58 protein-coding genes, 1 tRNA gene and 1 pseudogene (2 of these 60 running past the window's edge) are annotated in these 55,543 nt (G+C 56.8%); 26 read left to right on the top strand and 34 right to left on the bottom strand.

The genetic code is table 11. The annotated features are described in order from the left end of the window. Both DARO_RS22880 and DARO_RS12970 read right to left on the bottom strand, forming a co-directional pair. Positions 1-176, bottom strand: the 5' portion of a protein-coding gene (locus DARO_RS22880) for a hypothetical protein (RefSeq protein WP_157037211.1). The gene continues 88 nt to the left of window position 1, outside the view; 176 of the gene's 264 nt are visible here — the first part of the coding sequence; the start codon lies at positions 174-176; its stop codon lies off the left edge, out of view. A gap of 48 nt (positions 177-224) precedes the next feature. Next, complete coding sequence (locus DARO_RS12970) at positions 225-1,670, bottom strand: site-specific integrase (RefSeq protein WP_011288258.1); 1,446 nt, start codon at positions 1,668-1,670, stop codon at positions 225-227. Positions 1,671-2,006: 336 nt separating this feature from the next. On the opposite strand from DARO_RS12970, the gene DARO_RS12965 reads away from it, so the two are divergent. From DARO_RS12965 to rpoS, 5 genes are read left to right on the top strand one after another with little or no spacing between them, the layout of a single operon-like run. Beyond that, positions 2,007-2,324, top strand: a complete 318-nt coding sequence (locus DARO_RS12965; protein WP_011288257.1) for an H-NS histone family protein — start codon at positions 2,007-2,009, stop codon at positions 2,322-2,324. Positions 2,325-2,327: 3 nt separating this feature from the next. Further along, positions 2,328-3,068: a 5'/3'-nucleotidase SurE gene (gene surE, locus DARO_RS12960; protein ID WP_011288256.1), complete on the top strand. Its 741-nt coding sequence runs from the start codon at positions 2,328-2,330 to the stop codon at positions 3,066-3,068. 26 nt (positions 3,069-3,094) lie between these two features. After that, complete coding sequence (locus DARO_RS12955; RefSeq protein ID WP_041224389.1) at positions 3,095-3,727, top strand: protein-L-isoaspartate(D-aspartate) O-methyltransferase; 633 nt, start codon at positions 3,095-3,097, stop codon at positions 3,725-3,727. A gap of 47 nt (positions 3,728-3,774) precedes the next feature. After that, positions 3,775-4,638 (top strand): peptidoglycan DD-metalloendopeptidase family protein, encoded by an 864-nt coding sequence (locus tag DARO_RS12950; protein WP_497462973.1) that lies wholly within the window; start codon positions 3,775-3,777, stop codon positions 4,636-4,638. Further along, positions 4,635-5,564 carry an RNA polymerase sigma factor RpoS gene (gene rpoS / locus DARO_RS12945; protein WP_011288253.1) on the top strand — a complete coding sequence of 310 codons (930 nt, stop codon included), beginning with the start codon at positions 4,635-4,637 and terminating at the stop codon, positions 5,562-5,564. The genes DARO_RS12950 and rpoS overlap by 4 nt, the downstream gene beginning before the upstream one ends. Here the strand turns inward: rpoS and mltB are convergent. The 4 genes from mltB to DARO_RS12925 are packed head-to-tail and all read right to left on the bottom strand — an operon-like array spanning position 5,527 to position 10,404. Further along, positions 5,527-6,567: a lytic murein transglycosylase B gene (gene mltB / locus DARO_RS12940; RefSeq protein WP_157037314.1), complete on the bottom strand. Its 1,041-nt coding sequence runs from the start codon at positions 6,565-6,567 to the stop codon at positions 5,527-5,529. The two genes, rpoS and mltB, sit on opposite strands and share 38 nt — an antisense overlap. Further along, positions 6,567-8,504: a transglutaminase TgpA family protein gene (locus DARO_RS12935; RefSeq protein WP_011288251.1), complete on the bottom strand. Its 1,938-nt coding sequence runs from the start codon at positions 8,502-8,504 to the stop codon at positions 6,567-6,569. The genes mltB and DARO_RS12935 overlap by 1 nt, the downstream gene beginning before the upstream one ends. Then, the gene (locus tag DARO_RS12930) at positions 8,501-9,451 is read right to left on the bottom strand and encodes a DUF58 domain-containing protein (protein WP_011288250.1); all 951 of its coding nucleotides are present in this window, start codon (positions 9,449-9,451) and stop codon (positions 8,501-8,503) included. Before DARO_RS12930 ends, DARO_RS12935 begins: the two co-directional genes overlap by 4 nt. A 5-nt stretch (positions 9,452-9,456) precedes the next feature. Continuing rightward, complete coding sequence (locus tag DARO_RS12925) at positions 9,457-10,404, bottom strand: AAA family ATPase (RefSeq protein WP_011288249.1); 948 nt, start codon at positions 10,402-10,404, stop codon at positions 9,457-9,459. Between the two features lie 120 nt (positions 10,405-10,524). Between DARO_RS12925 and DARO_RS12920 the strand changes: the two genes are divergently transcribed. The 3 genes from DARO_RS12920 to DARO_RS12910 all read left to right on the top strand — a co-directional run bounded on the left by DARO_RS12920 (position 10,525) and on the right by DARO_RS12910 (position 12,927). After that, complete coding sequence (locus DARO_RS12920) at positions 10,525-11,451, top strand: histone deacetylase family protein (protein WP_041225037.1); 927 nt, start codon at positions 10,525-10,527, stop codon at positions 11,449-11,451. 111 nt (positions 11,452-11,562) lie between these two features. Next, positions 11,563-12,783: an aspartate kinase gene (locus DARO_RS12915; RefSeq protein WP_011288247.1), complete on the top strand. Its 1,221-nt coding sequence runs from the start codon at positions 11,563-11,565 to the stop codon at positions 12,781-12,783. A 51-nt stretch (positions 12,784-12,834) separates the two neighbouring features. Continuing rightward, positions 12,835-12,927: transfer RNA gene (locus DARO_RS12910), tRNA-Ser, on the top strand. A gap of 648 nt (positions 12,928-13,575) precedes the next feature. Here the strand turns inward: DARO_RS12910 and DARO_RS12905 are convergent. The 6 genes from DARO_RS12905 to DARO_RS12880 all read right to left on the bottom strand — a co-directional run bounded on the left by DARO_RS12905 (position 13,576) and on the right by DARO_RS12880 (position 17,384). Continuing rightward, positions 13,576-13,890 (bottom strand): hypothetical protein, encoded by a 315-nt coding sequence (locus tag DARO_RS12905; RefSeq protein ID WP_011288246.1) that lies wholly within the window; start codon positions 13,888-13,890, stop codon positions 13,576-13,578. Then, positions 13,887-14,405 carry a BRO-N domain-containing protein gene (locus tag DARO_RS12900; protein WP_011288245.1) on the bottom strand — a complete coding sequence of 173 codons (519 nt, stop codon included), beginning with the start codon at positions 14,403-14,405 and terminating at the stop codon, positions 13,887-13,889. Before DARO_RS12900 ends, DARO_RS12905 begins: the two co-directional genes overlap by 4 nt. Further along, positions 14,402-14,917, bottom strand: coding sequence for a virion core protein, T7 gp14 family (locus tag DARO_RS12895; RefSeq protein ID WP_011288244.1), 516 nt, complete (start codon positions 14,915-14,917; stop codon positions 14,402-14,404). Before DARO_RS12895 ends, DARO_RS12900 begins: the two co-directional genes overlap by 4 nt. Positions 14,918-15,249: 332 nt before the next feature. Beyond that, entirely contained in the window at positions 15,250-16,206 is a 957-nt protein-coding gene (locus DARO_RS12890; protein WP_011288243.1) for a hypothetical protein, read from the bottom strand. A 214-nt stretch (positions 16,207-16,420) separates the two neighbouring features. Next, positions 16,421-16,651 carry a helix-turn-helix domain-containing protein gene (locus DARO_RS12885; protein WP_049758688.1) on the bottom strand — a complete coding sequence of 77 codons (231 nt, stop codon included), beginning with the start codon at positions 16,649-16,651 and terminating at the stop codon, positions 16,421-16,423. A gap of 208 nt (positions 16,652-16,859) precedes the next feature. Beyond that, positions 16,860-17,384 (bottom strand): hypothetical protein, encoded by a 525-nt coding sequence (locus tag DARO_RS12880; RefSeq protein ID WP_011288242.1) that lies wholly within the window; start codon positions 17,382-17,384, stop codon positions 16,860-16,862. 455 nt (positions 17,385-17,839) lie between these two features. Here DARO_RS12880 and DARO_RS12875 point away from each other — a divergent pair, with 455 nt between their 5' ends. Both DARO_RS12875 and DARO_RS12870 read left to right on the top strand, forming a co-directional pair. Then, positions 17,840-18,097 carry a hypothetical protein gene (locus DARO_RS12875; protein ID WP_041224388.1) on the top strand — a complete coding sequence of 86 codons (258 nt, stop codon included), beginning with the start codon at positions 17,840-17,842 and terminating at the stop codon, positions 18,095-18,097. A gap of 143 nt (positions 18,098-18,240) precedes the next feature. Further along, complete coding sequence (locus DARO_RS12870) at positions 18,241-18,774, top strand: DUF1353 domain-containing protein (RefSeq protein WP_497462972.1); 534 nt, start codon at positions 18,241-18,243, stop codon at positions 18,772-18,774. Positions 18,775-18,877: 103 nt separating this feature from the next. Here the strand turns inward: DARO_RS12870 and DARO_RS23350 are convergent. The 3 genes and pseudogenes from DARO_RS23350 to DARO_RS12855 all read right to left on the bottom strand — a co-directional run. Further along, positions 18,878-19,036, bottom strand: a pseudogene (locus DARO_RS23350) (hypothetical protein); the annotation flags it as partial. A gap of 435 nt (positions 19,037-19,471) precedes the next feature. Continuing rightward, positions 19,472-19,717, bottom strand: a complete 246-nt coding sequence (locus DARO_RS22875; RefSeq protein WP_497463066.1) for a KilA-N domain-containing protein — start codon at positions 19,715-19,717, stop codon at positions 19,472-19,474. A gap of 390 nt (positions 19,718-20,107) precedes the next feature. Further along, positions 20,108-20,284 carry a BRO family protein gene (locus tag DARO_RS12855; RefSeq protein WP_011288237.1) on the bottom strand — a complete coding sequence of 59 codons (177 nt, stop codon included), beginning with the start codon at positions 20,282-20,284 and terminating at the stop codon, positions 20,108-20,110. Between the two features lie 239 nt (positions 20,285-20,523). On the opposite strand from DARO_RS12855, the gene DARO_RS22870 reads away from it, so the two are divergent. Further along, the gene (locus DARO_RS22870) at positions 20,524-21,090 is read left to right on the top strand and encodes a hypothetical protein (RefSeq protein WP_157037210.1); all 567 of its coding nucleotides are present in this window, start codon (positions 20,524-20,526) and stop codon (positions 21,088-21,090) included. Here the strand turns inward: DARO_RS22870 and DARO_RS22345 are convergent. The 3 genes from DARO_RS22345 to DARO_RS12835 form a co-directional block, all read right to left on the bottom strand. Continuing rightward, entirely contained in the window at positions 21,074-21,229 is a 156-nt protein-coding gene (locus DARO_RS22345) for a BRO family protein (RefSeq protein ID WP_497463065.1), read from the bottom strand. The two genes, DARO_RS22870 and DARO_RS22345, sit on opposite strands and share 17 nt — an antisense overlap. A 59-nt stretch (positions 21,230-21,288) precedes the next feature. Beyond that, on the bottom strand, positions 21,289-22,218 hold the full coding sequence (locus tag DARO_RS12845; protein ID WP_157037209.1) for an SIR2 family protein: 930 nt from the start codon (positions 22,216-22,218) through the stop codon (positions 21,289-21,291). A 232-nt stretch (positions 22,219-22,450) separates the two neighbouring features. Next, a complete protein-coding gene (locus tag DARO_RS12835) occupies positions 22,451-23,158 on the bottom strand; it encodes a hypothetical protein (RefSeq protein WP_011288234.1) in 708 nt (235 codons plus the stop codon). 119 nt (positions 23,159-23,277) lie between these two features. Here DARO_RS12835 and DARO_RS21780 point away from each other — a divergent pair, with 119 nt between their 5' ends. Next, a complete protein-coding gene (locus DARO_RS21780; protein WP_011288233.1) occupies positions 23,278-24,234 on the top strand; it encodes a hypothetical protein in 957 nt (318 codons plus the stop codon). A gap of 75 nt (positions 24,235-24,309) precedes the next feature. Here the strand turns inward: DARO_RS21780 and DARO_RS12825 are convergent, their stop codons facing one another. From DARO_RS12825 to DARO_RS12805, 4 genes are all read right to left on the bottom strand, one after another. Beyond that, the gene (locus DARO_RS12825) at positions 24,310-24,999 is read right to left on the bottom strand and encodes a recombinase family protein (protein WP_011288232.1); all 690 of its coding nucleotides are present in this window, start codon (positions 24,997-24,999) and stop codon (positions 24,310-24,312) included. Positions 25,000-25,256: 257 nt separating this feature from the next. After that, positions 25,257-26,525: a tyrosine-type recombinase/integrase gene (locus DARO_RS21775; protein WP_011288231.1), complete on the bottom strand. Its 1,269-nt coding sequence runs from the start codon at positions 26,523-26,525 to the stop codon at positions 25,257-25,259. 585 nt (positions 26,526-27,110) lie between these two features. Then, positions 27,111-28,229, bottom strand: a complete 1,119-nt coding sequence (locus tag DARO_RS12815; RefSeq protein ID WP_011288230.1) for a methyl-accepting chemotaxis protein — start codon at positions 28,227-28,229, stop codon at positions 27,111-27,113. A 235-nt stretch (positions 28,230-28,464) separates the two neighbouring features. Next, complete coding sequence (locus DARO_RS12805; RefSeq protein WP_011288229.1) at positions 28,465-29,475, bottom strand: YeiH family protein; 1,011 nt, start codon at positions 29,473-29,475, stop codon at positions 28,465-28,467. Between the two features lie 94 nt (positions 29,476-29,569). Here DARO_RS12805 and DARO_RS12800 point away from each other — a divergent pair, with 94 nt between their 5' ends. Then, positions 29,570-30,448 carry a LysR substrate-binding domain-containing protein gene (locus tag DARO_RS12800; protein WP_011288228.1) on the top strand — a complete coding sequence of 293 codons (879 nt, stop codon included), beginning with the start codon at positions 29,570-29,572 and terminating at the stop codon, positions 30,446-30,448. Positions 30,449-30,496: 48 nt separating this feature from the next. Here the strand turns inward: DARO_RS12800 and DARO_RS22865 are convergent, their stop codons facing one another. Continuing rightward, positions 30,497-30,673, bottom strand: a complete 177-nt coding sequence (locus DARO_RS22865) for a hypothetical protein (protein ID WP_011288227.1) — start codon at positions 30,671-30,673, stop codon at positions 30,497-30,499. 279 nt (positions 30,674-30,952) lie between these two features. On the opposite strand from DARO_RS22865, the gene DARO_RS12795 reads away from it, so the two are divergent. Then, entirely contained in the window at positions 30,953-31,477 is a 525-nt protein-coding gene (locus tag DARO_RS12795; RefSeq protein ID WP_011288226.1) for a DsrE family protein, read from the top strand. 549 nt (positions 31,478-32,026) lie between these two features. Here the strand turns inward: DARO_RS12795 and DARO_RS12790 are convergent. The 3 genes from DARO_RS12790 to DARO_RS12780 all read right to left on the bottom strand — a co-directional run bounded on the left by DARO_RS12790 (position 32,027) and on the right by DARO_RS12780 (position 36,652). Continuing rightward, positions 32,027-34,123, bottom strand: coding sequence for a c-type cytochrome (locus DARO_RS12790; protein ID WP_011288225.1), 2,097 nt, complete (start codon positions 34,121-34,123; stop codon positions 32,027-32,029). Between the two features lie 94 nt (positions 34,124-34,217). Continuing rightward, positions 34,218-34,853: a response regulator gene (locus DARO_RS12785; protein ID WP_011288224.1), complete on the bottom strand. Its 636-nt coding sequence runs from the start codon at positions 34,851-34,853 to the stop codon at positions 34,218-34,220. Further along, positions 34,850-36,652 carry a sensor histidine kinase gene (locus tag DARO_RS12780; protein WP_011288223.1) on the bottom strand — a complete coding sequence of 601 codons (1,803 nt, stop codon included), beginning with the start codon at positions 36,650-36,652 and terminating at the stop codon, positions 34,850-34,852. The genes DARO_RS12785 and DARO_RS12780 overlap by 4 nt, the downstream gene beginning before the upstream one ends. Positions 36,653-36,990: 338 nt before the next feature. On the opposite strand from DARO_RS12780, the gene DARO_RS22860 reads away from it, so the two are divergent. Beyond that, positions 36,991-37,143, top strand: a complete 153-nt coding sequence (locus tag DARO_RS22860; RefSeq protein ID WP_157037208.1) for a hypothetical protein — start codon at positions 36,991-36,993, stop codon at positions 37,141-37,143. A gap of 198 nt (positions 37,144-37,341) precedes the next feature. On the opposite strand, the gene DARO_RS22340 is transcribed toward DARO_RS22860, so the two are convergent. Beyond that, positions 37,342-37,746, bottom strand: a complete 405-nt coding sequence (locus tag DARO_RS22340; RefSeq protein ID WP_011288222.1) for a transposase — start codon at positions 37,744-37,746, stop codon at positions 37,342-37,344. A gap of 391 nt (positions 37,747-38,137) precedes the next feature. Here DARO_RS22340 and DARO_RS12775 point away from each other — a divergent pair, with 391 nt between their 5' ends. The 5 genes from DARO_RS12775 to DARO_RS12755 all read left to right on the top strand — a co-directional run bounded on the left by DARO_RS12775 (position 38,138) and on the right by DARO_RS12755 (position 42,565). Continuing rightward, positions 38,138-39,133, top strand: coding sequence for a PstS family phosphate ABC transporter substrate-binding protein (locus DARO_RS12775; RefSeq protein ID WP_011288221.1), 996 nt, complete (start codon positions 38,138-38,140; stop codon positions 39,131-39,133). A 588-nt stretch (positions 39,134-39,721) separates the two neighbouring features. Beyond that, positions 39,722-39,952 (top strand): ParD-like family protein, encoded by a 231-nt coding sequence (locus tag DARO_RS12770; protein ID WP_011288219.1) that lies wholly within the window; start codon positions 39,722-39,724, stop codon positions 39,950-39,952. Beyond that, the gene (map, locus tag DARO_RS12765; protein ID WP_011288218.1) at positions 39,949-40,773 is read left to right on the top strand and encodes a type I methionyl aminopeptidase; all 825 of its coding nucleotides are present in this window, start codon (positions 39,949-39,951) and stop codon (positions 40,771-40,773) included. Before DARO_RS12770 ends, map begins: the two co-directional genes overlap by 4 nt. Before the next feature lie 1,067 nt (positions 40,774-41,840). Then, complete coding sequence (locus DARO_RS12760) at positions 41,841-42,203, top strand: hypothetical protein (RefSeq protein ID WP_041224381.1); 363 nt, start codon at positions 41,841-41,843, stop codon at positions 42,201-42,203. 44 nt (positions 42,204-42,247) lie between these two features. Further along, a complete protein-coding gene (locus tag DARO_RS12755; RefSeq protein WP_157037207.1) occupies positions 42,248-42,565 on the top strand; it encodes a hypothetical protein in 318 nt (105 codons plus the stop codon). A gap of 20 nt (positions 42,566-42,585) precedes the next feature. On the opposite strand, the gene DARO_RS12750 is transcribed toward DARO_RS12755, so the two are convergent. The 5 genes from DARO_RS12750 to DARO_RS12730 all read right to left on the bottom strand — a co-directional run bounded on the left by DARO_RS12750 (position 42,586) and on the right by DARO_RS12730 (position 49,840). Continuing rightward, the gene (locus DARO_RS12750) at positions 42,586-45,720 is read right to left on the bottom strand and encodes an efflux RND transporter permease subunit (RefSeq protein WP_011288214.1); all 3,135 of its coding nucleotides are present in this window, start codon (positions 45,718-45,720) and stop codon (positions 42,586-42,588) included. A 7-nt stretch (positions 45,721-45,727) separates the two neighbouring features. Then, positions 45,728-47,242 (bottom strand): efflux RND transporter periplasmic adaptor subunit, encoded by a 1,515-nt coding sequence (locus tag DARO_RS12745; RefSeq protein ID WP_011288213.1) that lies wholly within the window; start codon positions 47,240-47,242, stop codon positions 45,728-45,730. Then, positions 47,239-48,489: a TolC family protein gene (locus DARO_RS12740; protein WP_011288212.1), complete on the bottom strand. Its 1,251-nt coding sequence runs from the start codon at positions 48,487-48,489 to the stop codon at positions 47,239-47,241. The genes DARO_RS12745 and DARO_RS12740 overlap by 4 nt, the downstream gene beginning before the upstream one ends. A gap of 7 nt (positions 48,490-48,496) precedes the next feature. Next, positions 48,497-48,814, bottom strand: coding sequence for a copper-binding protein (locus DARO_RS12735; protein WP_011288211.1), 318 nt, complete (start codon positions 48,812-48,814; stop codon positions 48,497-48,499). A 105-nt stretch (positions 48,815-48,919) separates the two neighbouring features. Further along, positions 48,920-49,840, bottom strand: coding sequence for a bestrophin family ion channel (locus DARO_RS12730; RefSeq protein WP_011288210.1), 921 nt, complete (start codon positions 49,838-49,840; stop codon positions 48,920-48,922). 280 nt (positions 49,841-50,120) lie between these two features. Here DARO_RS12730 and DARO_RS12725 point away from each other — a divergent pair, with 280 nt between their 5' ends. From DARO_RS12725 to DARO_RS12715, 3 genes are read left to right on the top strand one after another with little or no spacing between them, the layout of a single operon-like run. Next, the gene (locus tag DARO_RS12725; protein WP_011288209.1) at positions 50,121-50,693 is read left to right on the top strand and encodes a hypothetical protein; all 573 of its coding nucleotides are present in this window, start codon (positions 50,121-50,123) and stop codon (positions 50,691-50,693) included. Positions 50,694-50,744: 51 nt separating this feature from the next. Further along, a complete protein-coding gene (locus tag DARO_RS12720) occupies positions 50,745-51,416 on the top strand; it encodes a heavy metal response regulator transcription factor (protein WP_011288208.1) in 672 nt (223 codons plus the stop codon). A 2-nt stretch (positions 51,417-51,418) separates the two neighbouring features. Beyond that, positions 51,419-52,786, top strand: coding sequence for a heavy metal sensor histidine kinase (locus DARO_RS12715; protein WP_011288207.1), 1,368 nt, complete (start codon positions 51,419-51,421; stop codon positions 52,784-52,786). Here the strand turns inward: DARO_RS12715 and DARO_RS12710 are convergent. Beyond that, positions 52,774-53,034 carry a GIY-YIG nuclease family protein gene (locus tag DARO_RS12710; protein ID WP_011288206.1) on the bottom strand — a complete coding sequence of 87 codons (261 nt, stop codon included), beginning with the start codon at positions 53,032-53,034 and terminating at the stop codon, positions 52,774-52,776. The genes DARO_RS12715 and DARO_RS12710 overlap by 13 nt on opposite strands. Then, positions 53,027-53,281 carry a hypothetical protein gene (locus DARO_RS12705; RefSeq protein ID WP_011288205.1) on the bottom strand — a complete coding sequence of 85 codons (255 nt, stop codon included), beginning with the start codon at positions 53,279-53,281 and terminating at the stop codon, positions 53,027-53,029. Before DARO_RS12705 ends, DARO_RS12710 begins: the two co-directional genes overlap by 8 nt. Positions 53,282-53,376: 95 nt before the next feature. On the opposite strand from DARO_RS12705, the gene DARO_RS12700 reads away from it, so the two are divergent. The 3 genes in view from DARO_RS12700 to DARO_RS12690 are tightly spaced (at most 51 nt apart) and all read left to right on the top strand, a layout consistent with a single transcriptional unit that may run on beyond the window. Further along, entirely contained in the window at positions 53,377-54,015 is a 639-nt protein-coding gene (locus DARO_RS12700) for a 3'-5' exonuclease (RefSeq protein ID WP_049758682.1), read from the top strand. Continuing rightward, positions 54,008-54,649 (top strand): YceH family protein, encoded by a 642-nt coding sequence (locus DARO_RS12695; protein WP_011288203.1) that lies wholly within the window; start codon positions 54,008-54,010, stop codon positions 54,647-54,649. Before DARO_RS12700 ends, DARO_RS12695 begins: the two co-directional genes overlap by 8 nt. 51 nt (positions 54,650-54,700) lie before the next feature. Beyond that, positions 54,701-55,543, top strand: partial view of an arginase gene (locus tag DARO_RS12690; RefSeq protein ID WP_041225023.1) — the 5' portion only. Its footprint extends 57 nt past the window's final position; the window shows 843 of its 900 coding nt (coding positions 1-843); its start codon is at positions 54,701-54,703; its stop codon lies off the right edge, out of view.

The raw sequence follows: 55,543 nt of genomic DNA, 5'->3' as shown, positions 1-55,543 counted from the left end.
ACCGCGTGTCCCCATCGGACGTAATTGAACTCTCCGCGCAGCGGGTGGCTGTTATGGCGGAGACAGGAGGGCAGGTGGCCTTGCATGCCTATGTGATCGTGCAACGACCATCGGGTCGCCGTGTTGTTCACCGAGTCGGATTGCTCGATGTTGTCGAGGTGGGAGCCTTGATCCAACGGAGGGAGTCGATTCTGATAGGAAGAGCAGCCCCCCGATGTTCGCGCTCAGTTCGTCTGTGCCGTGGGTGTGTTTTTCAGCGCCGGTGTACGGAGCTGCCGTGGTGCGCCGGTCCCTGAGGCGGCATTTTTGCGAGCCTCGGGTGATTTCTTGGGGGGCGGTATGTTCTTGGCGGCGGAGTCTGCTGTGTTGTTCATATGGAGTCCCGCCAGACGTGTCAAATTCTTACCAAGGGCCTTCCAGGCAGCCTGCATTTCGTGCTCGTATGTATGCCGTTGGTAAACACGCTTCGTCCGATTCTCTTCGATATGGTTCAGGCAATGCTCAACGACATCGGGTAGCACATGTAGCTGCGTCATCATTGTGGCGCCAGTTCTCCTCAAGTCATGGGGTCCCCATTTGCCACCTGGTAGTGCCAAGGCAGAGGTAGATTTGCTACGCCGTTTCATCGGCTCGCTACTGCGTTGCCTATCCCCTAGCTGTTTGGTTATCGACTTGCTGGAGAGTGCCTTCTTGCAATCTCGGCCTGGGTAAACCCATGCAATATCAGGATTACTAAGTACTTTTACTTTACGGAAGTGCTCCACGGCGAAGTCCGACAAGTAGATTTCGTGAGGTTTGCCATTCTTGGTTTCGGGGATACGCCAGCGTCTGTTGTCAAGGTCAATGTCAGACCATTTCGCGCTCGATAGCTCCCCGATTCGGCAGAGCGTTGCAAGGACGATCCAAACCGCCGCCTCTGTTTGCGGCATCAGTCTTGCGCTGGGCAGTTGGTGGCGCAGCGTTTGAATTTCGGCTCGGCTCAGAACGCGCTCACGTTCAGTGTCCGGACCGCCGATCTTGACCTTTCGAATGCTGGCGGTTGGATCGGCTTCGATGTAGTCTCGATCGACGGCAAACCGGAACATCTGCCGTACTAAAGAAAATACAAGTTTGGCCATTCGGTTCACGCCTCTTGCTAACAGAGGATCAGTGACCAGTGTGATGTGACCTTTCTTGACATCCGTGACGAGGAGGGTGCCCAACTTCGGTAGCACATCCTTTTCGAACATGCGCCGGACTTCTTTCCCTCCGTCTTTGCGACGTATGAGATCGACCTCGGCCCAGTGCTCAAATAGCCCTCGGACGGTGAGCCTCGTCTGCTGGGCGACAATTTCGTCAAGCCGCTTCTGTTGTTTTTCTATTTCTTCCAACTGGTCGACTTTGACCTTGAGTCGTTCCGCTTTGCGGCGTTCTGTTGGATCGGATCCACCGTCAACCTCTACTTTCAGTCGGTCTCGTTCGGAGCGGATCGATGCGAGAGATAGCTTGGGCCAAGCACCGACAGCAATTTGCTTCACCTTGCCGTCGAAGCGGTAGCGCCAATCGAAGTAAACCGACGCCCCGTTGGCACCGCAGCGTACCGACCCAATCAGGCCACCATCTTCGCGAAGTTTCTTGCCCTGGTCCTTGTTGCCAAGTGCCTCAAGTTCCTTGACGGTCAGCTTACCCATGCTTGCCTCCTTGTCTGGGGGAGGTTAGTGGGGTAAAATTCCCCCCACATTTCCCCCCACAACTTTGCCGGATGTGGTTGGATTGTATGGGACGATGCTGGAATGGTAAAGGTATTTTTCTACATACAAAACAATGTGTTGAGATGGTTTCTGGGATGTCGTTGGATGCTCTGGGATGCGCTTTTACCCTCATGGGGTGCAAGGGGTCGCGAGTTCGAATCCCGCCGCCCCGACCAAATTAAATAACCGGCTTTTGCCGGTTTTTTAATTTGTGGCGTTGATAAATATAATAAGACAAATTAAATTATTGCCACGCATTTAAATAAGGAGGTAATCATGGATTTGTCCACTTTGACTGTGTCTCAGTTACGTGACTTGCAGCAACAGATTCCGGCCGAGATTAAGCGCCGTGAAGCTCAGGAAAAAGTTAATGTCCTGAATGAATTACGTGCCTTCGCAAAAACCCGCGGTTATGCCATCGAGGAATTGCTGGGCAAGGAAGCCAAGGTAAAGGCTGCGACCGGGAATAAGGTCAAGGTTAAATATCGTCATCCACAGAATCCTGAATTGGAATGGACCGGTCGTGGCCGCAAGCCAAAATGGGTTGAAGCCTGGGTGGCAAATGGTGCCACCTTGGAAAGTTTGTTGGTCTGATCCATGCGTATTCTGCTCAGTAATGATGACGGCTATTTCGCACCGGGTCTTGCCGCACTGGCTGAAGCTCTGGATGGTCTCGGCGAGGTCGTCGTGGTTGCCCCTGAGCAGAATCGCAGTGGTGCCAGTAATTCGCTGACACTGGATCGGCCGCTGTTGCTAAAAAAAGCGGCCACTGGTTTTTATTTCGTGAATGGCACGCCGACTGACTGTGTCCATCTGGCTGTGACTGGCATGCTCGACAAATTGCCGGATATTATTGTGTCCGGAATTAATCTGGGTGCCAATATGGGCGACGATACGATTTATTCCGGAACCGTTGCAGCAGCAACGGAAGGGTATTTGCTGGGGATTCCCTCCATCGCTATTTCCATGACTAGTTTTGAGGGAAATAACTTTGCCTCGGCTGCTCGGGTGGCGCGTGAATTGGTTGAGCGTTTTATTCGCAATCCAATTAGCGAGCCGGTTTTGCTGAATGTAAATGTTCCCGATATTTCCTATTCCGACCTAAAGGGCACAGAGGTGACTCGTCTTGGTCGTCGGCATAAGGCGGAACCAGTTGTCAAAATGCAGTCGCCTCGCAATGAGACCGTTTACTGGGTTGGTGCTGCAGGTGCGGCGGCGGATGCGGGGCCGGGGACTGACTTTAATGCGGTCGAACGAGGCTTTGTTTCGATTACGCCCTTGCAGATTGATCTGACGCATTCGGCGCAGCTATCCCATATCGATCAGTGGATGAAGTGAGTCAAGGCGTGTTGCACGGTATTGGCATGACTTCGCAGCGGACGCGGGCGCGCATGATTGAGCGCCTGCGCGAGAAGGGGATTCGCAACGAGGCGGTTCTCAAGGCAATGGCGGCTGTTCCTCGGCATGTCTTCGTTGAAGAGGCTTTGGCTTCGCGGGCTTATGAAGACACTGCGCTACCGCTTGGCATGGGGCAGACTATTTCCCAGCCTTTTGTCGTGGCTCGGATGATCGAACTCTTGCTCAACGGGCGAAGTTCTTTGGGTAAAACCCTGGAGGTCGGTGCAGGTTGTGGTTATCAAGCTGCCGTTCTGGCGCAATTGACCAAGGATGTCTATGCCGTTGAGCGGCTTGGTCCATTGCTGGAAAAGGCCAAAGCCAACATGCGGATCTTGCAGCAGTTCAATGTTCGCCTTAAACATGCCGATGGACAACTTGGCTTGCCCGAAGCCGGGCCATTTGACAGTATCATAGTCGCTGCTGCCGGTTCCCACGTTCCTCCTGCACTGCTCGAACAGCTTGCGCCAGGTGGGCGTTTGGTCTTGCCAGTTGGGGCTGGTGAACAGTATCTTAGCTTTATCGAACATACGCCTCAGGGATATGTCGAAACGCGGCTTGATGCCGTACGTTTCGTCCCGCTACTTTCAGGAACGCAATGATTCGAATCGCCGCTGTAATTCTTTCTACACTGCTTCTGGCTGGTTGCATGTCTCAGCAGCCGGTGCCGGCTGTGGACCGCTCGGGAACGGCACAATCCAGAGCCGCGAGTGTCGCTCAACCAACGGGGCCGGGCTATTACACGGTCAAGCGTGGCGATACCCTGTATCGGATTGCTCTGGAAAATGGCCAGGACCATCGAGATATTGCTGCCTGGAACAATATCGCCAATCCGTCGGCGATCAAGGAAGGCCAGGTTTTGCGCGTACAGCCGCCGGGGACTTCAGAGTCCGTTGATGGCGTGACGACCAAGCCAATTGCAAGCGGCGCTGTCGTTGAGGCGCGTTCGCTGGATCAGCCCGTCGGAACTTCGGTATCGCAGCCTAGTGGCTTGAAACGTGAGCCGCGTGTTGGCAAGGAGCCGTATTCCGACGAGGCTTATGCTCGCTTGAACAAGACGGGCGAACCGGCCAAAGCTGTCGAGGCCAAGCCGGAAACGAAACCGGATGTGCCGGCTGCGGCCCCAGCCGTGGCTTCTGGTCCGGATGATGTGCCCTGGTTATGGCCGAGTTCGGCCAAGGTGTCCGCGCCGTACAGCGACTCCGGCAACAAGGGGCTGGATTTTGCTGGCAAGGCTGGCGATCCCGTCCTTGCAGCGGGCGATGGCAAGGTGGTCTACGCTGGCAGCGGCTTGCGTGGTTTTGGCGAGTTGGTCATCGTCAAGCACAACGCGACCTACCTTTCTGCGTATGCTCATAATCGCAAGATTCTCGTCAAGGAAGGCCAACAGGTCAGCCGAGGGCAAAAGATTGCCGAAATGGGCAACACGGATGCGGAGTCGGTCAAGCTGCATTTCGAAATCCGCAAACAGGGTAAGCCGGTTGATCCGGCACAGTATCTACCGAAGCGATGAGCGATACCGGCGAGGGTCTGGAGGAAGAGTTCGAGGGGCAGCCCGATGAAACGGTCCTGCCTCCTGAGCCTGAACGCGTTCTGCCGGAAATTGAACTGCTTGAGGATGTCACCCAGCTTTACCTGAGTGAGATTGGCGCCAAGCCGCTCCTGACTCCCGCTGAAGAACTGGCCACCTCCCGGCTTGTCCGGGAAGGTGACTTTAGCGCACGCCAGCGCATGATCGAACACAATCTGCGGCTGGTTGTAAATATCGCCAAACATTACCTGAATCGGGGGATTCCTCTGCTCGACCTGATCGAGGAGGGAAATCTGGGATTGATCCATGCCTTGGAGAAATTCGATCCGGAGCGTGGCTTCAGGTTCTCGACCTATGCGACTTGGTGGATACGCCAGAATATCGAGCGCGGCATCATGAACCAGTCGCGGACGATCCGTTTGCCGGTGCATATCGTCAAGGAAATCAATGTCGTCCTGCGGGCTATGCGCCACTTGGAATCGGCGGACAAGCGGGATTCGACGGTCGAGCGCATTGCGCTCCTGATTGATCGGCCGGTCGCCGATGTACGGCGTATCCTGTCGCTCAATGAGCATATTGCGTCTCTCGATGCGCCACTGGAAATCGACCCCAATCACACGATGGCCGAGGTTATCGCCGACGATGGAGAGAGCGATCCGGAGTCCTTGCTGCAGTCGAGCGAGGTCGGTTCGCTGGTTGATGACTGGCTGGAGCAATTGACCGAACGGCAACGTTCAGTGATCGAGCGCCGCTATGGCCTGAGCGGGGCCGATTTGGCGACGCTGGACGTGATAGCCTGCGATCTCGGATTGACCCGCGAACGGGTCCGGCAGATCCAGATGGAAGGTCTGGATCGCCTGCGCAAGATCATCAAGCGCGGCAATATTTCTCGCGATTCGTTGCTGTAGCCGGTTGGCTGGCGCACATCCGGCTGCGGATTTCTTCTGCCAGCTGGAAAACCGACATGGCGTAGAAGCTGGAGCGGTTGTAGCGGGTGATCACGTAAAAGTTATCAAACCCCAGCCAGTATTCCGTTTCGCGCCCCGGTGAAACGAGGTCGATCAATGCGGCGCTTACCTCGGGATCGATTTCGGCACGAACCCCTTTCTCGGCCAGTTCAGCCACTTTCAGGCTTGGCCGAACGCCTGCCTGGATCAGCGCGGCATCCGGAGTGCCCGTGGTTATTGCCGGGACGGCAATTGGTTGGCCCGCCTGCCAGCCATGTTGCTCAAGGAAGTGCCCAACGCTGCCGATAGCGTCGTCCACGCTGTTGCCGAGATCTATACGCTGGTCGCCATCAAAATCTACGGCGTAGCGACGCTGGCTGCCCGGCATGAATTGGGGAATGCCGATGGCGCCGGCAAAGGATCCCTTGACGGCGAGTGGGTCGAGACTGTTTTCCCTGGCTAATAGCAGGAATTGCTCCAGTTCAGTACGGAAAAACTCAGCCCGTGGCGGGTAGTTGAAGGCCAGCGTGGCCAAGGCTTCGAAGACACGGAAACCGCCCATATTGCGCCCATATTCAGTTTCGACGCCGATGATGGCGACGATGATCTCAGCCGGCACACCATAGAGTGCCTGCGCTTTGGCCAGTTGCCCGCTGTTCTCCTGCCAGAAGCGGACCCCGCCGTCGATCCGTCGATCATTCAGGAACCGCGGCCGGTAACGTTCCCACGAGCGCTGTAGTGGCGAGGTGGGTGGCTTGATCAACTGTAGTACCTTGGCGTTGGGGCGGGCCTGAGCGAACTGGCTGATTATTTCGTCGGCATTGAAGCCGTGGCGTTGCTCCAGATCGCGGGCAAATTCGATGGTGGCCGGGTCGTCGGCAAAGGTCGGGGCATTCGGCGCCGCATTGGCCAGGGTGGTCAGTGTGGCAAGGAATAAGGTGGCCAGGGTGTTTTTCAGATTCATCATCGCAATTGCGCGATTGCTTCGCGCAGGGTTTTCAGGTTGTTGTCAGAGCGGCCGTAGCGTGCTTGCAGATAGGCCTCGGCCACGCGCTGGAAGGCATCAGCCAGTTCGGGGTGTTGTTCGCTGACGCGTCGGGCCAATGCCAGTGGTGTTTCCCAAGGCGCGCAGTCTACCTGTCTTCGGGCAAGCTGTCGCAGGGCCTTGTGCCAGAGTCGTAACGCAGGATCCTGTGGCGGGCGTTGATAGATCGTCCAGGCCGTTATGGCGGCGACCAGCAGGCTGCAAATTATTCCCAATAGGGTGACGAGGCTGCGCCAATCGGTATCGGCTAGACCCAGGCGGGAAAGCAACTCGCGCTGGCGCTGCGGGTCATAGCCGAGAACGTTCTGATTCCAGGTGTTGTTGATGGCCTCCCAGCGATAGCGCAGGCCGCGTATCCACTCGGCCCGCCACTGGACAAGTGCAGGCAAGGGCTCGCCAAAGGGCAGGGCATCGGCGATGCCGGTTTCAATACGGTTTGGTGAAACAGCAGCCGTCGGATCAACGCGAATCCAGCCTCGACCGCTGATCCAGACTTCTGCCCAGGCGTGGGCGTCGGACTGACGGACGACGAGATAGCCGTCGAGCGGGTTGTATTCGCCGCCCTGATAACCACCAACAACACGGGCCGGTATGCCGGCGGACCGCATCAGGATGATGAAGGCCGCTGCGTAGTGTTCGCAGAAGCCACGATGACTTTGGAAAAGGAATTCGTCGATGCCGTTCCGACCAAGTAGTGGCGGTCGCAAGGTGTAGGTGAATTCGCTGGCGAACAGGTCAAGTGCCTTGTCAATAATGGCTTGCTGTGGAATGCCCGAGGCTTGCCATTGCTTGGCCAGGGCGCGGGTTTTCGGGTTGAGTCCCTCGGGTAAGGCAAGATTGCGCTGGATGATCCGTGGGTCTTCGGTGCTGTTGAAGCGGTAATCCAGCGTTGCGGAAAGCCTGAAACGTTGTCGTTCGGTGATTGCGCCGCGGCTGCTTGCACTCAGGGTGCCGTTCAGTGTGGTTTCAGGTGGCAGGCCGGTTGGTGCTTCAAGAGCCAGCAACCAGCGCTGGTTGTGGGCTTCCAGCGTGGTTTCATAAGGGATTGGCAGTGACAGGCTTTCGACCCGTTCAGGCGGCTGGCTGCCTTCATGGCGACGCCAGGTTGTGCCGTCGAAGTTTTCCATGACCGGGCCGCGCCAGTAGAGCTTCTGCTTGGGGGGGAGTGGTCCGTCGAAGCGAACGCGAAAGGCGATATCAGCGCTTTGAGCAAGTTGGGAGAAGCTACCGGGCGACATAGTGTCCGATAGTCCGGTCATGCCGGCGTGGGCATCTGACGGTAGCCCCCAGAGCGGTCCTGAAATGCGGGGGAATAATAGGTACAGCGCCAACATGAATGGAACTGCCTGCAGGCAGAGCAGGGCTGCATAGCGCAAGCTGTGGCGAAGGTTGCTGGCCGGGCCGCCATGCAGGCGGATCAATGTAGCGGTGACCAGCCACAGGCAGGCCAGCAGCCAGAGACCGGTGGGAATGCTCTGTGAGTATAAGTAGTGGGTCAGCAGCAGGAAATAACCGAGCGTGACAAGCACCATTGCATCGCGCCGCGATTTCAATTCGAGCAACTTCATGGTCGTGAAGATGACCAGCATGGCGACACCGGCGTCACGGCCGAACAGGGTGTGGAATTCAATGAGGATTCCGGCGCAGCCGGCGCCGACCAGCGGCAGGAGTATCCAGCGTCCCGGCAGGCGCTGGTCCCGCCACCATAGCCAGGTGGCCCAGAGCAGCAGCATCCCGGCCAGAGCGCTGAGCCACGGTGGTTGATGCAGCATGTGCGGTGCCGTGGTGACCAGTGCCGTGGCGAACAACCATGGTGTGGCGCGGCGGTCGAGCGCTTCGCTGGCTTGGGTGCTCATGGCTGAAAGAGGGCAAGGGTTTCGAGGCAGCGGCGGCAATGCTGCTCACCGCAACCTGGTTGAAGCTTGAGGTGCGGCAGGTTCAGGCCATATTGCAGGCCAGTGGTGTCGGCGGCAATTAGCCAACCGGTCAGGATTGCGATGCGGGTTTCGTTTGGCAGTGTCGGGTCGGTCTGTTGCCAGTCGAGCATCAGCTCGGCCTGTGCTCCGCCGGCGAACTGTTTGATCAGCAGCGGTCTTTCGGTATTTTTTGCGCTGGCTTTCCAGGCGACATGGCGCGGAGAATCGGCCGCCTGGCGCTCGCGAAAGCCGGCGAAGTCCTCCTGGCCACCCTCGCCGTTGCGCTCGCCATTGGTCGATGAGGGCATGGCGGCTGGCAGGGGGCTGGCTATTGGTCGGGGATAGATCAGGCAGCGCATTGCTGGCTGCAGATAGGCCCAGGCGGTAAATAGGCCTAGCGGGTAGCGTGTGGACAGGCGGGCACGCGGCAGGTCAAGCCAGCCTCGTTGCGTGGCGTTCAGAGGTATGTTGATTTTCACGCTGCTTTGACTGGCGACCGATGCCGTGACCGGCTTGCCGGCTTGGGCTTCGAGGTCGAGCATCAGGCGAGGTGTCGAACGTTCGTTCTCCAAGGTGAGCGGAAAGTGTGCCGTTTCTCCGGCAAAGACGGACTCGCAACGGCCCGGCGTGATGATCAGGCCGTACAGGTTGCGAAAAGTGTGGATCATGCCGGCGATGCCCAGTCCGGCGAGCATGAAAACCAGGGCATGGCCGAGTGCCAGGTTGTAGTTGATGGCGCCGATCAGCATGACGATCAGTGCAGCGGCGAAGAGCAGGCCGCCGCGTGACGGAATAATGAAAATTCGCCTCTGGCCAAGGCGCAAGGGCGCCGTACCGTCGCTACGCCAACGGAACAGGTACTGCTTGAATGTGGCGAGGAGGCTCACCTGGATCAGGGAATGGCGACGCTGCGGATTAGGGCGGCGATGTCTTCTGCCTGGGCATAGCCGCCCCCCTGAGCCGAACGCAGCCGGTGCCGGGCAACCGATGGGAGGACTGCTTGCACGTCGTCCGGCAGGACCATGTCACGTCCATCCAGCCAGGCCCAGGCACGGGCTGCGGCGAGCAAGGCAAGGCCGGCGCGGGGCGACAGTCCGTGCTGAAAGGCAGTGGTTTGCCGGCTTGCCTCGACCAGCGCCTGAACGTAATCAATCAGCGGACTGGAGGCATGGGTGCCAGCGACCTCATGCTGCAGTTTCGGCAGGTCTTCAGTCTTGACCATCGGGGCCAGTTGTTCCACCTGGCGGCGTTGTCCACCGGTGGCGAGCAGGGCGCGCTCGGCGGCGCGGTCCGGATAGCCGAGTTCGATGCGCATCAGGAAGCGGTCAAGTTGCGATTCGGGGAGCGGGAAGGTGCCGATCTGGTGGGCCGGGTTCTGGGTAGCGATGACGAAGAAGGGCTGGGGTAGGTTGCGGGTCAGGCCTTCTGCGGTGACCTGGCCTTCTTCCATGGCCTCGAGCAGCGCGCTCTGGGTTTTGGGCGTGGCGCGATTGATCTCGTCGGCCAGCACCAGTTGGGCGAAAACAGGGCCCGGCAGGAAGCGGAACTCACTCTTGTCACGATCAAAGATGGAAACGCCGGTGATATCAGCCGGTAGCAGGTCGCTGGTGAACTGGATGCGTGAGAACTGCAGGCCTAGCAACCGGGCTAGCGTATGGGCCAGCGTGGTCTTGCCCATGCCCGGCAGATCCTCGATCAGCAGGTGTCCGTTGGCCAGCAGGCAGGCAATCGCCAGACGGATCTCGGTATCCTTGCCAAGGATGATCTGGCTGGCTTGCTTGAGAACTGCCGCGAAAGGTTGTGGACGGCCGGCCATTGGCGAAAGTGGGCTTTTGAGCATTATGGGTTTCCATTGTTCCAATTCAATCCGATTCTAATGCTTGAAGCGCCGGACATAATGGGACGATAATGCCATTTCGACATGCGCCGTTTTGTGCGCTGCTTCGCAGAGAGAGAACAAGTGACGACCACTGCCTTCATTACCCATCGCGACTGCCAGTTGCACGATATGGGGTCGCATCATCCTGAATGCCCGCAGCGTTTGACCGCCATCAACGATCACCTGATCGCTCAAGGGATCGACGCTTACTTTACCTACTACGACGCACCGCTGGCCACTTTCGAGCAATTGTTGCGTGTTCACCCGGCTTCGCATCTTGAGCGCATCAAGCGTGCCTCACCGGAGCTGGGGGTGGTGCACCTGGATCCGGATACCGCGATGAACCCGCATACTTGGCAGGCTGCGCTACGCGCCGCTGGTGCAGGCTGCATGGCGGTTGATCTGGTGCTGAACAAGGAGGTCGAGAATGCTTTCTGTGCTGTTCGCCCGCCTGGTCACCATTGCGAGAAAGCCACGCCGATGGGCTTCTGCTTCTTCAACAACATTGGCGTTGCCGCGCGTCACGCCTTGAAGGTACACGGCCTGGAGCGCGTTGCCATCATCGACTTTGACGTGCACCACGGTAACGGTACTGAAGACTGCTTTGCCGGCGACGAGCAGGTGCTGATGTGCAGCATCTTCCAGCATCCGTTTTATCCGTATAGTGGCGCCGACAAGCCAGCTGCCAACATGTGCAATGTGCCACTCGCCGCAGGCTGTGGCGGAGAAGAGTTCCGCGATGCAGTGATGCAGGTATGGACGCCGCGCCTCAAGGAGTTCAAGCCGCAGATGATCTTCATTTCCGCCGGCTTCGACGGACACTACGAAGACGACATGGGCGGTCTGAAACTGGTCGAAAAGGACTTCGCCTGGTGCACCGAACATTTGAAGAAACTGGCCGCTGAAATGTGCGAAAAGCGCATTGTCTCCATGCTGGAGGGCGGTTATGTGATGACCTCGCTGGCCCGTAGCGTGGGCGCACATCTGCGGGCGCTGGCAGACCTCTAGTGCCAGCCTCCGGGTTTATGGTGGCAAGTACTGATTTCTTTAGAAAAAGAACCGGGTGGGGTAAAATCCCGCCCTCTTTTTCATGTTTCCAACGTTTAACCGGACAAATCCATGGCGTTGATTGTTCAAAAATACGGCGGCACGTCGGTCGGTAACCCCGAGCGCATCAAAAACGTCGCCAAACGCGTTGCCAAGTTCCAGGCCCAAGGGCATCAGGTCGTTGTCGTTGTTTCCGCGATGAGCGGCGAAACCAACAAGCTGATTGCACTGGCCAAGGAAGTCCAGGCCAATCCCGATCCGCGCGAACTGGATGCGATCATGTCAACCGGCGAACAGGTCACTACTGGCCTGCTTTCCATGGCATTGATGGACATTGGCTGCAAGGCCAAGAGTTACACCGGTGGCCAGGTCAAGGTGCTCACTGACAGCACCCATACCAAGGCACGCATCCTGTCGATTGACGAAGCCAACATGCGGCGCGATCTCGATGCCGGCTATGTGATCGTTGTTGCCGGCTTCCAGGGCGTCGATGCCAACGGCAATATCACCACGCTCGGTCGTGGTGGTTCCGACACCTCTGGCGTGGCGCTGGCTGCTGCCCTGAAGGCAGATGAGTGCCAGATTTACACCGACGTCGATGGTGTCTACACGACCGATCCGCGTGTCGTGCCTGAAGCCAAGAAGCTCGACACCATCACCTTCGAAGAGATGCTGGAAATGGCCAGTCTCGGTTCCAAGGTGCTGCAGATTCGCTCCGTCGAATTCGCCGGCAAGTACAAGGTCAAACTACGCGTTCTTTCCAGCTTCCAGGATGAAGGGGAAGGCACGCTGATCACTGTTGAGGAAGACAAAAACATGGAACAACCGATCATCTCCGGTATCGCCTTCAATCGCGACGAAGCCAAGCTGACCATGCTCGGCGTTCCGGATACCCCGGGCATCGCCTATCAAATTCTCGGTGCCATCGCCGATGCCAACATCGATGTCGACATGATCATCCAGAACGTTGGCCACGACGGCACGACTGACTTCTCCTTCACCGTCAATCGTGGCGAGTTCGCCAAGGCCAAGGAAATTCTTGAAGGCGTCAAGGCCAAGCTGGGTGCTCGCGAGATCACCGGTGACAACAAGATCTGCAAGGTCTCCGCTGTCGGCGTCGGCATGCGCTCCCATCCGGGCGTGGCCAGCCAGATGTTCAAGGCACTGGCTGATGAGGGCATCAACATCCAGATGATCTCCACCTCCGAGATCAAGATTTCCGTCGTTCTCGACGAAAAATATCTGGAACTGGCCGTTCGCGTGCTGCATCGGACTTTCGGTCTCGATCAGTAAGTTTGACCAAAGGGCGCGGAGGCTATATCATCCGCGCCTCGTTGAAGGTTCGGAGACGTGGCCGAGAGGTCGAAGGCACTCCCCTGCTAAGGGAGCATGCGGGCAAAACCTGCATCGAGGGTTCGAATCCCTCCGTCTCCGCCAACCATTTCAACGATGCTTAAGGCCCTGATTATTCAGGGCTTTTTGCTTTCTTGGTTTGGGGTATTAACCCAAGTATTAACCCAAATGCTAACCCAACAGAGAAGCCTTCAGAGCTACGCCATCTTTGTAAATATCTTGGGTGTATGACCAAGAATAAGAGGATTTGAGTGTGGTCTGAATTTGTTAGACCCAACAAAGAGTCTTTTGCAGTGGGTCTTGGTAGGTAGTGGCATTGCCTGGGCTCCTTCAGACCGCTGAAGACATCTACCGCTCAGACCACAGGGGGTCCTTGTTGCTGGCATCCTGTGGGAGTCTAGGTAGGTTATCTTCAGATAGCCCATAGAGTCCTTACTTCTTACTACTCAGTACGTGGTCATCCTAACCAGGGCATCCTGGAGGGGGCTATCTGTAGGGCATCTATAGATAATCTAAAGAGTACATCTATAGGGTATCTATAGGTATGTAACCGGGGGGAGGGATTGGGCCCCCTTGCTATAGGTAGGTTTTACCCTCTTGTTTTGGTGTAACATATTGATATATAAAGAGAATATGCCAATCTGCGCCATAAGAAATTCTACTAGATAATATTCGTGGTGCATTCTTGGGAAGGCAGCCCAGAGGCCCACTGAGGGGCCCCCGAGCTTGCTGCTACTTACGCGTTGTCTTCCAGTCCATGTAGCTCTTGGCGACTGTCTCCACATTCTCAAGCCTTGCCAGTGTTGGGCGGACTCTGAACATGGTTACGGCCTCTTGTACCTGCTTCTCCCACCAGAGAGCCGGGGTAGTGGCTTCCTGTTGAACTTGAGGGATCGTAGAGGGTATGACCATGCCTGCCTCTACAGCCACCAGGAAGCCCTCCAGGGCCACTAGGAGAGCCTCCAGAGTTCCCTTGTGGGTGCGGTCAAGGAAGCCGTAAAGGAGGCCCTGGAGGTGCGGCAGCCAGTATGTGAAGGGTTGCATCATCGGATGAACCTCAAGGCCTCTCTACGGTCGTTCTTCTCCTCGTAGTGCTGGGCTCTGACACGCTGGGCTTGATCCTGGATGGCCTGGATGGCGACTTCTTGGGCTGGCTGGCTCAGTGCCTCCTGACCGTTGATATATCCGCCATGCTTGCGTATGGACGGGATGACCACGGAAGTAACCCACTTCTTGAACCGCTTGGCTAATTCCTTTCGGCTTCTGAAGATGAGCGAGTACAGGCCGGATTCACTAATGATGGCAACCTGCTGGATTCCTCCAAGGGTGTGCGTACTGCACACACCCTTTTCATCTTCATCAAGGCGGCTGGTTGCGGTACGGTCAAGGCCCAGAGCTTTGCATACATCGGCAGCAATGAACCACGCTTGCCCATCCTTATCCAGGGCGGACAGTGCGAAGCTGTCCCCGGTTGCTACGTTATCGAACTGGTAGAGCTTAGGTGAAGGAATACCCTGCGCAGTGCGCATACCCTGTGCCTCATGGATGTCTTCAGGTTTCACGGCTTATCCTTCTGAGCGGCGGCAACAACCTTCTGGTTATTCCCGTAGGCCCCTGCCACGCCACCAGCGATTTGCAGAGCGGTGCCCACGCTGGATTGTCGCTGGATGCCCGACAGTTGCACCTGAGCGCGGCTTGAAGAGGCTACGCCTTGGGTCTGGGCCTGCTTGGCTTGCCACTGCCGGTTATTCTCAAGGGTGGCTGCATCGGTGGCTGCATTGTTCTCAGCCTCGGTCTGCACTCGGTCATGGCTAGCACCTTGCATACCAGACTCGCCTTGCATTGCAGAAATACGGGCGGAGTCGATGAGGTAGTTCGTATGGAGCTGCGCCTGCTCATCCATAGAGGTCTTCTGGATTTGCTCATACTGTCGCGCTGTGGCTGCACGGTCGAGGGCTAGACCATCTTGGATGGCCTTCTCTTGACGGTTAGCCATCTTGTCAGATTCCATCTTGCCGCCGACCGCACCCACTACGGCAATGACGCCCATAGTGATGGATACTGGATCACACATTTACAAAATCCCCTTGGTTCATTTGCTGCTTCCCTTCTGTGATGGTGTCTGCTGCTGGTTACGCTTGCAGATGATTGGTGGTTGTCTGAGCTTCATGGCCTAGCCCACACGAGTGAATGGCTGAGCCGGGTTGAGTTCTTCCAGGACCCCAGAAGAGTTACGGCGTAGGAGGCCCGCCCCTATGGCGTTTTTGATGGTCATCTCACAGGAGCCCACCTTGATTACCGTATGGTGGTCATTTGCAGCGCTGCTTGTGTTGAGGGGGCCTGTTCCTAGAGCCTTGGCTGTGGCTATCTTGGTGCCGCCTGCATTTACCGTTGCACCTATAAAGCTCATACCAGTCGAGCCTTAACAGCAGCGCCTACGGTCATCCAGTGACCCTTGAGCTTAACCGTGACATCACCTCCCTTTTCTGTGACAGGGATGCCGCCAGCCTTCAGGGCTGCCACGGTGGGGATGGTGTTATCAAAGTAGTCATTCACCAGGGCGCTGTAGCCCTTTGTGGAGCGCTGGAAGAGGTGACCATTAACCGCCTGCTGAAGCTCATTCTTGCGGTTGTCTCTTGCCCACTGATAGAAGTCATCAGGGTCCGCTCCGTGACGCTCAACGGCAATGTCAGCCTGCGCCTGCCAGATCATTGAGCCTTCATCTAGCATGGCTGCTGCTGCTTTAGGCTCTATGCCCATAGAAGAGGCCAGACGTGGAGCCAGCTTCTCAGAGATACTCCCCAAGTCCAGGCCTTCACCAATATGGACGTTTGCAGAAGCCAGGAGGGAATCATAGACACCCTGTGGGACATCTTTGATGAGTTCCCCGTATTCCGCCTCGAAGCCACTACCAAAGAGTTCTGCGCCATTGTCTGGGGCATCGTTGGGCGTACGTTTGGACTCCTCCAGGGGGCCACCCTCAGAAGAGCCCTCATCTTTTCCCAGGCGGGAAGTCTCCACATAGCGGCCATCACCTGTACGCGTCAGGTAGCCTAGGCTCTCAGCAACTTTCACAGAGGTACGCCCGAAGCCTGGGATTTCGATGGTGCTATTGGGGGTGACGTTGGTGGTGATGAACCCGCCGTTATTGCGTACCGTACCCATCATTCCCTTTTCAGAGCTCGGGGCTAGGTCGCTCTCAGATGCTCGGTAGGTTGAGAACTCAGTAGCTTGCTGGCCTTGTACCAGGGAGACGGTGCCCCCAACGACGCGGTTATTTACTTCCCCCGGCTGTGGGTTGCTAGGGATGCCGATACGGTCATCTACAGAATCCGGCATATTGGACCAAGTGGTTACAGACATTTGTTTGACTCCTTGAGGTTTTGGAATGGGCGATGGAATAGAAGAGGGCAGGTGTCGTCTTCGCAGTGCTTGATGGTCTGGGCATTGCCTTTTGTGCACAGCAGGCAGTAGGCGGTGATTGCTTTGCTTGCTCTGACACGAGACTCATAGGCGGCAATGACTATGGGTCTGGATATGCCAGGGACCCTCTTGAGGGCTTCTTGCTGGCTCTCGGTTAGCACGGCTGGGCTTCTGCTGGGGTATCTGTCGGGATGCCTAGCTTGGTTCGCTTGGGGGCCTCAGCGCGTAGCCAAGACGTGATGTCACTCATAAAGTAACGAACGCGGCGCTGGCCCATACGGTAGTACTTGGGCCCGACATCAGCACAGCGCCAGCCTTCCAGCGTCTTCTCAGACACCTTTAGATACTCAGATGCTTCCTTCGGGGTAAGTAGGTTTGAACTCATGGGAGTTCCTTTCAGGGTGGTTGTTGCCTGCTACTGGTGTGCCAGAACAGGGCATCAGCGAGAGTGCTGTATGCAATAGGTAGGTTTTACCCCCTGCTATCCCCTTGGAAGCCCCGTGCTGTATGGGTTCTGAGGGAATCTGTAGCGCCAATGAAAAAGGCCCCCGGTCGGGAGCCTCTGGAGTGCGTTGATAGAGCAGGAAGGATGCTCAGACAAACAGCCCTTTGGTGTCATTTTCGATAGTCTTGAAGTGCGCCTCAATGTGCTCAAAAAGGTCAATGCCGAGGGCTCTAGCAATTACACTCCCGCCGACATGGGCACACCTCGCAGTTTCATCCTCATCTTCTGATATGTCGTAGTACGAAGTAACCCATCCCCCCTCGATAAGAGCCTTCCAGAGATTCAACGGAATATCAGCAGGGGCGGTTAGTTCAGGTGGCATCAGGACAGGGCATCCACTAACCAGGCTATAGGCTCGTGAAAGCAAGGAGCCCCGCAGCGCTCCCCAGCAAACAGAACGGTAATCATCAACAGCTTCAAAATACGCACCGTAAGCCCAAGTTCTTGCTTCCGCTGGCACTGGCTCACTAGGGCTGTCGAAATGGACATTGATCGCCGGAATGTGGGAGCGAAGATCATCGATGGTGGCGCTAACATAAGCCTCGATATGGGCGCTCAAAATAGTTTTGGCGGTAGAGGTCAAGGATGGGTTGGTAAGAGTTTTCGCGTTCATGTCATTCCTTTATTGGTTGCTGGTAACAGTTGGATTTCTAAATTGCTATAGGTAGGTTTAAGACAAATGGATACTTCAGGCCTTGCCGATGTCCAGGCTTAACGGACCAGCTAGCAGATTGAATCCGCCCCCAACCTCGAACCAGGACGCACCTAGTAAGGGCGATCCCCTGCCGCTTCCTGTAAGGGAAACCTCCAGGAGCCCCGCTAGATGAACGTAGGCGGATGAGCGAGAGATGGAAATGGAGAGGCCGGGAAGGGATAGCGAGAGGGACATGCAGGGGCTCCAGGAGCGGTTAAGGAGCCCGCAATTTATCCCTTGAGGTGGGCTTGCGGGAAGCCCTATGTGCTATAGTTTCCCTATCAAAACAAATAGATAGATACACAATCGTATTGTGTATTACCTGTTGATACTTTCTGCTAACCTCTAAAGGTCGCTACTTGGAGGCTCTACAAATGAAAACTATCGCTGTCACGATCAAGCTTGAACTCGAAGTCCCCGACGAATGGGAAGTTGTCAAAACGTCTGAAGGAGTTGATGTGATAAGTATGGGAGAGGGACAGTATCTTGACCTGACCTTTGAGCCCATGGTCACTGAGGACATAGAAGGAACATGGACTAACTCGCTTGAAGACGGGTTTATGAATGATTTGCTGGATAAGGTCGTATCTGAAGATGTCGCCTACAAGGTGATAGAGCCTTTGTCCCACTAGCCTCCACCTACGGTGGTGTTACAGTTGTGTTGATGCTGATGGTATAGGTTGATCTCCCCCAAAAACTCCTCTGGAGGGACAAAATGGTGCGCGTCCGCCTTACGTTGATACTTCTTGTCCTCGCGCTGTGTGGATGTACTTCCATGAGCTACAGCGATACAAATAAAGGCGTCTTTACAGGGCGCATGTTTGTTGAATGGGTGGAGGGGGTTGGGTTTATCTTCAGGCCAGACGAGGAGTCCCCGCTTACATTTACACCGGATGATGGTAATGGGAAGCCTATTCGCCCAGGAGTGATGTACACAGATGGGGGCTCAATCCCTAGATTCCTTTGGGGGCTGCATGGATTTTCACCGTGGGAATACGCTAAGGCCTACATCATCCATGACTGGTTGTTCGAGGCGCAGCACTGCGGTTACAAACCTGATAACAGCTACTCGTTTAGCGACTCCCACAGGCTTATGGGTGAAACCCTAAAGACCTTGATGGAAACCGTTCCAAAATTGAAAAGTGAGCTTGTCTTTGACGCTGTAACAGATGCAGTTTCTACTCCTATTGCCCGGTATCTCTGGGTGCGGGGTGGCTGCAATAGCCCCTTACAGCGGAGGGAGGGAGGCGTTGCGATATTAGGCTTCGAAAGCGTACCGAAGGGTAGGGTGGTGCTGACGATTGAATAGAGTACGTGGGGCGCCAAGTTGCTGCCTCTACATACTTCATCAGGTCACACCACACAGCGAAGCGGACATCCTGCCAGCGGGCGAAGAAGACGGCCAGCTTGGGGTGGAGGAGTGTGCCCCCACCCTTGCCCCGCTTGGAAACCCAAATGTCCGATTTTCGGATATTAAGGGCAGCCGCAAGGGCCTCCATGTACTCATTTGTTCCTGGCAGCTCAAGGAACTTGGCAGGACGCTTCCCGTGGTACTGGGCTACCTTAGTCATGTTGATATAACCATCCTCGCGGAACACGATGGGCAGCCCGTTGTAGTCTTTGGTGATTACAATGCCAGCGTCAAAAAATCTGTTGAGGTCCTTATGGTGCTTTTCCTAGCTGTGTGTATCACTGCTGTATCCCTACGCCTGTTCCTTCAGGGCTCCCAAGCTTGTCTGTACTGGGGAAAGCGCATGGCCTCCCCTGAGGCATTGTTAGCGCACCCAGCAGGGTTTCAAGATGCTATCAGTCCGCCGCTATGGGTGCGGTGCATGATTGCCTCCTCGGTAGGGCTGCTGGCCTTGCTCGGGTATGGGTTCTACGCTGAGGGGGTTGCATTCGGCGCTGGACTAACTCTCGCTGCTTTTGTGGCATTAGCGGTAGCCGGCAGCTTGTTGCTTCCCGCACCTGATAGCCCGAAGTTCTTGAGCTACATTCTTGCGGACCTAATCCGACGCTCGGCAGACTTTGAGAAAGCCGGGGATATAGGCAGAGCTGAAGCCGCCAAGGAGGCGCACCGAATGCTTTTTGAGGCTGCCAATTAACTCATCACTTCTGAGGAGTTCTTCAACCAAGGCACCAGTGGAATCAAGGCGGACGAAGTTTGTTGGCTGGTGCGTCTTAGCCCCTCCAGATGCCTTATGGAGGTCATTCAGGCAGAAGCGGCCATGGGTGTCCTGCTTGATGGTGATGCTGAATATATAATGTCAGCGTCAATTATAAGGGGTGTTGAAATGCTCAAATTCCTTATGTACGCGGCCATTCCGCTCGTTGTCTCCGCCTGCACCACCTTTGGGGGGCATCGAGAAGAACATCGAGCAGAAGTACCTAGGGAAGCCTATAGACGCAGCGATTGATGGCCTTGGCTTCCCAGCAGCGGAGAGGACCATTGCAGGGCGGAAGCTCTACACCTGGACAGTGGGGCGGTCCCAGCCGAATCTCATAGCAGGCCCTAACGGGACGCTGATGGTTTCGGGAGCTACCTCCCTGTCCTGCACACTCAACCTGGAAGTGGATTCCCAGGAGGTGGTCAAGCGGTACAGCTACGACGGCCAGCTTGGGGCCTGCGCCGCGTTCGGTAACTAGGGAGTCTTCCCGCCTGTCACGAAGGAGCCAGTCTTGCGGATGCTCGGTAGGACTTCCTTGGTGACCCAATCTTGGAACTTCTGGGCCTGCTGTGTGCGACTGCGGAGCACCATCTTGTACAGGCCGGATTCAGCCAGCAGGGACACGGTAGAGACTTGCTTTCCGAACAACACCCCCAACGATTCGTTGTGGTCCTTTCGCGTACCAGAAATCAGCCGACAAATCGGTCACATCTCCCAAGATGCCCACCAAAACTAGCTTTTCGTGCCATCGAGCGTCGATCAGCAATGACATCGGTCTGTGACTGTGGTCAAATTGGGAAGCACATAGCCCCAGCAGACAATTCGAATATTCGGCGCTGAGGGTTAGATGGTGATCAAGCCAGGGAAGGCACTATCAAAACGGAGGAACGATGATCAGCAGAAAATCACTCTCATATTTGACGATGGGCGCTGCAATGTTTTGCAGTGCCTGTGCAATACCATCTAGATACGAGAATCCAGACCCAGCAAAGGTGCCGGTGGCGCGTATGCGCTACGGTACAAACATACCGGACCAAATGGCATTGTCCATGTATAAGGAATCGCAGAACACCTGCCTGAAACGCACGCCTGATGCCAATCTCCCATCGCTTGGTCTCTTTCGCGCAGCGCCCAAAGTTGGCATGCCGGTGACCGATACAGAATGGCGAATGCGACCTATCGAGGTATACCTTGAAGCAGGAACACCTTTCACGGGCTATGCAATTTACGGCACAGGAACTTCTCCCGGTTGGCAATATAACTGTCAGCCCGTATTCCGCTTTACCCCGAAGGCAGGCCGTGATTATGAGGCCATGTTTCGCCTCGATATCTTGGCTGTTGGCCGACACGTTTGCAAAGTCGAAATCAACGAACTGAAACGAGATGCCTCGAACGCGCTTATTCGCGAGCCTGTGCCGACCGAGCAGTTGTTACGCACGCCTAATTGCAAGCCGTGACTTTGCGGGTAACTGTGGTTTTCTCGGAAGAATCAACCCGGTGAAGATGGTGGGAGTGCCCGCCCCGAGAGTGGCGAGTGAAACCAAGGACCTTGCACACATCCTCAGTGACAAACCACGGGTTCCCCTCAAGGGTCACCACGCGGATGCTGGAGGTGTTGGGGCTGCAAGTTCCTAAAGTGCCCTAGGGGGAGTTGCTTAGGGCAGGATTTCCGACTCTCGCAATGTCATCAGGTTCTTATGGTTTAGCGATTGAAGGAGATGGTCTTTAAAGTACCGTTCCTCAATTCTCCGCACTTCAGCAGAGGTTTTCCCGAATACCGAAGCGCATATATAAACAGGCCTCCCTGTTCTCTTTCTTCCTTCTAGCGCCTTCGCGAGATTAAGGCGGTGCATGTTCAGTGGGTCAAACCCAAACCCAAGAAAACAGATTTGGTCAGCCCAGTCGGCCCATTCTCGAACCGTTTCGAAGACGCTGTCATCCTCCCGTGTCTCAGGGATAACTCTGAGATGTTTTGCGGCACCGTCTATTTCATATTCCTTACCGTTGAAGGCGTACTGCCGCCCTTCGCTGCTCCTGATGCTGCTGAAAGGGGCGAGTCCTCCATAGACATGGATAATTTTGAATCCATTTCGAATCGCTGCTGCGGCTTGGTCAGCTAAACCCCAGGTGTTCTTAATGGATTCATGGAGAAAGCACTCTAGCGAACGGTCGTAATTGAACGTAACGAAACGGACAGCATTGCGAGTCACATCTGTAGGTGTGTGGGCGTTATCTTGGAGTGAGTTCCAGAGTGCTGAATACCAATCATCGTCAAGGTCTGCATTGAATAAAGATTCGGCCTTTTCTAGGTGAATGAGTTGTGCCGCTATAGCCAGTTTTCCAATGTGTTCCAAATCAGGACGTTTGGCTAAGAATGCATCTATTGATGGCTGCCTAGATTTTAGAAAGGTCTCAGAGAATTTCTGAATCGCACCTTCGCTCTCGAACATGACATCACGCAAGAGTTGACCAAAATAAAACGCAGTTCCTCCGCACAGTGTCTTGCGTAGCTCAGCGCCAGAAGGAAAGCCATAGGGAATGCTTGCTCCTGCACCCAGAATGAATAGTGTATTTCGTTCGAACATGCTTTCACTCGCCCCCGTTACGTTTCTCTTTCCGGTAATCCCACGGGGGCACCGGGTTGGGGTCAGGCCATAGGCCCACACGCTTAGCCTTGGCGGCATCCAAGAGGGTGAGGGTGTCTCCATCGGTGACGCCTACTACGCGCCCCTGGAGAGTGTCTGCGGAGGCCTGGAGAGGGGGCAGTAGGGCGGCTAGTAGGAGGACTGCGGTGATATTACGCATGAGCTAGGTCCACTACTTTAACAACGCTAATGCTTGCGTAAGCTGTGGTAGCCCTACAGCTACTGTGATCACATTCGCCATAGCGGTTAGGCATTCAAAGATTCTGTTCCCGAGTTTTTCGTTCTTAAGAAATGAGCGGTAGTTTTCATCAACAAAAGCATGACCAAGGAGAGTGCCTGTGGCCTCAAGTATAGGAAGTGCTCCTGTTAGAAAGTACTCATCAATGCTGTTTAGGATTTTCCTAAGATAGCGAGTTAGGTACGTCTTTACTTCAGACGGAATGTTGCTGGTCAATACTTCTTGGTATAGCTCATCAATCTTGGCTCTAACTTCAAGTATCTGGTCATCAGCGATGCTCTTAGTGTTTGCCTTAGTCTGGAGTAGCTCTGCGGTAAATCCTAGATAGCTAATCGTATGGCTGTCTATTTGTCCTATAAAGGATGACCAGTTTCCATTCAGGACTTGTGCGTAGAAGGCATTGCGTACCTGCGATTCCCAGTGTGTGCAATTCTTACGGTGAGTAGGAAAGTTATCGTCAATCGCTTGGGTTATTTGCTCCGGGAGAGCGAACAGGTGACCAAGGCGCGACATCAGCACAGCATGGTCGTTTCCAGTTTTTAGCAGTTCGTTCCAAGTTTGACGGCAGTTTTGATTGGCATCTTTCTGCTGCCCCTCTTCCAGGATGGCCAATAGGCGAGCGGCTGGGTTGTCGTAGTCCATAGCATCTATCTTGAAAATTAGAATCTAAGATGATGCAGTCTTCATCAGTATCTATGCAAATAGTATTCGCTCTCCTTTGGCAGTCGTAAAATATCGGCTGTTAAACAGCGAGACAAAAGATGCTTGATGACCTGACCAAGGAGATAAAGGCGCAACTATACGAGCGCGTTAAGAGCCCATTGTTTGGGGCTTTTGCGTTCTCCTGGGTGGCTTGGAACTACAGGGCGCTGTTGGCTCTGGTATCTGACCTAGAGTTCGCTGACAAGATGGCGTTCATAGATAAGGCGTACCCCACCGCTTGGGAGCTCTCGTTGCATGGTGCATTGGGGCCTCTAATATCAGCACTTCTGTTCCTTTGGCTGTATCCGTACCCGGCCAGATTTATGTATTCGTATTGGGCGAAGCAACAGAAGGAACTGAAGAAAGTACAACAGAGCATTGAGGATGAGACACCGCTGACCCAGGAGGAGGCTAATGCACTCCGTAAGGCTGGTTTTGCTCAAGCAAAAGAATACCAGTCACAACTCAAAGAGCTTTCAGCGACCAACAAGGAACTGGAAGAGCGTATGAAATTGCTCCAGGAGGAAAACGGCAGGCTAGCAACAGAGCGGGACCAGTTTGGGGAGGCTGCTAAGAAAGCTCAGGAGCAGGCTGCTCCAGGTTTGGCAAGTGTATTAGCCCAACACCCACCGTCTGTTAGCAAGGACGCCGCCGTTATTTTTCCTAATGGTGATATTCGCTCGAAGGGTAAGGTTATCTCTATTGATTCACTCAGCGATGAGCAACGATTTCAGCTAACGCAAGAGATAGGAAACGGGGCAGAGATTCAACGTGTCATGCTGGCTTTGGTGGTCCTGGATGGAGAGGGAGATTTCGATTCAATTGCTGGGGTTGCTGGATTGGGAAAGATAGAAACAAGGCATGGTCTAGAGGTTTTGAGGTCAGAAGAGCTTGTTTCTGCGTCTGCCAATTCCGTTAAATGGTTCTTAACTTCTAGTGGTCGGTCGCTTGCTGTTCGTCTGGGCTTGCGGGAGGCGGCTCTAAAGGTGACTGATGGGGGGGTAGTTGGGGGCTGAGGCTTACTGGTTAGCAAAAAATAGGGGAGAGGAGGTAGAGATAAAATAATAATGGTTCGCATTACATAAAAACATTCAGGCTGCCAGAGCGAGTCTCTCCAGCAGATTCCCTACAGATGTCTTATGCCATGCACCCCCTCTAGGTGTCCTATAGCCGCCCCCATTCAGAGCCTCAGCCAGAGCCCCTAGCGATGTCTTACCCTGGGCCTGTAGATGCTCGATAACAGGCCTCATCTGCTTGGCGTATTCCTCAGCCTTAGCCTTCACAGCCACCACTCCAGCAGCATTACCCTTCCCAGCCTTCAGCAGCGCAGCAGCCCCGTTAGGGTTACCCAGCTTGGTGCCTCTGGCCTTGGCAGCCTGTAGAGCCTCCTTGGTGCGCCTGGAGATAGCCTCTCGTTCCTCCTGAGCAACCAGGGCCATGATGCCTACTGTCAGGTTGTTAGCCTCTGGCATGTCAGCAGCCACGAACTTAACTCCTGAGTCTCTTAGTGTCAGGAGGAAGGCTGCATTACGGGAGAGGCGGTCTAGCTTGGCAATGACCAGAATAGAGCCTGTTACCTGGGCATGATGTAGGGCCTTCAGTAGCTCAGGGCGCTCATTGTTCTTACCTGACTCCACCTCTGTGAAGGAAGCCACCAGGGAGGCCCCTATGCGGTTCCTGTAGGCTTCTATAGATGCCTGCTGGGCCTCTAGGCCTAGACCACTGGAGCCTTGCTTGGAGGTACTTACGCGGTGGTAGGAGACTAGCTTAGTGGTGGTCATGGAGGGCTCCCTGGAGGTGAGTATAGAATCAACTAACGGTCGTTAGGTGGATTTATGCCATGCTCTGGAAGTGGGTGGCAAGTAAGGGTAGTCAGCCTACCCCATGCTTGAAGTAGGGTGCTTCTTCGGTTTGCTACCATGGAAAAGAGACGAGTAGCGCCTATATGGCCGTGACCTTCCGCAGCCAGTTTTGGGACCCCTACGGGGGTAACTTCCGGGGGTCAAATAAGGATGGATACCTCGGAAATTTTCTCTATTTACTCCTGAGCGTCTTTAGGGAATGGGTAGCTGATCTTCTCCAGGGCAGCCTTCTTGGTTGCCATATCGGCACCTCCAGAGTACAGCCCATAGGTCATAGTGGGCTTCTCGTGGCCGATGATGTCAGCAGCTACACCTTCAAGGACCCCAGCATTCTCCAGGAGGGTTGCCACCGTGGAGCGGAACGAGTGGAAGGTATGGGCGGAGGTGAAGCCCTGCGCTGTCTTCAGTCTGCCAAACCGCTTGCCGATAGCGTTAGACCTGTCCTCATACTTATTGAAGGTCAGGCCCGAGATGAGATAGCCATCCTTAGAGGACTCCTTCAAGCGCTTTACTAGAGGGGCGATGGCTGAATGGATTGGGACTTCTCGCCACCCTGAATCAGTCTTGGCATCCTCTACCTTGAATGAGTGTCCTGTGACCTTGGTAATCTTGATAGAGCATAGCTCTTCAATCCGGGCCCCAGTATAGGCACCCAGCATGATTAGCTCGGCAAGTTGCACATCCTTTGGGGCGTTCTTTGCGGTCCCTAGAGGGCGCTCAGAGGCAGCCTTCCATAGCTGGACTACATCATCAGGAGAGTAAGGTAGGTTGGTCGTCCTGCGCTTCTTCTTGGGGGCAGCCTCGAAGACGCCATCGAAGGGGGCTGACTCCTTATCTACAGCGTCATAGCGCTTTATATATCTCCAGTAATGACGGCAGAAGGAGAGAATCCGGCGTATTGATGCGCCCCCCTTGCCGTCACCTAGGAGCTTGTCTATCCAGTGCCTAACGGCTGCCTTGTTGACTGCCTGGAGAGTGGAGAACTCTGCAATCAGTAGCCCAACATCCTTAACCATCTGGTCCTTTGTCTTGGCTACAGAGGTTATCTGGGCTTTCCAGGTTTCGAAGTATTGATTACTGGGCGTGGCTATACCTGTGGCTAGGTCGCTGAAGTCCTTGGCTGCTTGATACCCCTTAGCTTGCTCAATGGACTCGACCTTGTCTGATAGGACGTTCTCCCAAGTTTCCTTGGTGTCCTCGTCAGGGGCCTGCATGAGGGCCTGCTTCCAGCGAAGAGCCTCATTTGCCACGGCATTGGTAGAGCCCCTGGCTTGCTTTATCTGGGCCTTCCAGTGGGACACGATGGGGGCGGCTAGGTGTATGGCTTCTCGTCTATTGGCTGTCCCGAGAGACTGCTTGAAGCGGACCTTACCTAGGGCCTCCCTGGCATCCTTGGGGACTAGTAAAGATGCATACCAGACACGGCCAATAAGCTCTATGTTCATGGTTGAGTATCCTGGGTTCGAATTGAATTAACCCATAGATTAACCCAACAATTAACCCAATAATAGTGCCTTGTAATTACCGTCCAGTAATGGTTTCAGTAACTTAGACCACGTTTGGCGGAATGTCCCTCCGTCTCCGCCAGATAACGAGCAGACAAGCACCCTCCGGGGTGCTTTTTTGTTGTACCCATCAAAGAGCCCATCAAAAATAAAACGGTTGAGCCTGTGATACTTTTGATGGAAAAACGATTAGAACTGCGGGCCGGATGGCCATCCTAGTGCTTACCTAGTCATTGGTAGGTGCTGCTAGTGCCCCCGTGATTACTTCCGATGAACTTGGAGGTACTTCGGGTGTCGTTCAAATTGGAACTATTGGTGAAGTGTGCTTTGGAGCGTTAAGCGCATTTGATAAAGCAAAGTATGGCTATGCCTATTTGGCAGCGTCGCATAGCCACTTCAAATGCCTGGCGGTATCGGTCGGTATTACTTTTTTGCATCCGAAAGCCCCTCTTTGTGTCAAGACTGTGCCGGCACGGGCAACGCATCTGGGATTACCACATGGGCGCCCAAGTCAGAAGGAGCAGTTTAGGTGTGGCAAAGTACGGACTTATCCTGCATGGCGCTGTCAGCCATTAGTTGCAGGCTGTCTATCACTAGACTGCTGGCTTTTTCCATGTCTTCCACATGTTTCAACATGGCAGACATGTTGCCTCGGTTTTTGGCTTCCAGCGCTTGGATTCCCATCTTATGAACTTCAATATGTGGTGGCTCAATCTCGCGATATCCAGCCAATTTACTAAAGCACTCCTTGCCTTCGCCCTGGTAATACCATTGGCCTAGACGGCAAGCAGTATGGGTAGCCACTTTCTCCGGTGAGACATTTTCCAGATCGAATAAGCCGAGGTAGATGCGGAACTTGAATACCAAGTGATCCACCTTGGCCACTTCAACAAAGCTCTTCAAGGCACTGCCGGCGATGACTGCTTCCGTCTTTCGGGAAAGCTGCATCAATTTCTGCATATTTTCGGTTGCCTGATTCCCTCGCTGGCTAAAATCATTCGCCGTGTTGGAGAGATATTCCATGGCATCTTTAGCTGCGCTTGAATTGTCACGAATGCCAATCACCAATTTTTCAATGTCTTTGGTGGCTTTGGCAGTCCGCTCGGCCAGTTTTCGAACTTCATCCGCCACAACTGCGAAGCCTCGACCAGCTTCACCTGCGCGTGCAGCCTCAATGGCGGCATTTAGAGCCAGTAAGTTTGTCTGGTCGGCAATTTCGTGAATTAACTGAACGATGACGCTAATTTCACCAGCTTGTTGAGCCAGCCCATCGACTTCTTTGACAGTGTGAGCAGAACTTTCGGCAAGCAGATGGAGATCTGCAGCAATTTCGCTGGTGGTTTGACCACTGGCGATAGAAACTTCTGCTGCTTCCAGCGCGAGTACCTTTTCTTCTTTTAGGACGTTCGCCATTTCGCCAAGACTACTCTGCGAGCCCTCAAGCGTAGTACTGAAAGTTGCCAAGTTGCGGAGCACGGATCTGAGTGTTTCGCACTCAATGTCTTTGTCCATGGCAGCCTGTTGCTGAAAACTGAGTGCATCCTTTAATGAAGCAACTTCCGCTACAAGTGATGCCTTTTCGGTTTTGCAGGCCAAAAGTTCATTTTCGACTGCAGACAACCGCTGGTTACTTCTCCAAAACATACCTTTCTCCGATTAGAGTTTTTATTGCTTGCACCTAAGCATGGCGGCCATTCGAAAGTACTGGCGCAGGCGCATTATCGGTAGAAATTTCCTTCGCAAGAGATTCCTGATTTCATCGCACATTAGCAAATAACCATTGTAATTCCACATATAACAAAAGTCATAAATATCCGTAACATTTGTAGGGTTTATCGCTGCGATCATGCCGCTTGGGTTGCCAACGTTTGCTTTCGCACTACCCGGCCAGCCAAAAATTGACCCCGCCGCCAACGATGACCAGGTAAGCAAAGAGGATGGCGCCAAGGAGCAGAGGCTTCAGGCCGGCCTGGCGGATCAGGGTGAGGGTGGTTTCCATGCCGAAGGCGGCCATGGCGAAGCTCAGGCAAATGACGCCGGTCTGACGCAGGATGTGCAGCAGATTGTCGGGCAAGGCGAACAGCGAGTTGAGGGCGGCGAAGAGTACGAAGATCAGCGCAAACCAGGGCACGGCAATGTTTCTCTGCTGAGCCGCTGGCTCCCCGCGGGCAAGCCATAGGCTCAGGCCCAGCAGGAAAGGTACCAGCATCAGTACCCGGATCATCTTGATGATCACCGCGTTGTGCGCCGCGGCACCACCGATGGCGTTGCCGATGGCAACGACCTGGGCGACCTCATGCACCGTCGAACCGATGAAAATGCCGAACAGCGGTCGGCTGCCGCCCAGCCAGGCAAACAGCAGGGGGTAGAGGAACATCGCCGCTGTGCCGAAGAGCACCACGGTGGCGACGGCGGCCGCTGCCTTCCTGACGCTGTCGTTTTCTTCTAGGCGCAGCACGGAAACCGTGGCGACGATCGCGGCGGCGCCGCAAATGGCGCTGCCGGCGGCGATTAGCAGAGCCGAGGCAGGCTCCATTCGGAGCCAGCGGGTACCGACGAAATAGCCAACGGCCAGGGTTGAACACAGCATCAGCATATCGATCAGCAAGCCGGAACGGCCGGCTTCGGCAATTTGCTGCAGATTTAGATTGAAGCCGTAGAGGGCGACGCCGCCGCGCAGCAGAACTTTCTGTGCAAAGCGTAGGCCGGGCTGCCAGCTGCCGTGGGCCAATGTCGGCCTCAGATTGCCGAGCAGGGCGCCGAGGAGGATCGCCAGGGTCAGCGGCGAGGCGCCGAGCACACTAAGTTCTGGTCTCCGGGCCGCGAGGCCGGACAGAACAACCAGCAGGGCGATCAGGCCGAGGCCGGGGAAAAGTTTGCTTGAGAACATGGCGAGCGCTTCCGGGAGGTGGTGCTGGAATGTTAGTGCTTGCTAATTCAATAAGTAAAACGTATATTTTTTATACTTATAATCGGAATTTCTTATGAAAATTAGCCTGCGTCAGCTTGAGGTTTTTGCCGCTGTCGCCAGCCATGCTCAGGTGACACGGGCGGCACAGGCGGTTGCCATGAGCCAAGCGGCGGCCAGCATGGCGCTGGCCGATCTGGAGGGGCAACTAGGCACGCCGCTGTTCAATCGACAGGGGCGACAGTGGCAACTGACCGACAGCGGTCGGGAAATCCTGCCGCTGGCCCGCGAAGTGCTCGATCGGGTGGGCGATATCGAAGCCGTCGCTCAGACCCGCGGGGCGGCTTTCGACATTCATCTCGGAGCCAGTGTGACCATCGGCAATCATCTGCTGCCCGAACTGATCGTCGACTTGAACCGCCGCTATCCAGCCAGTCATATTCAAGTGTCGCGCCACAATACCGAACAGGTCGTGGCGCGCTTGCTGACTTTTCAGATCGATCTCGGTTTCATCGAGGGGCCGGTCAATGATCCACATATCGCCTGTTTTCCGTGGCGCCGGGATGAGTTGCAGGTGTTCGCGGCACCGGATCACCCTTTGGTCGATCGGCAAGTAAGCGTGGAAGACTTGCGTTCAGTCGGTTGGGTCTGTCGGGAGTCCGGGTCCGGTACGCGCGAGCATTTCGACCGGGCCATGGCAGAGTCCAGTATTGCGCCACGTATCGTGCTCGAACTCGAACAGCCGGAAGCCGTGCGCCAGTGCGTGCGCTTGGGCCTCGGGCTGGGCTGCCTTTCGTTGCTCGAATTGCGCGATTCATTTCAGGCTGGTTGGCTGGTGCCGTTGGCGACGCCATTTCTTAACCTGTCGCGGCAGTTGCGAATTGCGCTGCATGCCCAGAAGCATCGAACCCGCGGCATCCAGGCCGTGCTTGATCTCTGCCAGAGCGAGACGTGAATGGCTGGCCGATTTTTGGCAAGAATGTGCCGCCCATCGAGTGCAAGCTCAGATATAAAGGCCCGTCCGGTCGGGCGACATGACGGTGTTGAGAAAGTCGATGAGCATGACCATATGCCGCTTGATGTCTTCGCACTGATCTTGGCTGCCCGGCATCAATAGCAGTTTGAGCAGCTCGCCGGGGCGCTTGGGGTAGATTTCATCCGCCGCGCTGACCGGCACCATGACGTCGGCCGTACCGTGCGGGGCGAACGTCGGCTTACTGGCGACGATGCCTATTCTCCATACCGGCCAAGAACGGTCTTGTATCGCTTTCTCTGAGCGGTCATTTAAATGACCGCTCTACTTTAAAACCTGCCTGCAGATATGCCGAACGGTACGGCAGCTTTCTGTCAGCGGATTTCCGCTTGTCATCCGGCTGCGAACTGCACCTATACTTGAGCGCGTTGCTCTAGACTCAGGAGGCGACAAGATTGAACCAACGAGAGATTAAAGGAGAGAACGATGTTAAGAAAATTGCTGGCTAGTCTTCTACTTTGTGCAACGGTCGCATGGGCCGGCCCTGATGCCCCGTCAAAGTTTGATGATTCCCCGCTGGGTGCGCAAAAAACGGTTTATCAATTCAATTTTGAAAAACCCGAAGATTTGTATCAGGCATTGGGTTACGTTAATAACCAATTGAACGGCTTGAAGGAATTTGGCGATATCAAGCACTCGCATATCGTTGTAGTGGCCCATGGCAATGAGTTGCACATGTTGTCACGCCTAAATCGAGCCGCCTATCCCGACATCTATGACCGCCTCAAGGCGCTGACCGACCAAGGGGTAACGCTGCGCGTCTGCCGTAATGCGGCCAATTTCCGGGGCTACAAGCCGGGGGATTTCTATGATCTGGTGACTGTCGTTCCGGCGGCCATGACTGATCTCGCGAAGTGGCAAAAGAAGGGCTACTCGTATATCTCTGGTTCCGTGATTAGTCGTAGCAAGCGAAGTGAGTTTCTTGAGAAACACCCAGAAATTATTGATTGATTAAACCCGCGGAGTTGCTGTTTGGTGATCGTAAAGCTGTCAGTTGTCATGCATTGAACATCAACCTGTGTAGGGTATGCCTAGTGATCCTGATACGTCGAAGGCTCGTATAGCCAAGAGTGAGCGGAATCAGTAATCTTTGTTGCTCAATTTTTCGAACTTTTGCCAGTTAAAGTTCCCACAAGGCAGCCATTTTCGAGGCTGCTTTGTGGCTGAGAATTGCCGTTGAGGCTCTGAGGCTCTGAGGCTCTGCGGCTTTGCCGATCGCTTTGGACCCGGAGTAGGCGCATTCGCCAGATTGGAACGCTGCCGTTCGCGACCGCTCAAGGCTGAACGAGCAGGTAAGTGGCGGATTGCTGCCCGATTGAGCGCCTCTGGCCAACGGCCGTTATGGCCGAAGTGTCGGTTAGCTGAACTTGCGCAACAGCACAGTAATATCTGAAATCAGCTGGATGCGTTCGGATGACGTTTCCCATTGCCTGCCTACAACCCAAAAAAAATGCCCCGTCTCCGGGGCATTCGCAGTGTGCTAAAAGGGAACTTGATCGTTCAGTAGCGGGCGTCGGCCGGCTTTGGATCCTTGGGCCAGTCATTGACCTTTTCCGGGAAGTCCGGACGCGGCTGGTGGCTGAAGTATTCGGCCACATCGAGTGCTTCCTGGTCGGAGAGCCCGCCCTGACCGAGCGGGAACTTGTCGTGGAAGCCGATCGGCATGTTGCGCTTGACGAAGGCGGCAGCCGTGTAGGTGCGGGCCATGCCGGCGCCGATATTGAAGGACTCGTCGCCCCAGAGTGGCGGGTAAACCATCGTGCCAACCGTGTTCTTCAGGCCTTCGCCGTTTTCGCCGTGACAGATCGCACATTGCTCCGCATAGACCTTCTTGCCGTTGTCACCGTCCGGCTTGAGCGAGCGGTCGATCTTGCCGACGCCGCGTCCGGGCACCTTGTCCTCCGGCTTGGTTTCACGCTTCATCCACTCGAAGTAGGCGACCATGGCCTTCATGTCGGGCGACTCCTTGGGCAGGGGCTTGCCGTTCATCGAGCGCTTGAAGCAGCCGTTGATACGGTCTTCCAGCGTGATCGTCCGGCCGGCACGTGGTGCGTAGCTCGGGAAGAAGGCCGAGACGCCGACATAAGGCGAGCCATCGGCCACGGTACCGGCATTGAGGTGGCAACTGGTGCAGTTCAGCTGATCGCCGACATGTCCGGGCAAGATATCCTTCGTTTCCAGGTTGAGGCGCATGCCGCGGACCAGTTGCTCTGCATTGGCAGCCTTCAGCATGTCCGCAAGGCGCGGCGTGTCGAACTTGCTCGAATCGGTCGTCTTGGGATCGAGTTTGGCGCGCATATTGGCTACCGTCGCGACATCCACGCTGGGTGCGCCATCACCCCAGCTGTTGCGGACGAAGCTAAGAATCTCGGCCAGTTCTTGGTCGCTTAGGCGGGCAAAGGCCGGCATGACGAAAACGCGAGGGTGGGTTGCGGTTGCCGCGGTTTGGCCGCCGGTCAGTATGATGTGGGACAGGGTAGAGGCATCCTTCGACATCACGGCCGGGTTGCCGGCCAGGGGTGGAAATATCTTGGCCACACCGCCGCCATCGGCCCGGTGACAGTCACCACAGAACTGGATGTAGCCCAGGCCGCCGCGTGTGGTGAACAGCTTTTCCGGAACATGGGCGGCAACCACCGGTTTTGGCGCGCCGGCCGGCATCGGCTTGTCGTATGGTCCGGGAGGTAGGGACTTGAGGTAGTTGGCGACTGCGGTCAGGTCAGCTTCCTTGAAGTGCTGGGTGCTGTGCGTGATGACTTCGGTCATGCTGCCCGAGGCAGTGGCAAAGCGATTCTGTCCGGTCTTCAGGAAGGTGGCTGTGTCCTCGACGGTCCACAGGTTGCGCAGACTGAGCGCGCGCCAGGCTTCGACGGTTTCGCCGGCCAGGAAGTAGCTGCCATTCGATCCGGCATCGCTCATCGCCTTCTCCTGAAAGAGCAGGCCGCGCGGCGTATGGCAGGCACCGCAGTGACCTAGCCCCTGAACCAGATAGGCGCCGCGGTTCCAGGTCTCATCCTTGGCCGTATCCGACTTGAACGGCGTGTCATCCAGGAAGAACCAGTTCCAGATGGCAAGGCCCCAGCGCATGCTGAATGGCCAGTGCATTTCGTCTGGCTTGTTGGTCTGCTTGACGGCGGGCAGACCCTTCATCAGGTAAGCATAAAGCGCCTGCATGTCTTCGCCCGTCAGCTTGGCGTAGGACGGGTAAGGCATGGCCGGGTAAAGGTTGTGGCCGTCGGCGGCAATGCCCTTGCGCATTGCGCGGTCGAACTGTTCGAAGCTGTATTTGCCGATGCCGGTATCGCTGTCTGGCGTGATGTTGGTCGAATACAACTTGCCGAACGGCGTCTCCAGCGCACGGCCGCCAGCCATCTCGGCGCCCTTGTCCGTTGTGTGGCAGGCCACGCAGTCGCCCAGGCGAGCCAGGTAACGGCCGCGTTCGACTTGTGCGTCGTCGGCGACAGCCTGGCTCGTGATACCGAGCAGGGCGCTAACGATAAGCAGCAAGCCGCCAATCCTTTGCTGGATGCTCTGGTACTGGCGGATGACTGGAGGTGTCTGGCTGGCGCCGCCGACCGAATACGCTTTCTTCGACATACTTTTCTCCCTCTTCTAGATGTGAGGTCAAGTGTAGGTAGAGAAGCCGGGACCGCCTATCCGGTCATTGGGTTAACGCAATAGCCGAAATCGATTAGTCGAGGCCGTTCGGGTCAGCGCGCAGGATCAGGCGGGCCAGTTCGGCGGCACTACCGGTAGATGTTTTTTCCATGACGTGTTGGCGATGGACGTGCACCGTATTGTCGCTGATGCCCAGTTGACGTGCCACTTCCTTGTTGGCCAGGCCGAGGGCGAGCAGGCGGGCGACTTCGCGCTCGCGAACCGAGAGTCGGTCGAGAACTTCGCGTGCTTCCTGGTGACGGCGGTTGGCGGCGTGGCGTTCGAGACTGAGTTGTACCGCCCGCTCCACGGTATCGAGAAAGATCTGGTCCTTGAAGGGCTTTTGCAGGAAGTCGACAGCACCGTTTTTCATCGCCTGTACCGCTAGTTCAACTTCGCCGTGGCCGGTCATGAAAACAATTGGAAAGGGCGAATCAGCGGCACGCAGGCGACGTTGCAATTCAAGGCCGCTAATGCGTGGCATGCGAATGTCGAGCACCAGGCATCCGCCGCCGGCCTGCATCTCCGGTGCCGCCAGCAGGAAGGCTTCGGCGGAATCGTGCCCGACGGCTTGCCAACCGACGGATTCGAGCAAAAAGAGCAGCGAGCGGCGGAAGGGGGCTTCGTCGTCGACGACATGGATGACGGGTAACAGGTCGGGCAAGGTCATGGCGTATTCACGGTATCGGTATCGGTGCTGTGGGCGAGGGGCAGACTGAAGCGGAAAACGAGGCCGGGGTTGGCGTTGCGGGCAATCAGTTCGCCGCCGTGAGCTTCGACGATAGTCTTGCAGATCGGCAGGCCGAGGCCCAAACCGTCGGGTTTGGTGGTGAAGAACGCTTCGAGGAAATGGGCCTGCAATTCCGGCGTCAGGCCGGGACCGTGGTCGCGCACTTCGACAGCGCAGCGGTCATCTTCCCGTTCCAGGCTAACTTCGATCGGATGCTCGTCATCCATCGATTGCTGCGCATCCCAGGCATTCTTGAACAAATTGAGCAGTACCTGCTGGATTTGCAGCGGATCGACCAGCACCTGACGTTCGGCCAAGGAAAGATTGTGCCGAAGTTCGATAGGCCGGGCTTTTGACAACATTCCGCCAATGAAGCTGCCGGCTTCGTGCACCAAGTCGGCAATGTCGCAAATTTCCTGTCGGCGGCTGCGTTTTCGAGCGAAGCTGCGGATACTGCCCAGAATGCCGGCGGCACGTTCGGATTCGTTGGCTATTTCTTCGGCCGCCTGACGCAAGGCGGCTTCCGACAGCGTGCCACTATCCTGGCGGCGCAACAGGCTGCGCGCATAGTTGCCGATGGCGGCCAGTGGCTGGTTAAGCTCATGTGCCAGTCGGCCGGACAGTTCCCCGAGGATCGACAGACGGGAAAGGTGATCCATCTGTTGCTGCCCGGCCTGAACACGGGATTCCAGATGGTGGCGCTCGTCAAGGGCTTGGGTCAGTTCCCGTGTACGTCGCTGGACCAGGTGCTCGACATGCAAGGTATAGGCTGCTCCGGCGAGCATGAGCAGAACAAGGCCGAGCACCCACGCCCAATATCGGCGTAGCTGGGCTTCCAAGCTAGTCTCGCGCAGAAAAGCATAGGGCCCGGTCTGCAACTCGCGCAGCAGTTCGTGCACCGGGTGGTAATCAGCTGGGACACTCCACCATTGCTGGTTGGTATCTGGCGGCAGGGAAAGCAGAGCGAGCAGTACTTCCCGCGATAGGGCTGGCGGCGTCCGGCTAGCTGCGGCAAAGGCCCAGCCAGGGTAGAGTTGCGAGGTGACGGCGCAGTTGCCGATTTCCGGGCGTGGCGAGAGCACACGCAGGCGACCAGCGGCTACGCTTCCCTCTTGTTCCATGTGTTCGAGCAGGCAGGCGCGCAGGATGCCGGCATCGGTTTTGCCGTCGACCACGGCATCAATCACTTTGGTCATGGGGAAGTCGGTGAACACGGGTGTAACGCGGCCATTCTCAGGATCAAGTCCGAGCCTACGCAGTTCGGCGCGGATTAGCTGGTAGCCGCCGAAAGCATCGGGTGATACGGCGGCTAGGGTTTTACCGCGTAGATCCTCCAATCGCTGGATGTCCTGGCGCCGGTCGAGTACGACGACGGCTGAACCGACCACATGTTCCGGGTTGCTTGTTTCGTCGGAGACCTGGGTAGCGATTCGCGTGATGCCGCTTTGCGCCTCAAGACTCACGTAATGGCCGGGGTTGGTGACAACAAAGTCGAGTTCACCTTCCTCAAGTGCAGCGGCCATAGCACCTAGGTCGAAATGGCGTAACTCGATACGTTTCCCTCCGAGGCGTTCCTCAAGGTTGCGAACCATCGAAGACCAGTGGATTTCGGCCTCTTCCGAGCCCTGCCAGGCAAGGGTTCCAATGCGTACAACATCCGTAGCAAAGACGGCGCAGCACTGCAAACAGCCGATTAGGCCAATAGTAAAAAGGAGAGCGCAGCGCTTCAAAAGAGTCATGGAAGAGATTTTAAGAATCTCTCCCTAGGAATGCGAGTTTGGCATTGCAAACCACTCATCATTACAACTTCGAATGGCAGGTCTGAGCAGGTTATAAACGGCAACTCATGGCCGGGTCACCTTTAAGGTCATCTAACGTAAGCAACCCCCCGATCCATAAAGGGTTTATATGGTTATCCCCAAAAACTGTGGATAACTGTGTGGAAAAGTCCTGTAGAAGCTCGCTAAGTAGTAGTTCCGTAAGGACTTTGCTTACGTCGCACCAATATTAATCATGTGTTTAACTAATTGATTCTATTGGTGTATCTGGTGGGTAAAATAAATTTGAAATAAATATCATGCTGCGTCGCACAAAGTTGGATGAGAAAAACAATGATGTGAACAAGTCAAGTCTTGACAAGAAAATAGTTGCTCTTTTTGAGGGGGGTAAGGCCATTCTTGAACCCGGTTGCCCCAATCGTCTGCTTTGCGAAGCGGTAGCAGGCATTTAGCGATGTAAGCAAGCTGCCGAAGGATCGCAACTCACTCATGAGGCGGCAACTTTATTCGATTTATCGATGTTCTTCATGGGGGACTAATGCCGATTGTGTTAGGCGCCCGGCGCCGCGATCAGCGTGGCATCAACGACCGTGCCACGCATCATAGACAGACCTTTCTCCGATGCACCATATTGACCTCGGGAAAGATCGCTACGGCCAAGTCATGCTTCTCCGGCAGCGCTGAAAGCGAAGAATGGCGCTCTCGTCCGGCATCACATCCTCGAAGGCATCAAGCCCCGCAAACCGGCGCAGCATCGGCACATCGTACAGCGCTTCTTCCATCGCCGGATTGGAGTAGCCATTCAAGGTATGACCACGGCTCCACCGTATTCCACCTCCGCTAGGAATACTGCCTTGCGGGTTTGCTTCCCCGCCTTCTGCAGGAAATCCATCACGGCGAGGCTCAATTGCTTCATCGATTTCCTCTGATTGGTCGGCACCATGACGGTTGCTTGAGCAGAGTTTCCCTAGCTGCAGAAAGTAAAACAGCCCATCAGAGCCAGAGGAAAGTAAGAGCGCTTTTTCCGTTGGTAAGAGTCTGGGCCAATTGTTCATCACACCGTCCAGTCAAGCATTGGCTTGGGCGCTTGCTTTGCAATTTGGTGTAGGCCAGTCTGCATGGTCAAAAAAATTTCAGATCAAAATAAATTACCGTTATGTTTAACTGTTGCATTATTAAATTGCCATATGTTGCATAATGCAACGAAGCGATTAAATTTATGTTATTTTATTTCAATGAACTGCGCTTAAATATAAAAATAAAATTCAATTGCGTTTCATATTGAAACGCAATGCCGCAATATAAAACATATTGGCGACACTGGTAATTATGCCATGGTGCTTTTTTCGAAAGTCGGCTGAAAGAAAACTGTAACAAACGCTCATTAGCATCCCAGCTACGCCAAACATTATTTTTTGGCTAACCATTAAATCAGCTGGAGTATTTATGATTAAAAAATCGGTTTCAATATTATCTATCCTTGGCGTTGCGATATTTGGTTCCAATATTGCTCATGCGCAAGTTATTAAAATTGACGGCTCCTCCACCGTCTACCCGATTACCGAGGCTGTTGCCGAAGAGTTCCAGAAGGCCAAGAAGAATGTCGTTAAAGTGACGGTCGGTATTTCCGGTACCGGCGGTGGTTTCAAGAAATTCTGCCGCGACGAACTCGATATTTCCGATGCTTCCCGCCCGATCACCAAGAGCGAAATGGAACTGTGTAAGGCCGCTGGCGTGCAGTACATCGAAATGCCGGTCGCCTTCGATGCACTGACGGTGGTTGTTAATCCGAAGAACACTTTCCTCAAGCAAGCGACCATCGAAGAGATGAAGGTTCTGTGGGAGCCAGCCGCTCAAGGCAAGATTACCAAGTGGAATCAGGTCAACCCTGCGTGGCCTGATGCGCCGGTCAAACTGTTCGGCGCCGGCGCCGATTCTGGCACCTTCGAGTACTTTACAGAGGCGATGGTCGGTAAGGCCAAGTCCTCACGCGGGGACTACACCGCTTCCGAGGATGACAATGTGCTGGTTCAGGGCGTGTCGCGTGACGTCAATGCTATTGGCTATTTCGGTTATGCCTACTACGCAGAGAACAGCAGTAAGCTGAGGGCCCTGCCGATCGTAAATCCGAAGACAGGCAAGGCTGTTGAGCCCTCTGCTGCTAACGTTGAAAATGGCACCTACGCTCCGCTTTCTCGCCCGATCTTCATCTACGTCAAGGCCAAGTCGCTCGACAAGCCTGAAGTCAAGGAATTCATTGAGTTCTACATGAAGAACGGCGCCAAGCTGACCAAGGAAGTGAAGTATGTACCGTTGCCGGCTTCGGCCTACACCGGTAACGTCGAGCACATGACCAAGAAAAAGCTTGGCACCGTCTTCGGCGGTCACAACGAAATCGGCATCACGATTGAAGATGTGATGAAGCGCGAAGCCAAGAACTAATTTGTAAAAAATAGATTTAGATAGACCCCGCACGCCCTCAAGTGACGCGGGGTCTTCCCTTCTGGCGAATACGTACTCTGTGCCCAAAACGGCCATCCCAATTTCCCGATAGCTGCCGCTCAGCCAACCCCGAGTTTTCGAACTGGAGTTCTCCGAAGCGGACGTTGCCGACCTTACACTCCCGGCCATGACCGGACGATCAGCCGAGTCCGATTGCGGACATTCAAAGGGCTCTCCACTCTGAAAACTGCCGTACGGCCAATTCGTGCTCGTCGGCCATTGTCACCGTTTAGGCTTTTGTTCCGATCAGGCAGCTATGCACCGCTTTCCTGCCGCCCCGGAGAATCGCGCCGTGAATGCCTTTCCTTACCCATCCTGGCGAACTCCCAAGTACGCCAAGCCATTTCGTACTGTCGAAGCACAGGGAATGACAGGCGGACCGGCGAGGCGCAACGGCATTCGGATCGGCCCGATCTCGAAGCGCTCGCGATGCCGTCAGGGGGCATTGATCCAGCCAAGGAATGTGGGTGTTTTTGACAACCACTGGTAGTATACAAACTGACTACAAAACATATAAAGGTGCCTGCGGTGGGAATCGTTAAAATTTCAGAGCATATGCATGAGAATCTGCGCCTGACCAGCGCGGCCCTGAGTCGCTCGATCAATGCGCAAGCAGAGCACTGGCTCCGCGTCGGCATGCTTTCTGAGCTCAACCCCAACCTTCGGTACGGTGAAATCTGTCGCTTGCTTATCCAGGCCGAGCACCAAGCGCTTGAAGATAGCGACCTGCCCGTTTCATTGTCGAAGAGGGCGGCATGACTGGCGCCAAAGGTACGCCCATCCGCTCGGAGGCGGAGTTAGCCATGGCTCGGCGTGCCGGCAAGTTGGCTGCCGATGTTTTGTCCATGCTCGCGGAGCATGTTAAGCCAGGCGTCACGACCAATGAGCTGGACAAGCTATGCCATGACTATATCGTCAATGTGCAACGAGCAATTCCGGCCAATATCGGCTACCACGGCTATCCCAAGACCATTTGCGCTTCAGTCAATCATGTCGTTTGCCATGGGATTCCTTCTGACCGGAAATTGAAGAATGGCGACATCATCAACATCGACGTCGCCATCATCAAGGATGGCTGGTTTGGCGACACCAGCCGCATGTACTTTGTTGGAGAACCGGGCATTCTGGCGAAACGGCTGGTTCGTACGACCTATGAGGCGATGCGGGCAGGCATCGAGCAAGTGCGCCCGGGAGCGACGCTTGGCGATGTCGGTCATGCGATCCAGACTGTTGCCCATCGCGAAGGGTTCAGTGTTGTTCGCGAGTACGGTGGTCATGGAATAGGAACGGTATATCACGATGACCTTCATGTTCTTCACTTCGGAAAGCCCGGTGCAGGTTTGAAACTTGAGGCAGGCATGGTGTTCACCATCGAACCGATGATCAACGCTGGAAAAGCCGAGATCAAGCACTTGCCAGATGGCTGGACTGTGGTCACCAAGGATCGGTCGCTCTCTGCTCAGTGGGAGCATATGGTGGCGGTCACCAAGAACGGCTTCGAGGTGCTCACACCTTGGCCGGATGGCTACGGGGATTACGCCGCGATCGTGTCGTTTCCCGAAGAACGAAGTGCTGCATAGGTGTAGAAAACGGACTGAGCAAAATGCCAGGCAGTCCGTGCTCGCGGGGGGAGAGCGCTAGGCATGCAGCGATGTGGCGTTGATTGGCCGGTAGCCGCTGACGCATTCAAGTCCTTCGGGAGAACGACCTCCGCCAAGATCGGCTCGCCGTGGGCTCACATTGAATCTCTGCTTCGCTGCCTCGGCCGGGCGCGGCTTAAATCAGTACACGGCTGTAAGCGCGCATGCCCTCACTCGCGGATGGCGCAAAGCGGTCATTGACCGCCCTTATCGATTGAGCGGCAGGTAACTGACGCATAGCCGCCCGGTTTTCGTCAAAGACCCAAGGTCGGCTTTGGCCGAAGAACAGCCTGAGGCTGAAGAGAATAAATTGACTTTGGTTTATGGCATCAAGGAAGCGACGTAATTGTCCTGAGTCCTTTCTCAGTAGAAAGTTTGTTCTTGCACTGCAGTCCCCAGTCGGACATGAGGGCAATTCGCTTGGCGAATTGAATCCCACGTTGATAGGCGCGTTCAACTGCATCAGGCAACTGATGGGCCTGTGCAAGTTCAGCAACCTCTCGCGGATAGTTGGTTGTCTCAGCCGCCCACATGCGAAAAGTGGCGCGAAATCCATGGACGGTGATTACTTCGCCATCAGGCGATGTCCATTTGGGGGCTACGTCTCAGCCATATAACGAGCAGGCAAGCACCCTCCGGGGTGCTTTTTTGTTTCTATCGATCAAGAAAAAAAAAGAAAAAATATTTAATTCTTTGCCGGGTTTTCAGGTCGGGCACGGATTTGCGACGAGAGCTGCTTTGGCTGCCAAGAGGGTGCGAAATGGGGTGTCGTAATTTGGTTACAAGTAAATAGCCATAAAAACAAATGGTTATGTTTTTGCCTGTCTGCGATGTCGCTAAATGGCGACAGTATTGGCGGCTTATTCTCGTCCGGTTGAAGAAAATTCAATAATAAACAGTTGGTTACGTAATGGCATGGCGATTGCTAACTGATCCATGTGAATCTGTACCCGCATGTGGCGTGGTTCGAATGGATTTTGGCGCTACTGTTACCGGCAGGATTAATCATGACCCAAAGTGTTCTACTGGTTTTTGCCATCTCGGTATCCTTGAGTCTCAATCTCGTTGCCGGTGTTTTATTGTTTAGATCGAAGCGGAACGACTCAGCACAGACTGCTGCCCTTGAGGGGCAAAAGTCAGTTTCGGTGCCGAAAAGTTCGCTCTTATTGGATAGCGAAGCCTTGATGGTTGAGGAGACGCCCAGTCCTTTGGTTGAAGCCGAAATCTATTTTGTTTATGGGCGGCGCGATGATGCCGAGGCGGTGCTTGCTTCTGCTCTGCGTCAAGGACAAATCAGCCCGGACGAGGTTATTCGCTTGCGAGACAAAATGGCTGCAAAGCGACGATTCGAGGTTCCCTTCGTAAGTTAAATCGCTCGGAATGAAAGTTCATATCCGTCAAATTGAGGTTATTCATGAAGTATCGTGCCATCAGGGCTGCTTTCGTTTGTCTTGCCCTTTCCTTGTCGCTGCCGTCGTTTGCCGACCATGATCATTACGACCGACACGAGCATCGCGGACATCATCATCGCCATGATTACGACAGCTATCGCGGTGGCTACGCGGATCCCGGATGCCGGGTTGAGGGATGGTATGACCGCGGCGGCTATTACCGCGAGCGCCAGGTTTGCCGGGGTGCCCGGGTTGGCCTGCCATTCCCGCCTGCACCACCTACAGTTTATCTGCAGCCGCCTTCTGTGATTATCCAGCCGCCGGGGGTCTATTTCCGGTAATTGACCGAATGCCCGTTTGTTCAAGCGGCATTGCGTAGCCGTCGTTGCATCAGCAGGGCGTAGATGGATGGGATGACGGCCAGCGTCAGCACCGTTGAGGAAATCATGCCACCGACCATCGGTGCCGCGATCCGGCTCATGACTTCCGAGCCGGTGCCGGTGCCCCACAGGATGGGCAGCAGGCCGGCCATGATCGCGCTGACCGTCATCATCTTCGGGCGCACCCGTTCGACGGCACCTTCCATCACGGCAGCGTAGAGATCCGAGGCCTGCGGACGATGGCCTTCGGCGGCACATTTCGCCTGCACGGTCTGCCAGGCATGGTCGAGGTAGATCAACATGATGACCCCGGTTTCGGCAGCCACGCCGGCCAGCGCGATGAAGCCAATGGCCGCGGCGACCGACAGGTTGTAGCCGAGCCACCACATTAGCCAGATGCCGCCGACCAACGCGAAGGGAACCGAGAGCATGACGATCAGCGTCTCGGTGATGCGTCGGAAATTCAGGTAGAGCAGCAGGAAGATGATCAGCAGCGTGATTGGCACGACGACCTTGAGCTTTTCAGTGGCGCGTTCCATGTACTCGAACTGGCCGCTCCAGGTGGCGTAGGTGCCGGGGGAGAATTTGACCTTCTCATTGACCGCCTGGCGCGCCTCGGCAACGTAGGAGCCGATGTCGCGATCGCGGATGTCGACATAGATGTAAGCCGAGAGCAGGGCGTTTTCGGTGCGGATGGCCGGGGCGCCGGTGCTGATCTTCACTTCGGCCAGCTGGCCGAGCGGAATCATGCTGGCCGCCCCACCCATCTCGGCCGGTACCGGCACCAGCACTTCACGGGCGATGGCCTGCGGGTCGCTGCGCAGGTCGCGCGGGTAGCGGACGGTGACGCCGAAGCGCTCACGGCCTTCAACCGTGGTGGTGACCATTTCGCCGCCCAGCGCCGCTGCCACGACGTCCATGACTTCGCCGACCGACAGCCCGTAGCGGGCCAGCGCGTTGCGGTCGGGCACGATATCGAGGTAGAAGCCACCGGTGATCCGTTCGGCGAAGGCGCTGCTGGTCCCTGGCACGGCCTTGACGACGCTCTCGATTTCCTTGGCCAGGCGTTCCATTTCGATCAAATCCTTGCCGAAGACCTTGATGCCGATCGGGGTGCGGATGCCGGTGGACAGCATGTCGATGCGTGCCTTGATCGGCATCGTCCAGGAATTGGCGACCCCGGGGAATTGGAGCGCCTTGTCGAGTTCGGCGATCAGCTTGTCAGTGGTCATGCCGGGGCGCCATTCGCTTTCCGGCTTCAGATTGATCACCGTCTCGAACATTTCCATCGGCGCCGGATCGGTGGCCGTCTGCGCTCGGCCAGCCTTGCCGAACACCGAGGCGACTTCCGGGAAGCTCTTGATGATCTTGTTCTGGGTCTGCAGCAGTTCAGCCGCCTTGGTCACCGACAGACCGGGCAGGGTGGTCGGCATGTAGAACAGCGTGCCTTCGTTGAGCGTCGGCATGAATTCCGAACCCAGACGGCTGGCCGGGACGAGGGTGATTGCCATGGCAACGAGGGCGGCGGCGATGGTTGCCTTCTTCCACTGCATGACCCAGGCGATGATCGGGCGGTACAGGCGGATCAGCACGCGGTTGACCGGATTCTGCGCTTCCGGCTTGATGTCGCCGCGAATGAACAGCAGCATCAGCACCGGCACCAGCGTCACCGACAGGAAGGCGGCGGCGGCCATGGCGAAGGTCTTGGTCCATGCCAGCGGCGCGAACAGCCGGCCTTCCTGCGCTTCGAGCGTGAAGACGGGCAGGAAGGAGACGGTGATGATCAGCAGGCTGAAGAAGAGGGCGGGGCCAACCTCCTTGCAGGCGGCGATCATCGCATCGCTCCGTGATTCGCCCGGTTGCAGCCGCTCCAGGTGCTTATGGGCGTTTTCGATCATCACGATGGCGGCGTCGATCATCGCGCCGACGGCAATGGCGATGCCGCCCAGGCTCATGATGTTGGCGTTGACGCCAATCGCCCGCATGCCGATGAAGGCGGCCAGGATGCCGACCGGCAGCATGATGATGGCGACCAGCGCCGAGCGCAGGTGCAACAGGAAGACGACGCAGACCAGCGCGACGATCAGGCTTTCCTCGGCCAGCGTGCGCTTCAGCGTGGCGATGGCGCGCTCGATCAGTTCGGAGCGGTCATAGACGGTGGCGATGCTGACGCCTTCCGGTAGCCCGGCGGAGATTTCAGCGACCTTGGCCTTCAGGTTGTGGATGACCTCCAGCGCGTTCTGGCCGTAGCGCGACATGGCGATGCCGGAAACCACTTCGCCTTCACCGTTCAGTTCGGTAATGCCGCGCCGTTCGTCAGCCACCAGCTCGACCCGGCCGATGTCGGCGATGCGGACTGGCGTGCCATTCTGTGCCTTGAGGACCAGTTGCTCAATGTCGCTCTTGCCGCGCAGATAGCCGCGGCCACGCACCATGTACTCGGTTTCGGCCATTTCCAGCGTGCGGCCGCCGACGTCGCGGTTGGAATTGCGGATCACCTCGGCGACGCGCATCAGCGGAATACCGAATGCGCGCAGCTTCACAGGATCGACGGTGACCTGATACTGCTGCACAAAGCCGCCGATACTCGCCACCTCGGCGACGCCGGGCGCCTTGGCCAGCTGGTAGCGCAGGTACCAGTCCTGCAGCGTGCGCAGTTCGGCCAGCGTTTTATCCTTGGCCAGCACGGCGTACTGGTAGACCCAGCCGACCCCGGTGGCATCCGGGCCGAGGGTCGGATTGACGCCCTTCGGCAGCTTGCCGGACACCGAATTCACATACTCCAGCACTCGCGAACGCGCCCAGTAGATGTCGGTGCCATCCTCGAAAATGACGTAGACGAAAGAGGCGCCGAAGAACGAAAAGCCGCGCACGACCTTGGATTTCGGTACCGAGAGCAGGGCGGTGGTCAGCGGGTAGGTAACCTGGTCCTCGACCACCTGCGGCGCCTGCCCGGGAAATTCGGTGTACAGGATGACCTGGGCGTCGGACAAGTCGGGGATGGCGTCGAGCGGCGTCTTCAGCACCGACCAGGTGCCGGCGATGATGATGAACAGCGTGGTAAGTAGCACCAGGAATCGGTTGCGGGCCGACCAGTCGATCAGGGCGTTGAGCATGGTGGGCCTAACGTGCCTTGAGCGAGGTGATCACCCATTCGCCGGGTTGGCGTTCGACGAATTCGAAGTCGATGGCTGACCCTGGCTTGACGCCATTGACCAGCGCTGGATTGGCAAGCACGAAGTCCATCTTCATGGCCGGCCATTTCAGACTGGCGACGGGTTCGTGCGAGATGCTGACCGTGCCGGCCGTTGCATCGATCGAATTCAGCTTGCCGACGGCCTGGTGGCCGACGGTGGCCGGCTTGGCGGCTTCGGCCTTCTGCATCCCACCCAATGCCGCTTTCAGATTGCTTTCCGCATCGATCAGGAAATTGGCCGATGAAACCACCATCTCCCCTTCCTTGATCCCCTCCAGTACCTGCACGAATTCGCTGCCACGCTGGCCCAGGCGCACAACCCGCGGCTCGAAGCGGCCTTCGCCGAGTTGCATGATGATCACCTGCTTGCTGCCGCTGTCGATCACCGCCGAGTTCGGCACGGTGACGACTTGCACCGCGCCAGCAAGCGGAATCTCCACTTCGGCATACATCGCCGGCTTCAGCCGGCCCTTCGGGTTGGCCAGCTCGATACGCACCGGCACGGTCCGCGTTTCCGCCTTCAGCGTCGGATAGACATAAGCGATGCGCCCCTCGAAGACCTCGCCGGGATAGGCATTGATCCTGATTTTCGCCTTCTGGCCGACGCCAACCGCCGCGATGTCCTGCTCGAAGACGTCGGCCTGGACCCAGACCGACGAGGTATCGGCGATCTGGTACAACGCCTCGCCGGGCATGAAGCGCATGCCCTGCACAGCCTTTTTCTCGGTGACGATGCCGGCCACCGGGGCGCGGAAGGTCAACGTCCGCTTGGCGTTGCCGGAGTGGGCCAGCGCCTTGATCTGCTCATCGGAAATGTCCCAGTTCTTCAGCCGTTGCAGGCTGGAGTCGGCCAGTTGCTTCATCGCCGATTGTGCTTCGCCGCCGGCTTCGTTCAGTTTGTTGACGCCTTGTGCGGCGATGACATATTCGCGCTGAGCCGAGACCAGTTCCGGGCTGTAGACCTCGAACAGCGGCTGGCCGCGGCCGACCGGCTGGCCGGTGGTATTGACGTACAGGCGCTCGATGTAGCCTTCGAACTTGGCGGTCACCGTGTAGGTGCGGCTTTCGTCGATTTCAACCCGGCCGCTGGCGCGCACCGTCCTGTCGAGCACCTGCAGTTTGGCCGGCTCGGCCTTGACGCCCATTTTCTGGATTTTCTCGGCGCTGATTTTCAGGCCGCTGTCGCCGCCAGCATCGGCTTCGCCTTCATAGACCGGGATGTAGTCCATGCCCATCGGGTCTTTCTTGGGCGTTGGCGAGGTGTCGGGCAGGCCCATCGGGTTGCGGTAATACAAAAGTTTCTTGTTTGGCGCTTTTTCCGGGGTGACCGCAGCAACTGCGGTCGTGCCATCGGTTTTCTGCCGGGCAAACTGATAACCGCCGGCAAAACCGCCGACAGTCAGGGCGACGGCGATAAAAATGAACAGGGGGCCGGTTTTCACAGGTCTTCTCCAAGCAGGCGTTCGATCTCGGCCAGCCGCAACTGCTGGCTGGCCTGGGCACGCAGCAGCGCGAGTCTGGCATTGCGAATCTGGCGCTGGGCGTCGAGCAGGGTAGCGAAATCCACCTTGCCGTTTTCGTAGCCGGCCAGCGCCGATTTGAAGGTCAGTTCGGCCTGCGGCAGCAGGCGGGTGCGGGTGATCTGCTCGGTTGTCCGGGCGCCTTCCAGATTGCTCAACGCGGCGTTGAGGTCGCCCTGCAGCCGGTGGCCGAGCGCTTCCTTGCGGGCCGACGCGGCTTCCAGCATGCGCTCGCTTTCGCGCTCCTGACTGCGTCGCGTTCCCTGCTGCAGCGGCAGGTTCATTTCCAGCATCAGGCTCCAGGCATCGACACGGTTTTGCACCTGCATTGGTGCCACGCCCAGCGTCAGGTCGGGATAACGGTTGCGGTAGGCCAGCTCGCGGCTTTTTTCAGCGCCGCCGACGCGGGCGGATTCGATGGCTAGTTGCGGATTGGCGGCGAGCAGGCGGTCGTTCAGTGCGGCACCATCGAGTCGCGTCGGAATCGGGCGCAGCGCTGCCGGTTCGGCCAACGTGGCACCGCTCGGGCGCGCCAGCATGGCGTTGATGAAAACCATCAGGTGATGGAACTCGCTTTCCATGCCGACCAGTTCGGTGTCCATGGCGCTGCGCTCAAGCTGGGCGCGGATGGCGTCCTGCTGGGCGGCCAGACCACCGGCGTAACGGACCTGGGCGATCTGTTCGAGGCGGCGGGTCAGTTCGATGTTTTCGCGGGTCAGTTGCAGCGACTGGCCGGTCAGCCAGTATTGCGCGTAGAGCGTCTTGATGCGGCTGGCCACTTCCGCCCAGGTGTCGCTGGCCCGGCCTTCGGCCTGCGTCGCTTCGGCCGTCGCCACCTCGCGCTTCAGGTCGCGCTTGCCCCAGAAGGGCAGCGGCTGCATCAGCGTGTATTTGGTGTCGCCGGTCCGCGTCGGGTCGAGCGTCGCGCTCTGGTTGCCGTTTTTGGTGATGTTTTCCAGCTCGATGCGCAGGATCGGGTCGGGCAGGGCGCCGGCCGGCTGGATGCGCTCGCGCGCCGCCTCGGCTTCAAGGCGCACCATGCGGACCTCCGGACTATGCTCGCGGGCTGCGGCGAGCAGCGATTCGACGCTGGCGCCGGGCAGCGGTTCGGCGTGGGCCGTTCCAGCCAGAGCCAGGAGCAGCAGCGCGGCAGCCAGTGCAGGTTTCATCTCGCCCTTATTTCGCCATCTCGTAGCGGCTGACGATGGCGTTGCCACCCTTCATTTCGGCCGCGAAGCGGATCTTGTCACCGACCTTCAGCTTGCCCAGCCAGCTCTTGTCGGCGACGCCGAAGGCCATGGTCATCGGCGGCATGCCGATGCTGTCGAGCTGGCCATGCTGGATGACGATTTCGCCGGCTTTGGCATCGATCTTCTTGACCTGGCCTTCAGTCAGCGGTGCATCCTTGGTTGCAGCAATGTGGCCGGCATGGTGGTCGTGCTGGGCAAACGCAGGCAGGCTGAGGGCGAGCATGAGGGCAAAAATCAGGCGCATGGCGGTTCCTTGGTGGATTGATGCACCGAGTTTGCGCTACTGCGACCAACAGGCACCTGACGGCAAAATTACAAGTCTGTAATTTTCGTCGGCGCAAAGCGTCTGCTAGGTCATCACGTAGTTGACGACTTCGGGTGGCGAGCTGCGCGGGGTTTCTCCGACCAGTTCGCAGACGGAAACCTCGATCCCGTGACACATCGAGGCCAGTGCCAGGTCGTTTGGTTCCTTGCCGAAAGGCTCCTCGATTTGTTCGCCGATGACATCCAGCGCGAGGAAAGTGTAGGCGATGAATGGCGCGACCAGAACCGTTAGCCAGCCGATCGAGGTGCTGAGGCCGATCGGCAGCAGCAGGCAATAAACCATCACGGTCCGGTTCATCAGCACCCGGTAGGTGTAGGGAATGGGGGTGTTGGCGATCCGCTCGCAAGCCCCGGAGGCCTCCGTCAGCAGATTGAGGTTGCGGTCCAGCGACTGCAATTGCAGGTCGCTGATAACACCGGCCTTCTGTGCGGCGCCGAGGTCCCGGGCCAGACAGAGCAGCAGGGCGGATGGCACGAAGCGGGCAGTGCAGACCTGTTCAAGCTCGGCCTCGTCGAGACGGCAAGCCAGATCCTCTCGTGGATCGGTGGCACGGAGCTGGTGCTTGAGCGCATAGGCAAAGGCCGACAAGATACGCGCTACGCGTCGCTGCAACGCCACTTCGTTCGTTGCGAAGCTGGCTATCTCACGAGTTAATGAGCGGGCTCCGATCAGCAGGGCCCCCCACTGCTTGCGAGCTTCCCAATAGCGATCGTAGCTGACCGAATTACGGAAGCCGAGAAAAATGGCGAGGGCGACCCCCATCAGGGTGAAGGGCGGAATCGACAGGGCCGATGCCGCATGTGCACTCATCCACCAGTCCCGGCTCAGGACGCTTAGGACGGATACCGTGAGCACGAGCAACAGACGGGTGATGATATAGGGCAGCACCGAGCCGCGCCAGACGAAGAGCAGTCGAAACCAGTGCAGATGGGGGCGTTCGATCATGGGGGCAATCGGATAAGGGATTGGTTGGGCGGATAATCAGTGCATCTCTTCCGTGACCATGCTCATTTTGGCTTCGATCACAAGACTTCCGCTGGCTAATCTACGGTGGCGCGCAGCATAGCGGAGGGCGGGCGTTCAAACAATCCGCCTCACCCCTCGCTCAATAAACATTACAAAAACTCGATCAGGCGTAACGCCCCGTTACATCCGGTCACGCTGATTACGATGGGGAAATGTTGTGTATCCGGTATATTTCCGACGCAAGTAACCGGGAAACGGCATGGAATCGAAACTGAAACGCGTGCTGACGCCTCCGTTCATCATTCTGGCGGCAGTGCTCTTGTGGTTCTGGGAATGGCTATGGGAGCCGCTGGAACGCGTCATGGCGAAAATCGGCCAGTGGCCGGTGTTGCGCCTTGTCGAAGCGTGGATTGGACGGGCCCCACGCTATGTGGCGCTCGCCTGTTTTTTGATCCCCGGTGCCGTGCTGCTGCCGTTCAAGCTGATCGGCCTCTATTTTCTGGCACACGGCGCACCGCTTCTCGGTGTCGGTACCTTTCTCACCGCCAAGGTGGTCGGGACGGCGCTGGTGGCGCGGATCTTCGCCTTGACCAAGCGGCAACTGATGGAAATTGCCTGGTTTGCCCGTGCCTATGCCGGGGTGGTGCGCTTCAAAACCTATGTCTTTGACACCTTGCACCAGCATCCTGTTTACCTGCGAACCAGAGGCATGCTGCTGGCGCTTCGACTACGTGTGCAGGGGATTCGCCGCGGGCTGTTTTTCCATTCCATGCGCCGCTGGCGGGCGGTGTATCGGCTATCCCGGCGGCGTGGCCGGCTGACCTGTTTCTAGCGTCGGGCGGCTAATCACACAAGGTGACTGGTTGTCGGGCAAAATGCGGTCATGAAGATCCTCATTGTTGAAGACGAAGCGAAGACTGGCGATTACCTCAAACAGGGGCTTTCCGAAGCTGGCTTTGGCGCCGATCTCGCCCGCAATGGGCTGGATGGGATGCATGAAGGTCTGGCCGGTGAATACGACCTGCTGATTCTCGACGTTAACCTTCCGGGGCTGGATGGCTGGCAGGTACTGAAAGCCTTGCGTGCTGCCGGGCGCGATCTGCCAGTGCTGTTCCTGACGGCGCGCGACCAGGTTGAGGATAGGGTCAAGGGGCTGGAACTCGGTGCCGATGATTACCTGGTCAAACCCTTCGCTTTCTCGGAGCTGCTCGCTCGCGTCCGAACACTGCTGCGTCGCGGTCGTGCCAAGGAGACGGGGAATCTGAGCATTGCTGATCTTGAACTCGATGTGCTGAAGCGGCGGGCGATCCGGGCCGGTCAGCGCATCGACCTGACGGCCAAGGAATTCGCGCTGCTTGAACTGTTCCTGCGCCGGCAGGGCGAGGTGCTGGCACGCAGTTTCATCGCCTCGCAGGTCTGGGACATGAATTTCGATTCCGACACCAATGTGGTCGAAGTTGCCATCCGCCGCCTGCGGGCCAAGGTCGATGAGGAGTTCACGCCCAAACTGATCCATACCCTGCGCGGCATGGGCTATGTGATGGAGATTCGCTGATCGTGCCGGGCTGGCGGTATTCGATCACGCTGCGCCTGTCGCTGGCCTTCGCGCTGCTGGCGACGCTCGTGTTCGCAGCGCTCGGTCTGTATTTCAGCCGCGCTGCCGATGACCACATGGCCGAACTGGATGCCCACGATCTGTTCGGCAAGCTGGCGCTGATTGGCCATGTTGGCGCGCAAGAGGAAACGGCGGAAGCCTTCGCAGCCCGGCTCGGCGATGCCCTGATTGGCCAGAATGGGGTAATTGCGACAGTCGATGCCCAAAAAAGGGCTGTTTTCAGATGGCCGTCAGCCGAACTTGCCGATCCGCTGGCGGCAGCCGGTGTGGCCTTGAGCCAGAGGCCGATCCGGCAAACCCTGGGCGGCGCCGAGTACAGGGTCATTGCCGCCGATATGGAAACCCCTTGGGGTGGCACGGCACACGTCGTGGTCGGCCGCGACATTCGCCACCACACCGATTTTCTCGATCAACTGCAGCAGGATTTCTGGCTGGCCATCGTGGCTGCGGCCTTGCTGACGGCCGTTGTTGGCGCCCTGATCGTTCGTCGTGGCATGCACCCGGTGCGCGATATTGCCAGTGCTGCAGGCCGCATCTCCGCCGGGCAACTGGCCGAGCGGATTCCTGAACAGGATGTGCCGACGGAATTAGCTGAACTGGTCCATTCCTTCAACGCCATGCTGGGCCGTCTGGAGGAGTCATTCAAGCGCTTGTCTGATTTTTCGGCCGATCTCGCCCATGAGTTGCGGACGCCGATTCACAGCTTGCGCATGCAGACCGAGGTATCGCTAGGCAAGGCGCGTAGCGTCAATGAATACCATGATCTGCTGGCGTCGAATCTGGAAGAATACGAACGCCTGTCGCGGATGATTGCCGACATGCTGTTCCTGGCCAAAGCCGAGCATGGCCTGCTTGTGCCGCAGAAGGCGGCGGTGCCATTGCTCGATCTGTGTCGCCGGCTCGTTGATTACTATGGCATTCTGGCCGACGATATTGCCATCGAAGTGCTTGGCGAAAACCTGGTGGTTCAAGGCGACAGCCTGATGCTGGAGCGGGCCATCGGCAATTTGCTGAGCAATGCCATCCTCCATACACCGGCGGGCGGCATGGTCGGATTGTCGGTGCGCCAGCGAGACGGCGAGGTGGTGCTATCGATTGCTAATACGGGGCAGCCGATCCCGGCTGAGGCCTTGCATGGCATCTTCGACCGCTTCGTCAGGCTCAATCCCGGTGGTGAGGGGAGTGGCCTTGGGCTGGCGATTGTCAAATCGATCGTGCTGGCCCACGGTGGCGTTGTTTCGGCGACTTCTGGCGACTCGATGACCGAGTTCGTCATTGAGTTTCTCGATAAGGGCGATCAGCCGGCCTGAAGCGTGGCCGCGTAGCGCTGTTTTTCGGCGGCGCTCAGTTGCTTGATCCGGTATTCCGCCTTTGAGGCCGATGAGCGATCGGGATGGGTTTCATGCCCCAACAGCCTGAGCGGTGGATGCGAACGGGTGTAGCGGGCTCCGGTGCCCTGGCAATGGGCGGCATAGCGGGCGTCGACATCGACGGTGATGCCGGTATAGATGCTGCCATCGACACACTCGATCATGTACAGGAACCACGGCTTAGTCATGCTGGCTCACTCGCGTCAGCGCCAGTCGAATGCGCTGGATGGTTTCTTCGATGGGCGCGTGCCGCGATACTTCGAGGCCAAGGCTTCGGGCGATGGCATTGACCTTGGCCGCATTGAGCGGGATTCCGCCGCGATCAACGGCGGCGATCAGTTGTCGAGCCCGTTCGTCGTCCGAAAGCGGGGCGGCTTTGCCGAAAAGAATGGTCTTCAGCCACGAGAAAAGGCCCTTGAGCCAGCGTGATCCCATACACTTGCATCTGTTCAAAAAGCGAAGGATACATGGATGCTGCCGCCAAGGTTGATGGGCCGAAATCGAGGTGCTGACTTTTGAGCGATGTGACGATGAGCCGCAGCCAGTTGGCGGCCAGCGAACTGCCGGTTTATACCGGGGTTTCCATTGCCCAGGTCACACTGGTCAATAGCCAGGTGCTGGCGGCGCAGGTCTTGGCCGCGCTGCTGGCGGCGCCGGTGATCGGCTTCGATACCGAATCGAAACCAACCTTCCTGAAAGGGGAGGTATCGACCGGCCCGCATCTGGTGCAACTGGCCACTGACGAGCATGTTTTCCTGCTCCCGGTCGCATTTGCCGCAAACCATGAAGTGCTGAGGCGCATCCTTTCGGCAGCGGACATCCTCAAGGTCGGCCTCGGGCTGGGCAATGACCGAAGCGTGCTGCGCTCCCGTCTGGGTATCGAATTGAACAATGTGCTCGACCTGGGCGAAGCGATGCGTGGCCCGGGGCATCGCGGCACGGTCGGCGCCAAGGTGGCGGTGGCCCACTATTTCGGCCAGAAATTCCAGAAATCGAAGAAGGTGGGTACCAGCAATTGGGCCAATCCACGCTTGAACGAGCGCCAGTTGCTGTATGCCGCCAACGACGCCCACGTCGCCTTGCAGCTCTACCATGCCTGGTTGCGTGACCCAAAGCACCGCGAACCGGGCGCCACCGCAATCAATCCACAGGAAACAACCCATGGCTGAATCAACGCCCAAGCTTTCTTTGCTTGAAACCCGCATTCTCGGCACCCTAGTCGAAAAGCAGCGGACGGTTCCCGATACCTACCCGTTGTCAGTCAATGCCCTGATGGCCGGCTGCAACCAGAAAACCAGCCGGAATCCGGTGATCGAAACCAGTGAGGCCGAGATTGTGCATGCACTCGACAGCCTGAAAGATCTCGGCCTGGTGCGCGAGGTCAGTGGTAGTCGGGTCAGCCGTTTCGAACATCTATTCGAGAAGGCGCTCGGCGTGCCAACGCAGGCTTCGGCCTTATTGACCGTGCTGATGCTGCGCGGACCGCAGACGGCCGGCGAGTTGCGCCTCAATTGCGAACGCCTGCACCGCTTTGCCGATATTTCGTCGGTCGAGGCTTTTCTGGAGGAGCTGGCCGCCAAGGAAGACGGTGCCTTGGTGGTCGAACTGCCTCGCCTGCCAGGATCGCGTGAAAACCGCTGGATGCATCTGCTGAGTGGTGAGCCGATGATCGAGGCGGGTGCCGCTGGCCGCTCGCCATCGACGGGCATGCAGGACATCGAGGAGCTTCGGGCGCGGGTATCGTCTCTGGAGGCCGAAGTCGCCGAATTGCGTGCCTTGCTGCTCGAACGGAGCCGCGAATAGGCGTGCATTTACGGCAGTTCTGCCGTGTGCATGACCTATAATTCGCCCGCCATGAAACCCCTCGGTTCCCTGAAATACTCCCGCATTCGCATCATCGGCGCCGCCAGCGGCCTCGGCGCGCAGGATCAGGCTTGCGAGGACGGGCCGGTGGCGTTTCATCATTCGCAGGCGTGGCATGAACTGGAGCATCACCCGCTGGTCGATTGGGGCAAGACCTTGTTTGCGCCGGATAATGACGGCACCTCGACGACTGCCCGGATTGCAGAATTGTGTCGCCATCTGGCCGACGAGGTGGCGCTGACACTGCGGGCTGACGAGTTTCCGGTGGTCATCGGTGGCGATCATTCCATCGCCATCGGCACCTGGAGCGGCTTGGCTCGGGTGCTCGGCCAACCCTTTGGTCTGTTGTGGATTGATGCTCATCTCGACAGCCACACGCCGGAAACCAGCTATTCCGGCGCAGTCCACGGCATGCCGCTGGCCTGCCTGCTCGGGCGTGGCGACAAGCGACTGCTCAATATCGGCCTGAACGGCCCGCAAGTCAGCGCGGCGCACACGGTCATCCTCGGCCCGCGCAGCTATGAACCGGAAGAGCTTGAATTCCTGCAGCGGATGGGCGTTCGTATCATCGATAGCGAGGAAATCCAGCTGCGTGGCTTCGCCGCCTGTCTGGACGAGGCGATAGCCATCGTTGCCGGTGCGCCGGCCGGTTTTGGCGTAACGCTGGACCTGGATGCCATTGACCCGAGGTCGGCGCCGGGCGTCGGCAGCCCCGAGCCGGATGGCCTGACCTCGTACGACGTGCTGACGGCGATGCACTGGATTGCGGCACAGGCCGGCCTCAAGGCGCTGGAAATCGTCGAATACAACCCGGATCGTGATCGCCACGGCACG

It is taken from the genome of Dechloromonas aromatica RCB (genome assembly GCF_000012425.1).
Note: the sequence above shows the minus strand (reverse complement) of the source record. Positions and strands in the feature narration are given on the sequence as shown.

Bases quoted from the DNA above. Each gene is read 5' to 3' on its own strand.
- mltB (WP_157037314.1), bottom strand. From the start codon at position 6,567: ATGAATCTGAAAAACACCCTGGCCACCTTATTCCTTGCCACACTGACC.
- DARO_RS12905 (WP_011288246.1), bottom strand. From the start codon at position 13,890: ATGATGCAACCCTTCACATACTGGCTGCCGCACCTCCAGGGCCTCCTT.
- DARO_RS12740 (WP_011288212.1), bottom strand. From the start codon at position 48,489: ATGAAACCTGCACTGGCTGCCGCGCTGCTGCTCCTGGCTCTGGCTGGA.
- DARO_RS12805 (WP_011288229.1), bottom strand. From the start codon at position 29,475: ATGTTCTCAAGCAAACTTTTCCCCGGCCTCGGCCTGATCGCCCTGCTG.
- DARO_RS12760 (WP_041224381.1), top strand. From the start codon at position 41,841: ATGACCCAAAGTGTTCTACTGGTTTTTGCCATCTCGGTATCCTTGAGT.
- DARO_RS12885 (WP_049758688.1), bottom strand. From the start codon at position 16,651: ATGAGTTCAAACCTACTTACCCCGAAGGAAGCATCTGAGTATCTAAAG.
- DARO_RS12730 (WP_011288210.1), bottom strand. From the start codon at position 49,840: ATGATCGAACGCCCCCATCTGCACTGGTTTCGACTGCTCTTCGTCTGG.
- DARO_RS12870 (WP_497462972.1), top strand. From the start codon at position 18,241: ATGAGCTACAGCGATACAAATAAAGGCGTCTTTACAGGGCGCATGTTT.
- DARO_RS12835 (WP_011288234.1), bottom strand. From the start codon at position 23,158: ATGGACTACGACAACCCAGCCGCTCGCCTATTGGCCATCCTGGAAGAG.
- DARO_RS12955 (WP_041224389.1), top strand. From the start codon at position 3,095: ATGACTTCGCAGCGGACGCGGGCGCGCATGATTGAGCGCCTGCGCGAG.
- DARO_RS12725 (WP_011288209.1), top strand. From the start codon at position 50,121: ATGGAATCGAAACTGAAACGCGTGCTGACGCCTCCGTTCATCATTCTG.
- DARO_RS21780 (WP_011288233.1), top strand. From the start codon at position 23,278: ATGCTTGATGACCTGACCAAGGAGATAAAGGCGCAACTATACGAGCGC.
- DARO_RS12720 (WP_011288208.1), top strand. From the start codon at position 50,745: ATGAAGATCCTCATTGTTGAAGACGAAGCGAAGACTGGCGATTACCTC.
- DARO_RS12815 (WP_011288230.1), bottom strand. From the start codon at position 28,229: ATGTTTTGGAGAAGTAACCAGCGGTTGTCTGCAGTCGAAAATGAACTT.
- DARO_RS22865 (WP_011288227.1), bottom strand. From the start codon at position 30,673: ATGGTGCCGGTCAGCGCGGCGGATGAAATCTACCCCAAGCGCCCCGGC.
- map (WP_011288218.1), top strand. From the start codon at position 39,949: ATGACTGGCGCCAAAGGTACGCCCATCCGCTCGGAGGCGGAGTTAGCC.
- DARO_RS22860 (WP_157037208.1), top strand. From the start codon at position 36,991: ATGCTGCGTCGCACAAAGTTGGATGAGAAAAACAATGATGTGAACAAG.
- DARO_RS12875 (WP_041224388.1), top strand. From the start codon at position 17,840: ATGAAAACTATCGCTGTCACGATCAAGCTTGAACTCGAAGTCCCCGAC.
- DARO_RS12970 (WP_011288258.1), bottom strand. From the start codon at position 1,670: ATGGGTAAGCTGACCGTCAAGGAACTTGAGGCACTTGGCAACAAGGAC.
- DARO_RS12965 (WP_011288257.1), top strand. From the start codon at position 2,007: ATGGATTTGTCCACTTTGACTGTGTCTCAGTTACGTGACTTGCAGCAA.
- DARO_RS12780 (WP_011288223.1), bottom strand. From the start codon at position 36,652: ATGACTCTTTTGAAGCGCTGCGCTCTCCTTTTTACTATTGGCCTAATC.
- DARO_RS12735 (WP_011288211.1), bottom strand. From the start codon at position 48,814: ATGCGCCTGATTTTTGCCCTCATGCTCGCCCTCAGCCTGCCTGCGTTT.
- DARO_RS12775 (WP_011288221.1), top strand. From the start codon at position 38,138: ATGATTAAAAAATCGGTTTCAATATTATCTATCCTTGGCGTTGCGATA.
- DARO_RS12790 (WP_011288225.1), bottom strand. From the start codon at position 34,123: ATGTCGAAGAAAGCGTATTCGGTCGGCGGCGCCAGCCAGACACCTCCA.
- DARO_RS12700 (WP_049758682.1), top strand. From the start codon at position 53,377: ATGAGCCGCAGCCAGTTGGCGGCCAGCGAACTGCCGGTTTATACCGGG.
- DARO_RS12925 (WP_011288249.1), bottom strand. From the start codon at position 10,404: ATGCTCAAAAGCCCACTTTCGCCAATGGCCGGCCGTCCACAACCTTTC.
- DARO_RS22870 (WP_157037210.1), top strand. From the start codon at position 20,524: ATGATCAGCAGAAAATCACTCTCATATTTGACGATGGGCGCTGCAATG.
- DARO_RS12890 (WP_011288243.1), bottom strand. From the start codon at position 16,206: ATGTCTGTAACCACTTGGTCCAATATGCCGGATTCTGTAGATGACCGT.
- DARO_RS22340 (WP_011288222.1), bottom strand. From the start codon at position 37,746: ATGAACAATTGGCCCAGACTCTTACCAACGGAAAAAGCGCTCTTACTT.
- DARO_RS12705 (WP_011288205.1), bottom strand. From the start codon at position 53,281: ATGGGATCACGCTGGCTCAAGGGCCTTTTCTCGTGGCTGAAGACCATT.
- DARO_RS12845 (WP_157037209.1), bottom strand. From the start codon at position 22,218: ATGTTCGAACGAAATACACTATTCATTCTGGGTGCAGGAGCAAGCATT.
- DARO_RS12935 (WP_011288251.1), bottom strand. From the start codon at position 8,504: ATGAGCACCCAAGCCAGCGAAGCGCTCGACCGCCGCGCCACACCATGG.
- surE (WP_011288256.1), top strand. From the start codon at position 2,328: ATGCGTATTCTGCTCAGTAATGATGACGGCTATTTCGCACCGGGTCTT.
- DARO_RS12785 (WP_011288224.1), bottom strand. From the start codon at position 34,853: ATGACCTTGCCCGACCTGTTACCCGTCATCCATGTCGTCGACGACGAA.
- DARO_RS12880 (WP_011288242.1), bottom strand. From the start codon at position 17,384: ATGAACGCGAAAACTCTTACCAACCCATCCTTGACCTCTACCGCCAAA.
- rpoS (WP_011288253.1), top strand. From the start codon at position 4,635: ATGAGCGATACCGGCGAGGGTCTGGAGGAAGAGTTCGAGGGGCAGCCC.
- DARO_RS21775 (WP_011288231.1), bottom strand. From the start codon at position 26,525: ATGAACATAGAGCTTATTGGCCGTGTCTGGTATGCATCTTTACTAGTC.
- DARO_RS12825 (WP_011288232.1), bottom strand. From the start codon at position 24,999: ATGACCACCACTAAGCTAGTCTCCTACCACCGCGTAAGTACCTCCAAG.
- DARO_RS12755 (WP_157037207.1), top strand. From the start codon at position 42,248: ATGAAGTATCGTGCCATCAGGGCTGCTTTCGTTTGTCTTGCCCTTTCC.
- DARO_RS12800 (WP_011288228.1), top strand. From the start codon at position 29,570: ATGAAAATTAGCCTGCGTCAGCTTGAGGTTTTTGCCGCTGTCGCCAGC.
- DARO_RS12750 (WP_011288214.1), bottom strand. From the start codon at position 45,720: ATGCTCAACGCCCTGATCGACTGGTCGGCCCGCAACCGATTCCTGGTG.
- DARO_RS12710 (WP_011288206.1), bottom strand. From the start codon at position 53,034: ATGACTAAGCCGTGGTTCCTGTACATGATCGAGTGTGTCGATGGCAGC.
- DARO_RS12795 (WP_011288226.1), top strand. From the start codon at position 30,953: ATGTTAAGAAAATTGCTGGCTAGTCTTCTACTTTGTGCAACGGTCGCA.
- DARO_RS12915 (WP_011288247.1), top strand. From the start codon at position 11,563: ATGGCGTTGATTGTTCAAAAATACGGCGGCACGTCGGTCGGTAACCCC.
- DARO_RS12895 (WP_011288244.1), bottom strand. From the start codon at position 14,917: ATGTGTGATCCAGTATCCATCACTATGGGCGTCATTGCCGTAGTGGGT.
- DARO_RS12695 (WP_011288203.1), top strand. From the start codon at position 54,008: ATGGCTGAATCAACGCCCAAGCTTTCTTTGCTTGAAACCCGCATTCTC.
- DARO_RS12950 (WP_497462973.1), top strand. From the start codon at position 3,775: ATGTCTCAGCAGCCGGTGCCGGCTGTGGACCGCTCGGGAACGGCACAA.